Genomic DNA, 52290 nt, shown 5'->3' on the forward strand with positions numbered 1-52290 from the left:
GGGGTGCCGGCCAGCGGCCGGCACTGCCCTGGGGCGATCAACCGCAGCTGGCGCGCTCGATCCGGTTCTGCGCATCCACCTGCACCGTCACGCGGTCCTGGCGGAAGTCCATGGTCACCGCCATGCCCGGCTTGACCACCCGTGCACCGCGCGCGCCGCTGGCGGCCACCAGCTTCTTGATGGTGGCTTCGTCAGCCGTCTTGCCGGTGAAGGCCTCGAGCGCCTCCGGCTTGCATTCGTGCGCGGCGTCGGCCACGGGTGCTGGCGCTGGCGCGGCATCGAGGGCGGTGCTGCCGCCGGCGTGGCTGCAGGCGGCCAGTGGCAGGATGGCAAGCAGGGCAAGCGGATTGAGGCGCATCGTCGGGCTCCAGGCGTGGATGGTGGCGGCAGTGTCACCGCAACCACCGTCAGGGCATGTCAACGCGGCCCCGTGTCATTACTGCCCGACCAGCGCCAGTGTCTCGCGCTCGCGCTGTTCCTCGCGCACCAGCCGCTGCAGCAGCAGGGCCAGGGTCACCACGTCCTGGTGATTGTGGTCGGCCACCCGGCGCAGGTTCACCGCGTCGCCGCCTCGCAGGAAGCGCAACCACGCACCGGGTGCCTCCGAGCCCGGCAGATCGTCCTCGCGCACCACGCGCAGCAGCTGGCGTTCGATGGTGGACAGCTTGCAGTTCTCCCACGTGCCGCGATAGCGGCGGCGGGTGGGGTAGAGCAGGTCGACATGGTCCAGCGCGCTGATCGGGTCGCGTTGCCGGGCAAGCCGGTAACGCGCTTTCAGCAGCGGTGCGTCATAGCTGCGGCCGTTGTAGCTGCAGAACACGGTGGACGGTTGCAGCCAGCCGGCGAAGGTGGCCAGCATCGCGTCCTCGGCGGCCATGGTGGCCATCAGCAGCTGGCGGATGCGCAGGCCTTCGCCACGCTGCGGGCACACATGCCAGTCCGCAGCGCCGATCATGAAGGCGCGGGTGCCGGTGCCGCCGGCCAGGCCGGTGGTCTCGGTGTCGAAGAACAGCAGGTCACGTGCAGCCACGTGCTCGCCGTCGCGACGGGCGAAATCAAGCGACAGCGGTTGTGCCGGGATCGCCTGCGGCTGCAGCGATTCGATCAGGAACAGACCCGGTGCGATTTCCTCGCCCGGCAGCTGGCGATCCTGCGCGCTGGCCCGTGCCGGCGTGGCGCCGCTCCGCGTGCGCAGGCCGAGCAGGCGATGCAGGCTGCCAACTTCCGGCCGCCGCAGCGGTGCGGATGCCGGTGTGGGGGCTGCAGCGCCGGTCGGCTTGTGGCGGATTTCCTGTTCGACCCAGGCGAACACCGAACGCTCGGCCGGTGGTTGCCGCGCATCGTTGGCGGCCACGGGTGCCGGTGGCGCAGGGGGCACGTCCGGCACGGCCGGTGTGCTTGCCTTCGGGTCGCCGGCCTGCCTGCGCAGCAGGCGCAGCTTGTCCAGGCTCAGGCTCACGGTGCCAGCAGCTCCATCGGATCGCGCGTGGTCACCACCACGTCGGGTACGTGCCGGCAGGCCTCGGCGTCGAACAGGTCGAGCACGCGCAATGCCAGCGCACGTGGCGAGGTTTCATCCTCTTCCTGTGCAGCCAGCACCGGGCCGACGCAGGCCGGGCAGCCGGCCTTGCAGTCGCAGCGTTGCACCAGTTCGCGCGCGCGCTGCACCAGTTCGGCCTGGCGCTGCCACAGCGGTTCGCTGAGGCCGACGCCGCCGGGGAAGTTGTCGTACAGGTACACGGTGGGCACGAACTCCTGCAGCAGCTCCACCCCACCGGGATCGCCCTCGCTGCCGCGCAGCTGGCCGCGGCCGCTCTGGTCGGCGATCGCGAACCAGGAACCATCGCCGTTGCCCACCGACTTCTGCAGGTCGCGCGCATCGGCCATCACCGCCACGGTGGCGACGATGTGCAGCGCATACGCCGCACCGAGGAAGCCATCGAGCGCATCCTGCCTGCTGGCGAACGCGCGCAGCAGCAGTGCCTGCGGCAGCTGCCACCACACTGCGGTGGTGTGCAGTTCCTGGTCGGGCAGGTTCACCGGGCCGTAGCCGATGTTCTCGTGGGTGTAGTAGCGGATCTTCTTGTAGCCGGCCACGCGGCGCACCACGTGCACTTCGCCATGATGCGAATCGCCCCGGCCGGCCACGCCGCCATCGAAACGGTCCAGCACCTTGAGCTTGGTGAAGTCGATGCTGTCGGTGTAGTAGTCCACGTGGGTGCGGGTGACATAGGCCTTGCGGCCCTCCCAGTCGAGCGTCTCCACCTGGTAGGGCGTGGACTGCACCATGTGGATGGCGCCTTCATACAGCGTGAGCGCGGCGGCGGAGTAATCGACCTCGGCGATGATCTGCTGGCGGCCATCGCTGCGGTCGACCACCACGAAGTTGCCGTCGGCCACCGCACGCAGGCTGACCGCGTTGGCCGGATAGCTGTCGGCGATCCATTCCCAGCGCTCGCCTTCGCGGTGGATGACTTCGGTTTCGGCCAGCGCTTCCAGGAATACCTCCGGATCGATCGGGCCGAAGCCATCGCCGACCCGGAACGGCAGTTCAAAGGCCGCGCAGCGGATATGGTCGAACAGGATCAGCGGCTGGTCTGGCGCAATGCGCGCATGTTCGGGCGAGGCTTCGGCGAAGAAGTCCGGGTGCCGCACCACGTACTGGTCCAGCGGCTGCGAACTGGCCACCATCACGCCGAGTGCGGGTTGCTGGCGGCGACCGGCACGACCGAAACGCTGCCAGGTGGCGGCCACGCTGCCGGGGTAGCCATTGAGGATGACCACGTCCAGGCTGCCGATATCCACGCCCAGTTCCAGCGCCGAGGTGCTGACGATGCCGTCGATGTTGCCGGCACGCATCGCACGCTCGGTCTCGCGGCGTTCGGTGGGCAGATAACCGCCGCGGTAGGCGCGGATGCGGGGCGGCTTGCGCGGGTCGTGGTCGAAGATGTCCTTCAGGTACTTGGTCAGCACCTCGACCATCAACCGGGTCTGCGCGAACACCAGGGTCTTCAGCCCGGACTTGATCGCGATGCGCGCGATGCGGTTGCTCTGCGAGCGCGCCGAGGCACGCAGGCCCAGGTCGGGGTTGATCACCGGCGGGTTCCACAGCAGCACCTGCTTCGGCCCGGTGGGCGCGCCGGATTCGGTGACAGCGGTGACCGGTGCCTCGATCAACGCCTCGGCATGTGCCTGCGGGTTGCCGATGGTGGCCGAGCACAGGATGAACTGCGGTTGCACGCCATAGAACGCGCAGATGCGCTTGAGCCGGCGCAGCACGTTGGTGACGTGGCTGCCGAACACGCCGCGATAGGTGTGCACCTCGTCGATGACGATGTAGCGCAGGTTCTCGAAGAACTGTGCCCACTTGGTGTGATGCGGCAGGATGGCCTGGTGCAGCATGTCCGGGTTGGACACCACGATGTCGCCATGCAGGCGGATCGCCTGGCGCGCATCGCCGGGGGTGTCGCCGTCGAAGGTGAAGGCCTTGACGCCGAGATCGCCGGCACGATTGAGTTCCAGCAGCTCGGCCACCTGGTCCTGGGCCAGTGCTTTGGTCGGGAACAGGTACAGCGCCTTGGCCTTGTCCTGCATGGCCGCGCTGACCACCGGCAGGGTGTAGCACAGCGACTTGCCGCTGGCGGTGGGGGTGACGATGGCTACGTGCTCGCCGCGCTGGCTGGCCTCCCAGGCTTCGGCCTGGTGGCTGTAGAGCTGCTCGATGCCACGTGCCTTCAGTGCAGCGGCCAGCGCCGGTGGTACCGAGTCGGGAATGGGCGCGTAGCGGCCTTCACGGCCGGGAATGGCGAAGCTGCCGGTGATGCGGTCCTGGTAGCGGCGCTGCAGGCGCGCGCTGAGCAGAGCGCCGTCGCGGGCGGGCAGGCCATCGCGGGTGGCGAGCTTCTGCTCGGCATCGGCGGTGCGCTTGGCGAGTTCGTAGGCCATGGAAGAGGAAGCGGGGACGGATTGCGAGGGGTCACATGGCACCACATCCATGTCTCAGGATGTGAGACACCACACACGGAGACGTGAACCGTTCAGTGCTCGCGTCCCGTGGTGTGGCCGCATCTCCCTTGGCTGAACAGCGGCCAGTGCAGCAACGAAATCTGAAGCCGGCATCCGTATGCTTGGGCGCTGGACGCAACCAAAGGGTGGATGGCTGTGGCACGACGTGGAACGCAGGGAGCACTCCTGGCCGGCATGCTGCTGACCGGCATCGTACAGGCGCAACAGGCTGCGCCGGTGGCGGTGCCCGATCCTGCACCCGTTCCCCCTGAAGATGCGCCGCCTGCCCCCACCGCACCGATCTCCACCACCTTGCCGCAGGACAACGTCACCACCCTCGGCGAAGTGCGTGCGCTCAAGCCCGATGACGAGCCGCTGGACCTGTACCGCTTCAAGAACCCGGTGAAGTTCGGCGATAACCGCTTCAGCCGCGACTGGAGCGAACCGCCATCGCCGGAGCAGGTCAGCATGGGCGGTGGCTACATCATGATGGGCGTGGTCAAGGGTGTGCTGGCGGCAGCCAAAGGCATCAACAAACTCACCGGCGGTCCCGACCAGATCCAGGCGGCCGTGGCGCGGCCACCCCCAGAGCTCAGTGCCGAACAGCAGCAGCGCGCGCTGCGGTTCTCACAGGAGCAGGATGCCGGCGACACAGCGCCAGTGAAGTAGGCCGGTATATCCTGCGGGCTCCCCCACCAGTAATGCTGTCATGTCCCTGCGTTCATTCTGCCTGCTGGCCGCGTTGCTGCCGGCCTCCGCCTTCGCGTCCGGTATCGCCGATGGCGGCGCCTGCCGCAATGGCGCGTTCCCCTCCCAACAGAGCCGGTTCGCGCTGGCGCGGGTGGTTGATGCACCGCGCCTGTACCTGCTCGGCGACATGGAGGGCTGCCCCGCCAAGGGCGAACCGGCCTGCCGCCAGCGCAGCTATGTGGTCAACGGCGATACGGTGGTGACCGGTCGCGACCTGGGCCGTTACCGCTGCGCGTTCTTCCCCAACAAGGTGGGCGGCAGCGCCGGCTGGGTCGACCGCAGCAAGCTGCAGCCGTTGCCGGTGGCCGTGCCCACGCTGCAGGACTGGACGGGCCACTGGAAAGATGGCGACAACGGCCTGCGCATCACGGTGCAGGGTGGACAGCTGCATGTGGATGGCGACGCCTACTGGCCCTCCGCCAACCCCACGCCGGAACAGCGCCCGTATGGGCCGAACCTGGGCCAGGTGGAAGCGCGTGCCACACCGCAGGGTGCCGATGTCGAGTTCGCCGAGGATACGTGCCGGGTGCGTGTGCACTCGCTGGGTGAGGTGCTGATCGTGGCCGACAACAGCGAATGCGGTGGCATGAACGTGCGCTTCAATGGCGTGTACCGGCGCGCGGGAACGCGTTGACCCCGCCGAAAGACGCCAGCCAAGGTTGGCGTCCACCAGGGCAACCGGCCAGTAGATCCACGCCATGCGTGGATGCCGCCCGCGATCCCATCGTCGCGGTCAGCGCCGCCGCTCCAACCACCACAGCAGCGATGCGCACAGCACGAACGCCAGCCACCACGGCCAGCGCGATCCCGGCACGGGTTGCATCAGCGACGCGGTTGCCGGGGAGCTGCCCGCCAGCGCCTGCGTGGTTGCATCGATCATTGCCTGCTGATGCAGCGCGGGCGCGTCCTTCGGGTCGAACGCATAGCGCCAGAGGGTGGCGTCACCGTGCTGCAGGCGCTGCCAGCCCGCCTCGCGCGGCCACCAGCCCGCGCAACGCAGGTCTGACGTCGCGCCATCGACGATCAGCGGCGTGCCTTCGCCGCGTGCGTTGAAGGCTTGCAGCGGCGCCTGCACGCCGCACAGCGCCTGCCGTTCGCCCGCCCAGCTGATCGGCTGTGGCGACCACAGCGCCTCAGCGCTGCCCTGCGCCCGCGCCAGCGTGGCAACCACGCCGCTCCACAGTTCGCCGTGGCGGTCATCGCGGCCGGCCAGCACCCAGCGCCAACTGTCGGTGATGGGCAGCAGGCCGATGCGGCCTTTGCCGGTAGCGCGCCAGCCACCGACAGCCTTGCCGGTGCGATCGTGCAGCAGCGCGTTGCTGCCAGGTACCTGCAGCCCCAGTGCTTCCAGTGTGGGCAGCGCGGCGTCGTGCGAACTGCGGTCTGCCTCTGCGCCGTAGCCGGTCGGCAGCGTACCCGCGGCGAGCGGGCCACGTCGTGCGGCGAGGACCGCGCTCTCGCCGTCGCCGGGAAGTTCGAGGACCTGGCTGCTGCCATCACCCCGCAGCGGCAGGCCCAGATCGTGCAGGCGCTGGCGCGCGCTGGCCGAAGGCGCGCCCGCACTGCGTACCAGCACGCCCAGTCCTTCGCGCAGCGCCTGCCGCACAGCGGCCAGCTGGGCTGCATTCAATGCCGCCAGGCTGCGCTCGTCCAGCAGCAGCAGATCGCTGCGCGCCAGCGACGCCGCGTCCAGCGGCAAGGCGCCGTCGCCGACGCTCAGGCCGGCACCGGTATCGGCCTGCACCTGCACGCGGATGCCGGCATCGGCTGCCCAGCGGCGCAGGTACTTCAGTTCGGGGCCCGGCGCGCTGGCGCGTACCTGCAGGCGCAACGGCGCCGCCGGCAGGGTCTGCTGCGGCACCGGCACGTTGTCCACCACATGGCCGTCGGCATCGAGCAGGCGCAGCTGGAACACGCTGCGGCCTTCGGCGCGGGTGATGCCACTCAACTGAACGTGGCCATCGTCGGCAACATCCGCGCGATCGACCACGCTGCCGGCCGGGTCGAGCAGTTCCGCCTTTGCCCTGGCAACGCCACGCGCCTGTGCCTGTACCTCGAAGCGTGCGCCGGGCGCGGCGTCGGCCGGTGGCTGCAAGGCGACCCAGCCGCGCGGCGGTGCTGTCGGCTGCCAACGTACGTCGCGTGGCAGTACTGCGTCGCGGTCACGCGCGACCAGGCCGGCACCAACCAGCGTCAGCGTGGAGGCCGGATGCTGCCGCAGCGCGGTGGCCAGGTCGGGTACGCGCTTTGCGCCGGGCACATCGGCAGCTTCCGGCAACAGCCACAGCGGACCTTCGCTGGCCGGGAACGCGCCGGCCCTGCTGGCATCGATTCCGAGCACAACCAGCCCGCCTGCGGGTTGCTGGCGGGTGGGCGGCACCAGGCAGAAATACAGCAGCGTGGCGACGATGACCTGCAGTCCGATCACCCCCCAGCGGCGGCCACGGTGCGTGGTGTTGTTGCGCGACTGGCGAACGCTGGCGATCGCCACGATCACAGCGAGTGCCAGGACGATCCACAGGTTCAGGCCGGAGGGGTTCATGGCTGCGCCTCCAGCGCGTCCAGGTAGCGCTGGCCCATCGCATCGGCGGCACCGCGCCGCGTCGCCTGCGGCAGTGGACGCTGCAGCGCCCGCCACAACTGAGCGCGCAGGCGCTGGCGGCAGTCGCGGCAACCGGGCTCGATGCGCAGCTGCTCGATGGCGGCAGCCAGATCCAGCGCATCGGGCAGGTAGGCGGCATTGCGCTGCTGCCAGGCAGCGAGTGCATCGAGGTCGGGCACGCTGGTGTCATCACCGAGGCGCTGCCAGGCTTCAACGATGGCCCGGTCGGGCGGGGTTCGTGCGGCCAACGGCAGTTCACGACTGGCCAGTCCGGCGCGATCACCGCCGAGGCGACGGCCTTCATCGATCGGTGGTAGCTCTGGCCCGACCCGGGCCAGATAGATGCGTTCGGCCTGCTGCACCTGCTTGATGAAACCCAGCGCCTTGTAGGTAAACGGCAACGCCTGCTCCGGACGGCCCTGGCGCAGCTCGCCTTCGGCCGACCACATCTGGTCCAGCGCGGCCTTCAGCGTGGCCCGGGTCTGCGGGTCGAGCAGGGTCGCGGCCTCGGCATGGTCATGGGTGTGGCCGTATTCGGAGAGCACATCGGTGGCGCTGCCGAACACCGGTGGCGAATCGGCATTGGACGCCTTGCCGCCGTGATCGTGGCCATGCTCATCGTGTGCCCCGGCCTCGGTGCCATGGTCGTGCTCGTGCTCGTCGTCGTGGCTGCCTGCAGCTGGCGCATCGCTGGTGGGCAGGTCGCTGGTCGGTGGCGGCTTCGGTGCGCCTTCGCTTTCCTCACCCAGGAACTGGCCGTAGCGCAGGCGCAGGATGCGCTGGTCGACACCGATCGCATCGCTGCGCTTCACGAAGTCCTCGGCGGCGAGGCTGTGTCGCTGCCGGATCAGCGCTTCGGCATCGATGATGATCTGCCGCTGGCTGCGGAAGTAGGCCGGCAGCGTCTTCTTGATGCGGCCTTCCAGTTCGGCACCGAGTGCAACCTCGGCGCTGGGCAGGCGCAGGATCACGCTGCTGCTGCGCCCGGCCTGCGGTGTTGGCGCGTGGTTGTCGCGTACTTCCAGCTGGGCGATGACATCGCTGCCGGGCTGCGCGCCCAGCGCAGCCAGGTCGAGGCTGTGCGCGAAACGCCGTGCAGTCGCTTCGCCGCTGCCGGTGAGGCCGACACTGCGGCGAACGAAGGTGATGTTCTCGCCGCTGCCCTGGGTAATGGTGATCGACAGCGTTGCCTGCGTGGCCACGGCGTAGTCATCGCTGGCTTCGAAGCGCAACGACCACTGGCGTTGCCCGGGCGTGCCCAGCACCAGGGTCGCGGCGGGCTCCAGCACGCGCACGCTGGGCGCACGATCAGCGACCACGTCCAGGCGATGCAGGCGGGTCTGGGCCAGTGCAGGTTCGCTCACCACGCGGTACAGCACAGGCACGCGCGCCACATCCTGCGCCAGCCACTGCCCATCCTGCTCGCTCAGCGGCAGCCGGCGGCCGTCGTGGAACTGCAGCCATGCCTTGTCCGGCGCGCGATCGAAGCGCAACGACCACGACAGCCGGCTGTCCGCGGCGACCTTGGCATCCAGCGCGTTCTGGGTGCGCGTGGCCTGGCCGGTATAGGCCGGTGCGTCGATCCGCAGGCGGGTGGACTGAAGGTGCAGCGGGCCGGCGGCAGCCGTGCTGACAGGCGCCGATGTGCGGGCCGGCGCGGAGTCGGGGCCGGAACGTGGCCAGCCGAATGCCAGCGCAGTGATCGCCAGGCCCGCGACCCAGCTCAGGGCCAACGCCCTGCGCGGCCAGCGCTGACGCAGGTCCGGTGTCGCGCGCTCCAGCGTGACCAGCACATGCGCGCGCTGGCGCTGCTGCAGCGGATTGAGCATGGCGGCATCGGCGAACAGCAGGTCGGCACTGTCCTCGCTGGCACCGCTGGCATCAAGCTGGCGCTGCACCCACTGTGGGTCCAGCTGGCGGGCATGTGCCGTGGCGAGCGCTGCGCAGGCGAGCGCGCTGACGGTGCCGACCACGCAGGCGATATCGAAGCCCGCCAGACGCAGCACCAGCGTCGTCGCGGCCAGCGCCCATGGCAGGCCCAGCAGCAGGGTAACGAGTGCACGTCGACGCCGTGCGCGTTGCCAGGCGTGCTGCAGGGTGTTCATGCGGCCACCCTGCGCCGGCGACTGCTGGCCATCCAGCGCTCCAGCGCGAACAGCAGCACGATGGCCAGCAGCAACCACGTGGTTGGCTCACGCGCTGGGGGCGCTATGGCGGGCAGTGCGGCCCGGCGTGGTGCCTGGTCCTGTGCATCGCCGAGGCGCGGTGACGCTGGCGGTTGCAGCGCCAGCAGCAGGGCACGCGGCAACCGCGGGTCGCGCAGCGCTGCGTTGCCTGAGGCATCCCAGTCGCCGGGTAGTGACAGCAGGACGCCGTGGCCGATGCGCTGTTGCCACAGCACTGGTGAGCCGTCGGCGTTGCGCAGCAGGATGCCGGCGTCGCCAGCAGGCTTGCCGGCGCTCACTGCACGACCGCCGTGGCGCAGCCATGCCTGCCAGCTCGCCGGCAGTGCATCGCTGCGGCTCCATACGCCGATCTCGCCGCGTTCGGGCAGGGCATCGGCCGACAGAGGAGCGAGCGGCGCCTGCATGCCCCACGCGCGCTGCAGTGCGTTCACCCAGTGCTGGGCGGCGGCCGGCGCATCGCTGTGCACGCGCAGACGCGGCAGCGTCGCGGCACTCGGTTGCGGAGTGGCCGGTACCGGTTGCGGCCGCCACTGCACTTCGCGCGACAGCTGCAGGCGGGTGCCGTCCAGACCGGGCAGGGGATCGGGAACGTGCACGGTCAACGCGGTGCCCGCGGGCAGCTGTGCGTCCAACTCGCGCAGCAGGCTGGGCAGCGATGCGCTGGATGCCGGCGGTGCCTGATCGATGGTGGGGAAGCCGGGTGCCAGCCAGTGCCAGTTGCCCTCTTCGGCGGTGCCGCGCAGTGCGGCGGCGTCCAATCCGGGAGCCACTACCGTCCACTCGGTGGGGACGGGCGCGGGGCCGGTCAATGCAGGGCGTGCCAGCAGCAAGGCCAATGCGGCCAGCAGCAACAGGCGCAGCAGCAGCAACGGCCAGTCATCGAAGCGGATGCGCTGGCGCGGGCGGATCTGCGCGCGCAGCCAGCGCAGCGCGGCGAAATCCAGCGGCGTGTACGGATGGCGCCGGGCCAGATGGATCAGCAGCGGTAGCAACCACGCAGCGAGCGCGGCCAGGCCCAACGGGAACAGCAGGGTCATGCACTGACCCCACGGCCGAACAGCGCCTGCAGGGGTTGATCCAACGGCTGGTCGAGCCAGCCGGTGGCACTGGCAATGCCGCTGGCCTGCAGGCGCGACTGCAATGCGTTGCGTGCGTCAGCGAAGCGCTGCAGGTAGTCGGCGCGGATCGCCGCGCCATCGCCCAGCAGTTCCTCGCCGGTCTCCGGATCGCGGAAGCGATGGCCGGCGTCGAACGGGAAATCACGCTCGTCGGCGGTCAGGATCTGCAGCAGTGCCACTTCACGGCGTGCGCTGGCCAGTTGCTCCAGCAGCACGATGCAGGCCGCGTCGAAGCCATCACCCATCGCCAGCAGCAGGTCGCCCGGGCGCACGCGCTCCCACAGTGGCCGCAGGCGTTCGGCCGCGGGCCAGGTGCCGCGCGCCTGCAGGGCATGCAGTTGCAGATGCACGCGGTCACGCTGGCGTGCGCCGTTCGCCGCGGGCACCAGCTGCAGTCCATCGCCATTGATCGCCAGCAGGCCGAAACGGTCGCCCTGCTGCAGCGCCAGTTCCACCACGCAGGCGGCCACGCCGCGCATGTGATCCAGGCGCGTGCGCTGCGGTGCCGCACGATCGGCCTGGCCGGCCGAGGCGGTGGCATCGAGCAACAGCCAGACCGTGATCGGGCTTTCGCGTTCGGATTCGCGCACGAAGAAGCGGTCCGAACGCGCGTACAGCTTCCAGTCGATCTGGCGCAGCTCGTCGCCCGGTTCGTAGGCCCGGTACTGGGCGAACTCGAGGCCGGCACCGCGGCTGCGGCTGGCGTGCTGGCCGATGCCACTGGCACCGCTGGCCAGGCGCGGCCGCAGCCGCAGCAGGCGCAGGCGCGCATGCAGTTCCGGTGGCAAGGTCAGCGGGGTACCGGCGTTCACGCGTGGATCAACCCGGGAATGGCACGGCCTGCAGCAGGGCGGCGACCACGTCGTCGGCACGCTTCTGCTCGGCCTCGGCGGCGAACGACAGCAGCAGGCGATGGCGCATCACCGGCGCGGCCAGCGCCTGCACGTCCTCGCGGGTGGCGGCGAAGCGGCCCTGCAGCAAGGCGCGCGCTTTTGCCGCGAGCACCAGCGACTGCCCGGCGCGCGGACCGGCGCCCCACTTCACCCATTGGTTGATCGCCGCCGGGGCGCCTTCGCCGGGCCGGCTGGCGCGCACCAGGCGGGTGATCCAGGCCAGCACGTCGGGGCTGACATGCACCTGCCGCACAGCCGCCTGCAGGGCGATCACCGCCTCGGCATCCATCACCTTCGGCACCGCGTCGGTGGCACCGCCGGTGGTCTGTTCCAGGATCCGCTGTTCCTCGTCTTCGCTGGGGTAATCCACCAGCACATGCAGCAGGAAGCGGTCCAGTTGCGCTTCGGGCAGCGGGTAGGTGCCGGCCTGCTCGATCGGGTTCTGCGTGGCCAGCACGAAGAACGGCGCGGGCAACGCGTAGGTGGTGCCGGCGTAGCTGACCGTGCGTTCCTGCATTGCCTCCAGCAGTGCGGCCTGGGTCTTGGGCGGGGTGCGGTTGAGTTCGTCGGCCAGCAGCAGGTGGGTGAAGATCGGGCCCTGCTGGAAGCGGAAATGGCGATGGCCGGTGCCATGGTCTTCCTCCAGCAGCTCGGTGCCGAGAATGTCGCTGGGCATCAGGTCGGGGGTGAACTGCACGCGCCGGAACTGCAGTTCCAATGCCTGGCCGAGTGAGCGCACCAGCAGGGTCTTGCCGAGCCCGGGCGCACCTTCCAGCAGGCAGTGGCCACCGGCCAGCAGGCCGATCAACAGCTGCTCGACCACCGTGTGCTGGCCCACCACCGCGCGTGCAAGCGCGGCGCGCAGTTCATCCAGGCGCGGCAGCAGGGAATCGAGGTCGGGGGAGTTCATGGGCGTGCAGGTCCTGTCAATTGTTCAACGCGTACATCACGATGTTGACGCCAAAGCGGGTGTTGTCTTCGGCCAGGAAGCGCTTGTTGCGCCAGTCGTAGTCCCACTCGCAGCCATAGTCCTTGTTGCTGTAGAGCAGGCCCAGCCGACCATCGACCTCGATGCCTTTCAGATAGTCGTGCACCAGGTCGTCGCCCCAGCCGTTGAGTTCGAAGCTGGTGGCGGGCGGACCGTCCGGGAAGCGGAAGAAACTGCGGTACAGCGCGTGGCTGCTGGGCAGTTTCTGCAATGCCTTCGGGCCGAACAGCCGGCCCATCTGTGCCTCGAACGAGGTGGCGAACAGGCCGTCGATGTCATGGTTGCAGTCGTCGACGAAGACGAAGCCGCCATTGCGCACGTAGCGCACGAAGTTCTGCCGTTCGGCGGCGTTGAACTCCACCAGCGTGTGCCCGGCCAGGTAGCAGAACGGCGCTTCCAGCATGCGCGGGTCGGCCAGGGCCACCACGTGTTCCTGCGGGTCCACCCGCAGCGATGTGTAGTCGATCAGCGAGGTGATCAGGTTGGATGGCATGCGCGCGTCCACGTCCCAGTCACCGGAGTCGTACTGCAGGCGGGTGAACCAGAAGTCGTAGCGCGAACTGCGCGGGCCAGCCTGTGCCCAGGCCGGCAGCGCCGCCGCCGAAGCGGCAGCGGCCAACCAGCGCAGGCAGGCCCGGCGATCCATCAGACCGCGTCGGACAGCGAGGTGAAGGTGAAATCGCGCAGCTTCATCGGCGGGATCATCATCACGTAGCTGGATTCATCACCGGCCACCCGCACCGGCTTGCCCAACTCTTCGATGTTGTTGAGCATGATCACCGGCGACTCGTTGAAGCGGAAGTTCTTCACCGGATGCTTGATCTGGCCGTTCTCGATGTAGAAGGTGCCGTCGCGGGTCAGGCCGGTCAGCAGCACGGTCTGCGGATCGACCATGCGGATGTACCAGGTACGCGTGACCAGGATGCCCTTCTGGGTGCCGCGCACCAGCTCGGCGGTGCTCTTGTCGCCACCGCTCATCAGCAGGTTGCCCGGCGAGGCCTTGGCGGTCTTGCCCTGCTTCTGCGCCCAGAAGCGCGAGTAGTCCAGATTGGCGATCCTGCCGTTCTCGATGATGGCCATGCGTTCGCGCGGCAGCCCTTCGTTGTCCCACGGCAGCACCGGTGCATCCGGATGCCACGGGTCGGCAATCATGGTCACGCGCGGATCGTAGACCTGCTCGCCCAGCTTGTTGCCGCCGCCCTTCTTCGATAGGAAGCTGCGGCCTTCATCGGCCGAGCGTGCACTGAAGAAATTCATCATGAAGCTGATCAGGCCTGCCGCTGCGGCCGGCTCCAGGATGACCGTGTACTTGCCCGGTTCCAGTGCCTTGGCTTCGGCCGATTCGGTGGCCTTGCGCATGGCGATGCGGATGTCCTGGTCAGCCTTGAAGTCCGCCGCGTCCTTCAGGTTGCGGCCGACCCAGCCCGAACCGCGGCCATCTTCGGTGCGCACAGTGCAGGTGTAATCGAAGTTGGTGGTGCGCTGGTAAGCGAAGTTGCCGTTGCTGTTGGCGGTGGCCTGGAAGCCCTGGCCGTCCTCCAGGAAGCCGGCGGCGACCAGGCCGTGGCCGCGGCACGGGGCGATCGAATCGGCAGCGACCTTCGCACGGAAGGCCGGATCGATCGCGGCGGTGGATTCGCTGAAGGTCGGGCTGGCGCGGTAGCTCTGCTTGCCGATGGCCGGCATGAACTCCGGGTTCTCCGGGGCCAGGCGGGCCAGGTCTTCGGCACGGCGTACCACGCGTTCCAGCGCGGCGTCGTCGAACTCGTTGATCGAGGCAGTGCCGACGCGCTTGCCGAAGGCGACGGTGACCCCCAGTTCGGTGTTGTCGACGATGCCGCTGGTGGAGACATTGTTCAGCGCGAAACGGATGTTGCCGCTGATTGCACCGGCCAGCACGGCGGTGCACTCGTCGGCCTTGGACAGGGCGATGACCTTGTCGAGGATGGCCTTGGCCTGGGCTTCGGTGAAGATACTCATGTGTAAGGGCTCCTGACCGGTCAGCCGAGGCTGCGTGCGGTGTTGATGACGTTGATGCCGTTGAAGCGCGCGGTGGACGAGCCGTGCGAGACCGCCGAGACCTGTCCCGGCTGGCCCTTGCCGTCGAAGAACGAACCGCCCAGGCGGTAGTCGCGCTCGTCGGCCACGGCGGTACAGGCGTTCCAGAATTCCGGCGTGCGGATCTGGTAGGCCACGTCTTCCAGCATGCGGGTGATCTGGCCGTTCTTGATCTCGTAGAACAGCTGGCCGCCGAACTGCGCGTTGTAGCGCTGCTGGTCGATCGAGAACGAACCGTCACCGATGATGTAGATGCCGTTCTCCACGTCCTTGATCAGGTCCGGCACGCTCAGCGGCTTCTTGCCCGGTGCCATCGACACGTTGGCCATGCGCTGGAACTGCACGCTGGACCACGAGTCGGCATAGCAGCAGCCGTCGGACTCGGTCTTGCCGAGGATGTGCGCCTGGTCGCGAATAGTCTGGTAGTCCACCAGCTTGCCGTTGCTGATCAGGTCCCAGCGCTTGCACTTCACGCCTTCATCGTCGTATGCCACGGCGCCAAGGCTGCCCGGCTGGGTCTTGTCGGCGAAGATGTTGACCAGCTCGCTGCCGTACTGGAAACGCTGTTCGCGCTTGTCCAGGGTGGCGAAGCTGGTGCCGGCGTAGTTGGCTTCGTAGCCGAGCACGCGGTCCAGTTCCAGCGGGTGGCCGATCGACTCGTGGATGGTCAGCCAGGTGTGCGACGGGTCGAGCACCAGGTCGTACTTGCCCGGCTTCACCGACGGTGCCTTCAGCTTTTCCTGCGCCTGCCGGGCGGCGGCGATGGCGTCTTCCTTCATGTCGTAGGAAGAACTGTAGTTGACCACGCCATTGGGGCTGACCACCTTGCCCGCGGCGGCGCCGTCCAGGTACTCGTAGCCCAGGCCCATCGGCGAGGACAGGCCCGAACGGGTGCGGAACTTGCCGCTGGCCTTGTCGATGGCGGTGAACGTCATCGGCGCCCAGATGCGATGCACGTCCTGGTCGATGTAGGAACCGTCGGTGGAGGCGAAGTACTTCTGCTCGTTGACCAGGAACAGCATCGAGTTGACGAAGCTGGCACCGGCGCCCATTGCGGCGGCGTTGACGTCCAGCAGCAGGCCGACCTTGTCCTTGATCGGCACCTCCATCGCATTCTTGCGGATCGGCGTGCGCCAGCTCACCTCACCCACGCCCGGCGCCTTGGCCAGCTGCACCGGCGCGGTCTGCACGCCGGCATTGGCCTTGGCGATCGCGGCCGCCTGCTGCGCCGCCTTGGCCACGTCGGCGGTGCCCAGCGCATTGGTGGCGGCAAAGCCCCAGGCACCATTGACGATCACGCGGATGCCCACGCCGGTGGACTCGGTGTTCACCACGTTCTGCACCTTGTCCTCGCGGGTGATCACGAACTGCCGCAGGTAGCGGCCGATGCGCACGTCGCAGTAGGTGGCACCGGCCTGGCGGGCGGCGGCCAGCGCCGCATCGGCCAGGCGCTTCTTCAGCCCCAGGTCCAGCGTGCTCTGCAGCTGCTCGGCGGCGATCACCTTGCCGAAGAAGGAGGGCACGATCAGCCCGCCCGCGGTAAGCCCGGTCAGGGCCAGGAAGTCACGTCTTTGCAAGGCTGCTCTCCATGTCGAAGGATGGGTGGCTCAAGCGCCGAGACTGCGCGCGGTGTTGATGATGTTGATGCCGTTGAAGCGGGTGGTGGACGAACCGTGCGAGACCGCCGAGACCTGTCCCGGCTGGCCCTTGCCATCGAAGAACGAACCGCCCAGGCGGAAGTCGCGTTCATCGCATATGGCGGTGCAGGCATTCCAGAATTCCGGCGTGCGGATCTGGTAGGCCGCATCCTCAACCATGCCGGCGATCTTTCCGTCCTTGATCTGGTAGTACAGCTGGCCGCCGAACTGCGCGTTGTAACGCTGCTGGTCGATCGAATACGAACCGCGGCCGTGGATGTAGATGCCGTTCTCCACGTCCTTGATCATGTCCTCGACGCTGAGCGGTTGCTTGCCCGGCGCCAGCGAGACATTGGCCATGCGCTGGAACTGCACGCTGGACCAGGAATCGGCATAGCTGCAGCCATGCGATGCATCGCGGCCGAGGATGTGGGCTTCATCGCGGGTGGCCTGGTAGTCGACCAGGATGCCGTCGCGCACCAGGTCCCAGCGCTCGGTCTTCACGCCCTCGTCGTCGTAGCCGACCGCACCGAGGCTGCCCGGCTGGGTCTTGTCGGCGAAGAAGGTGACGATGTCGCTGCCCCAGCGGAAGCCGGCATCGCGCTTGTCCAGCGTGGCGAAGCTGGTACCAGCGTAGTTGGCTTCGTAGCCGAGCACGCGGTCCAGCTCCAGCGGGTGGCCGACGTTCTCGTGGATGGTCAGGAACAGATTGGACGGGTCCAGCACCAGGTCGTACTTGCCGGGCTTCACCGATGGCGCCTTCAGTTTCTCGCGCGCGTGGCGGGCGGCCGCAATGGCGTCCTCGACCGGGTCGTAGGAATCGCGGTAAGCAGTGATGCCGCCGGGCAGCTGCACCTTGCCGCGCGCATCGCCATCGAGGAACTCATAGCCCATGCCCATCGGCGAGGACAGGCCGGCGCGGGTGCGGAATTTGCCGCTGGCCTTGTCGATGGCGGTGGCGGTAAACGGCAACCAGATGCGGTGGATGTCCTGGTCGATGAACGAGCCGTCGCTGGAGGCGAAGTACTTCTGTTCGTTGACCAGGAACAGGGTGGAATTGATGTAGTCGGCGCCCGCATCCAGCGCAGCGGCATTGAGGGCCAGCAGCAACTCGACCTTGTCCTGGATCGGCACCGCCATCGCGTTCCTGCGGATGGGCGTCTGCCAGCGCACTTCACCGACCGACGGCGTGGGTGCCAGCTGCACCGGGCGGGTCTGGATGCTGGCGTTGGCGCGAGCGATTGCCGCCGCCTGCTCGACCGCTGCGCGCACGGCGGCCTCGGTCTGCTGATGGGTGGCAGCAAAGCCCCAGGCACCGTTGACGATCACCCGCACACCCACGCCGGACGATTCTCGGTTGGTTACATTGCCGACCTGGTGCTCGCGGGTGATCACCGACTGGTTGAGGTAGCGGCCGATGCGCACATCGCAGTAGCTGGCCTTGGCCGAGCGTGCGGTGGCCAGGGCGACCTCGGCCAAGCGCCGGCGCTGGGCGGTATCGACCGGCGCCAGCAGCTGCTCGGCGGCGATGGCACGGGAATGCGGCAACAGCAGGCCGGCCAGGCCCAGGCCGGAAAAAGCCAGGAACTCACGTCGTTGCACAGCGTCTCTCTCTCGCTTGCATGCGGTCGGCAACGCGCCGGACCGATCACGTCAACTCCTCGACTTTCGCCAGCGCAGCGCAACCGGGCAAGTGACTGCAGTCATGGTTGGGGAGGGTTTCGGCAGGGCTTGCAGCCCTGCACCTGCTCAATGCAACGGCAACGGCAACGGCCAAAGCCAGAGCCAGAGCGGCATTCCGTGGGTGGGCGGGGCGGTGTCGGATTGCGGGGACGCCGTGAATCCGTCCATGGAGGCTTGGCAGCCGCATCCATGCGGCTGACACCCCGCAATCCGACACCGCCCCACCTCTGACAGATTCCTGCGGCTGTTGGTAGGTGTCGACCTTGGTCGACACATCTGTCAGGTATCGAAATGAATCCGGGGTCAGATCCGTTTTCCTGTGGAAAACGGATCTGACCCCAAGAGCACTTCCGACAGATGGCGGAAATCTGTCGAAGGCGGGGTGGGTCCGGTTGCGGGGGCGTGAGCCGCATGGATGCGGCGACCGAGCCTACAGGGACGTATTTACGGCGTCCCCCGCAACCGGGCCCACCCCGCCAACCCACGGAATGCCAGCTTTTGACGTTGCTCTGGCTCTGGCTCCGGCTCCTGCGGGTGCAGGGCTGCAAGCCCTGCAGACACCCCCTCGTGCACAATGGGGCCGACCCCGCCTGGACACCGTCCTGATGTCGAGCAAGCCGTATTCAGAAGCCTGCGAGCGCAACCGCGAACCCATCGCCACCGCACTCGACCCGTGGATGGGCGACCGCCATCGGGTGCTGGAGATCGGCAGTGGTACCGGCCAGCACGCAGCCTTCTTCGCCGAGCGCTGGCCGTGGCTGCGCTGGCAGCCCAGCGACCATCCGGACCATCTGCCCGGCATCGAAGCCTGGCGCGCGGAGGCCGCGCTGCTGAACCTGCTGCCGCCGGTGGCGCTGCAGGTGGAGCTGCCTCCTGCAATGGGCCTGGACCTTCCAGAAAGCAGCAGGTTCGACGCCGCATTCAGCGCCAACACGCTGCACATCATGGGCTGGGAGTACGTGCAGGTGCTGTTCGGCGCGCTGCCGCCGCTGTTGCGTCACGGTGCGTTGCTGGCGGTGTATGGCCCCTTCAACTACGGCGGTCGCTATACCAGCGACAGCAACGCGCAGTTCGATGCCTGGCTGAAGGCGCGCGACCCGCGCAGCGGTATCCGCGATAGCGAAGCGGTGCAGGCGCTGGCGGCGGACAACGGGTTTACCCGGTTGGGTGACGTGGCGATGCCGGCCAATAACCGGCTATTGCTGTGGCGGTTGGGCTGAACCGCCGGTAGTGCCGGCCGCTGGCCGGCACCACCTTCAGGCCACCTGCACGATATGCAGCGCCTTCGGGTTGCGCCACTGCGCCAGCAGGGCCCCTTCGCGCGCCTTGGCCTGCGCGAAATGCGCTTCCTTGACATGGCCGAAGCCGCGGATGTGCTCGGGAATGCTGGCGATCTCCACCGCCAGCGACAGACGGTCGTCCTCCAGCCCGTCCAGCAGCACCTGCACCGTCGCCTCGTAATCAGCAATCAGCTTGCGCTCCATGCGGCGCTCCTCGGTGCGTCCGAACACATCGAAGCGGCCGCCACGCAGGAACTTCAGCTTCGCCAACAGACCGAAGGCCTTGAACATCCACGGGCCGTATTCCTTCTTCAGCAGCCGGCCCTGCTCGTCCTTCTTCGCGAACAGCGGCGGTGCCAGATGGAAGCGCAGCTGGTAGTCGCCCTCGAACTGCTGCTGCAGGCGACGCTGGAAGTCGCCGCTGGTGTACAGGCGCGCCACTTCGTACTCGTCCTTGTAGGCCATCAGCTTGAACAGGTAGCGCGCCACGGTCTCGGTCAGCGCAGTGGAACCGCCGATGCGGTCGGCTTCGGTGGCGCGTACGCGCGCTACCAGGTCACGGTAGCGCTTGGCGTAGGCGGCATCCTGGTACTCGACCAGGAACGCGGCGCGGCGCTCGATCATTTCATCCAGCGAGCGCGACAGGCGTGCGTCGTCCAGCGGCAGGAACGCCACGTCGCCACCGTGCGAGGGCAGGCCACGCAGTTCGCGTTCGTCGCCGGTGTTGCGCGGTGCCGCAGTGGCACCCCATTCATTGCCCTCCCACTCGCCCGGCGGCAGCGGATGCAGCGGGCCCGGGGTGGATTCGGTATCGGTATGGCGGTTGCGCACCAGGCCGGCCGCCTGCTGCACGGCCTGCGGATCGACCACGGCCAGGCGGCCCCAGGCGAACGCCTGCTGGTTCATCGCCACGGCGGCGCCGTTGAGTTCGATGGCGCGCATCAGTGACTCGAACGACAGCGGCACCAGGCCCTGCTGCCAGGCGTAGCCGAGGATGAACAGGTTGGCGGCAATGGCATCGCCCAGCAGCGCGGTGGCCAGCTGGGTGGCATCGAGCAGCAACGGCTCCTGGCCGCCCAATGCCACGCGCACGCCGGCGATGATATCGGCGGCGGGGAACTGCATGTCCGGGCGAGTGGTGAAGGTGCCTGGCATCGCTTCGTAAGTGTTCAGCACCACCTGCGAACGGCCGGCACGGACCTTCGACAGCGCCCAGTAATCGTTGACCACCACCATGTCGCAGCCCAGCACCAGGTCGGCCTCGCCAGCGGCGATACGCACGGCATGGATGTCTTCAGGGCGACGGGCAATGCGGATGTGCGTGGTCACCGCGCCGCCCTTCTGCGCCAGGCCGGTCTGGTCGAGCACGGTTGCACCCTTGCCTTCCAGGTGGCCGGCCATGCCCAGCAGCGCACCGATGGTCACCACGCCGGTACCACCGACGCCGGTGATCAGGATGTTCCAGGGCCGTTCCAGGCTGTCGCGGAGGGTCGGCGCCGGCAGGTTGTCCAGCAGCGTGGACGCATCGCGCTTGCTGCCCTTGCGCGGCTGGCCACCGTGCACGGTGACGAAGCTGGGGCAGAAGCCGTTCACGCAGGAATAGTCCTTGTTGCAGTTGGACTGGTCGATCTCGCGCTTGCGCCCGAACTCGGTTTCCTTCGGCAGCACCGACACGCAGAAGCTCTTCTTGCCGCAGTCACCGCAGCCTTCGCAGACCAGCGAGTTGATCATCACCCGCTTCTGCGGGTCTTCCAGCTTGCCGCGCTTGCGGCGGCGACGCTTCTCGGTCGCGCAGGTCTGTTCGTAGATCAGGATCGAAACACCCTTCACTTCGCGCAGGCGCTTCTGCACTTCGTCCAGTTCGCTGCGGTCATGGAACTCGACGTCGCTGGGGAAGTGCTCGCGCTGGCCGGTCCACTTGCCGATGTTGTCCGACAGCACCACGATGGTGTGGATGCCTTCGGCGCGCATCTGCTTTGCAATGTCCGGCACGCTCAGCGGACCGTCCACCGGCTGGCCGCCGGTCATCGCCACCGCATCGTTGTAGAGGATCTTGTAGGTGATGTTGACGCCGGCGGCGACCGCCTGGCGGATCGCCAGCGAGCCGCTGTGGAAGTAGGTGCCGTCGCCGAGGTTCTGGAACACGTGCGGGGTATCGGTGAACGGCGCCTGCCCGGCCCAGGTCACGCCTTCGCCGCCCATGTGGGTGAAGGTGTCGGTGCTGCGGTCCATCCAGGTCACCATGTAATGGCAACCGATGCCGGCCAGCGCACGCGAGCCTTCCGGCACGTTGGTGGAGGTGTTGTGCGGGCAGCCCGAGCAGTAATGCGGTACGCGCGGGAAGCTGGCGCGCGGCAACGCAAGCTCGGCTTCCTTCTCCTGCATCCACTGCAGCCGCTGCTCGATCGATGCGTTGTTGAAGAACTTCTGGATGCGGCGGCCGATCACGCCGGCGATGGTGGCCGGGGTCAGCTCGCCGGTGGACGGCAGGATCCATTCGCCGCTCTCGTCGTACTTGCCGACGATGGACGGGCGCTGGCCCCAGCTGGCCGGCCAGTTGAAGAACTGTTCCTTCATCTGGCGCTCGATGAAGGCACGCTTCTCCTCCACCACGATGATGTCTTCCAGGCCCTGCGCGAAGCGAGCGATGCCCTGCGGCTCCAGCGGCCAGGTCATGCCGACCTTGTACACGCGGATGCCGATGTCGGCGCAGGCGGCTTCATCCAGGCCCAGGTATTCCAGCGCCTGCAGTACGTCCAGGTAGCTCTTGCCGGTGGTGACGATGCCCAGCCGCGCGCGCGGCGCGTCCATCACCACCTTGTCGATGCCGTTGGCGCGGGCGAACGCCTGTGCGGCCTTCACCGCATAGCGGTGCAGGCGCATTTCCTGGTCCAGCGGCGGGTCCGGCCAGCGGATGTTGAGCCCGCCGGTCGGCATCTCGAAGTCTTCCGGCAGCACGATGCGGCGCGCCATCGGGTCGACCTCGACCGAGGCCGACGATTCGACTGTCTCGGCGATCGTCTTGAAGCCGACCCAGCGCCCGGTATAGCGGCTCATCGCCCACCCCAGCAGGCCCATGTCGAGGATGTCCTGCACACCGGCCGGATTCAGTACCGGCATCATCGCGCTGACGAACTCGTCCTCGCTGCCATGCGGCAGGGTTGAACTGCGGCAGGCATGGTCATCGGCGGCCAGTGCCAGCACGCCGCCGTAGCGCGAGGTGCCGGCGGCATTGGCGTGCTTGAACACGTCGCCGCAGCGGTCCACGCCCGGGCCCTTGCCGTACCACATGCCGAACACGCCCTGCACGTTGGCGCCGGGGAACAGGTTGGTCTGCTGGGTGCCCCACACCATGGTGGCGCCCAGGTCCTCGTTCAGGCCGGGGGTGAACTTCACCTTGGCCGCGTCGAGGTGTTTGCGTGCGCGCCACAGCTCCAGGTCGAAGCCGCCCAGCGGGCTGCCACGGTAGCCGCTGACGAAGCCGGCGCTGTCGATGCCTTCGTGCGCGTCGCGCAGCCGCTGCATCAGCGGCAGCTTCACCAGCGCCTGCACGCCACTCAGATAGATCCGCCCCTCGTTGCGGGTGTACTTGTGGTCGAGCGTGTAGTCACGGTCGATCAGGTCGGTGGAGGAGGGCGACGTGAGTTGCGCGGTACTGGTCATGGCTGGCCCGGTCAGGATCGGCTGGCACCGGCCGCGTGCAGGCACGCGGCGGGAAAGGCGCGAATTGTAGCAGCGAGGCCCGGCCGCCCCGGCACTCGCGCCGGCGGCCATGCTGGGGTTAGGATCGGGGAGAGAGAGAGAGGGGGCTGCGGTTGCGGCCTGGGGAGAAGGGATGTCAGTTGCAGGAAAGATCCTGGGCAGCATGTTGCTGGTCTCGGGAACGGCCCCGGTGTGGGCCGCGCCGGCGGTGCCGGCACCACAGGAGTTCTACTTCGACAGCGATGCGGCCGCCGTGCCCATGATCGTGGTCCAGTCCGACGGGGATGAGCTGGTTGCGCAGCTGCTCAAGCAGCGCGAGCGCGGCCGGCGGACCGTGGAGGCCACCGTGCAGCTGGCGTCGGTGGCCATTGCCCAGGGCCGTACCGAACTGGGTGAACAGCTGTATCGCGAAGCGCTGAAGGATGCGCCGGTGCAGGGCAGCCTGGGCCGTGGCGTGCGCTGGAACTACGGCTGGGACCTGCTGCGTCAGGGCCAGCCCGAAGCCGCCCTGGAGCAATGGCAGGCCGCTGCCGGTGGTTCGCTGAGCAAGCCGGGCTGGTTGCCACCGACCTATGCGCTGGCGCTGTGGCGGGCCGGGCGGAAGCAGGAGGCGGTGCAGTGGTATGCCGCCGCAGTGCGTACCGAGCCGACGCAATGGAGCGACAGCAGCCGCTATGCGCAGTTGTTGCCGTTGTGGCGAGACGACGAGCGTGCCTCGCTGGCGGAAGTGCAGCAGGCGTGGGCGGCCGCGCCGCCGGCCTGGCCCTGAGGGTAGGGGGCGGCCGGGTTGCACCCGGCACCCGCAGAAGCAACAGCCGAAGCAACAGCAACAGCGGGCAATCCGCGGGATGGCGGGGTGGTGTGGGTTGGCAGGACACGCCGTAAACCCCGTTCCGCGGCCCGGCCCAGCCGCTGGAGGCCGGGCGTTCGGGCGCTTGCGAAGCAGTGCTTCGCAAGCAAAGCGCCCTCACCCATGGGAGCTCGATGGCGCCTTGCTGGTGTGCGCAGTCCTGCGCACACGGCAAGACCGGGGTTGGGCGTCCTGACCAACCCGCCCGAGGCATGCCTCGGGCCCATGGCGCCAACGGTCCTGCCAACCCACACCGCCCCACCTCTGACGGTTCGACGCTGCTGTTGGTAGGTGTCGACCTTGGGCGACACGGTAGATCCACGCCATGCGTGGATGAATCTGCATCGGAATCGAGTATTCGATATCTGATCGAAAGGCAGCCGAGCGTGGGCTCGGCTCGACAAAAAGCAGCCAGCCAAGCGCTTCTGCTTTTCTTTTTTCTTTTCCGTGGCGGACGCACTCGGAAATTGTCAGAGGCCGGGCGGGGTGGGTTCGCGGGGGTCACTTCAGGACGGGTTCACGGCGTCCCCCGCGAATCCACCCCGCCCGGTCAAGCGCGGCTTTTGATGTTCACAGCCAACCAGCCGCCACGAGGGGCTGCGCCGTTCGCTGGAAACCCCTCAGTCGTCTGCAGAGACCGTCCGCCCCGACGCCCACGCGCGCAAGGCCTCGACCTGCTCGGCCATCAGCACCGACAGCGGTCGGGTCGCGCGGATCTCGTTCATCAGCAGCTCGGTATCCAACGGCCGGCCTTCGGCGTGCGCTGCATACAGCCCGGCCACGATCACCTGCTCGATCTCCGCGCCGGAGAAACCATTCGCCGCAGCCGCCAACGCCGGCAGCGCAAAGTCGTCACCATTGAGCTGGCGTCGCCCCAGATGCAGCCGCAGCAGTTCCACGCGCACTTCGGGGGTGGGCAGGTCGACGAAGAAGATCTCGTCGAAACGCCCCTTGCGCAGCAGCTCGGCCGGCAGTTCGTGCACCTGGTTGGCGGTGGCGACGATGAAGACCGGCGCCTTGCGTTCGGCCATCCAGGTCAGCAGGTAGCCGAGCACGCGGCGCGATACGCCACCGTCCTCGCCACCACTGGCCAGGCCCTTCTCGATCTCGTCCATCCACAGCACGCAGGGCGCCAGCTGCTCGGCCGAGGCCAGCGCCTGGCGCAGGTTGGCCTCGGTCTCGCCGTGATACTTGTTGTACAGCGCACCCACGTCCAGGCGCAGCAGCGGTACACCGAAGCCGGCGGCGGTGGCCTTGGCCAGCATTGATTTGCCGCAGCCCTGCACGCCCAGCAGCAACATGCCGCGCGGCGGGTCCAGGCCGGCCGGTGCCGAGCCGGCGATGAAGGCCACCCGGCGCTGGCTGATCCAGCGCTTGAGCCGGTTGGCGCCGGCCACGTCGCCGAAGCGTGCGCTGTCGTGCTCGAAGAACAGGTGGCCGCTGCGGTTGAGCAGCTCGAACTTCAGCCGTGCCAGCTGCGGCAGGTCGTCGTCGCGCAGCGCGCCATCGGCGTAGATCAGCTGGCGGGCGATGCGGCGGGCATCGACCAGGCTCAGGCCCTGCAGGTTCTTCAGGATCTTCTTCACCGCCTCGCTGTCGACCTCGACACGGCGGCCGCCGTGTTCGCGCGCATAGGCGTCGGCCTCCTCGCGCAGCATCTTCAGCAGGGCATTCGCATCGGGCAGGCGCGGGTTGAAGCGCACCGCCAGTGCTTCCAGCTCGGCCGGCAGCTCGACCTTGGCGCCGATCAGCACCAGCACGTGCGGCTCGCTGTGGCGGCGCTGGATCAGGTCGCGCAGTGCGCGCTGGTGGCTGGCATAGCCCAGGTAGGGGTGGAAATCGAGCAGCAGGTAGACACCGCGCTGATCAGCCTGGCGGATCATCTGCAGCGCGGCGCTGGCATCGGGCGGGCCGACCGGCGGATCCTCGCGGTCCAGGTCGATGCGGCGCAGGCCCTCGGTGATGGACCAGCGGTGCAGGGCCCGCCACACGTGCATCAGCGTCTGCCGGAACAGTTCAACGATGCGCCCCTCGTCCTGGGTCTCGATCACGATCAGGGGGGTATTGGCGCGGATCAGTGCGCTCAGGTCCTGCAGTTCGCTCATGCCGGTTCGATCCTTCGGGGGCGCCACGATAGCAAAGGCGATGGCCACGGGTTCAGCACGGCGCTACCTCCCGTCACCACCGCCGGTGTACGCTCGGGGCACGTACCCGGAAGCGAGGCTGGCATGAAGACGATCCTGGTGGCCGGTTCCAAGGGCGGGGTGGGCAAGACCACCGTCGCCACCCACCTGGCCGCGTACGCGGCATTGCAGGGCAAGGCCACGGTGATCGCCGATGCCGACCCGCAGGGCTCCAGCACCCGCTGGGCACAACGGCGTGCCGGGCTGGAAAGCGCGGTGCTCCCCATCGATGTGTATCGGAAGAAGCAGTGGGCGCAGAAGCTGCCCGACGGTACCGATACCGTCATCATCGATGCACCCGCCGGTGCACTGGCCGACGATATCCCCCATTTCCTGGACGCGGCCGACGCCGTGGTGGTGCCGGTGCTGCCCTCGGCGCTGGATATCGAAGCCATCGTCGGCTTCCTCAACAGCCTGGCCCAGAACCCGCGCGTGCACAGCCGCAAGCTGCCGGTAGGGCTGGTCCTCAACCGCACCAAACCCTGGACCCAGACCTCGCAGCAGGCATTGCAGATGCTGGCCGAATGGCCGTACCCGGTGGTCGCGCAGCTGCGTGACAGCCAGAGCTACGTGGTCATGACCGGCCTGGGCCGCAGCCTGTTCGACTATCGCTCCGCCCAGGTGCGCGAACACCAGGCCGACTGGGAACCGCTGCTGTCCTGGCTCAAGCTTTGATGCCTGCCTCACTTCTCCTGCTGCATCCTCTTCTCCATGGAAACCCGCGATGCGTGAACTGATCCTGCTGCGCCATGCCCATGCCGAACCCGCCGTTTCCGGCCAGGCCGACCTCGACCGGCCGCTGTCGCCGGTAGGGCTGGCCGAAGCTGAAGCCGCCGGCAAGTGGTTGAAGGAAAACAAGCTGCTGCCGGACTGCGTGCTGTGCTCGCCGTCGCGACGTACCCGTGAGACCCTGGAAGCGGTGATGACGGCCATCGGCTATGTCGAGAAGCGCCTGGAAGACCGGATCTACGAAGCCACCCCGGGCACCCTGGCGGCGCTGGTGGACGAGCGTCGCGACCTGGACCGGGTGCTGATCGTGGGCCACAACCCGGGCCTGGAGCAGCTGGTGGCCCTGATGACCGACGGCACCAGCAGCGACTACCGCGGCATGCCGCCGGGCGGCGTTGCCGTCCTCGGCTTCCCGCGCGAGGTCTCGATCGAGCCGGGCGTGGCCAGCCTGAACGCGTTCTGGTGGCCGTGATCCGATGAGCCAGGCGCGGCGCAGCCGCTTCCTGCTGCCCGCGTTGCTGGCGCTTGGCCCGGCCTGGGCCGCTGTGCCCCCACCAACGCCGTTGCCGCCGGTGTCCGCCGAAGCACCGCGGGTAATGCGCCTGGATACCCAGCGCTCGCGGATCGGTTTCGAGGTGCGGACCCGTTTCGGCCAGCGCATCGAAGGCGTATTCCCGCACTTCGAGGGGCGCATCGAGATCCTGTCCGACGGGCGCCACCAGGTGCACCTGAAGATGTTCACCCGTTCGGTGGAGATCCCTGGCAAGGCGCGCTACACCGGCTGGATGCGTGGCGAAGAGTTCTTCGATGCAGGGCGCCATCCGGTGGTCGAGTTCGACTCGCTACCGTACTGGCCGGAGACGGTGGAACAGGGCGGCGACATCAACGGCCGGCTGACCCTGCGCGGCGTCAGCCACCCCGAGTCGCTGCGGGTCGAGAAGGCGGAGTGCGCCCGACCCGGCTATGATTGCGATGTCGTCAGCCGCGGTACCGTGCAGCGAGGCCGGTATGGAATGGACAGCTGGCAGCTAGCCCTGAGTGACCGAGTGACCTTCGTATTACGTGCGCGCCTGAGCGAGGCGCCGAAACCGTGAACCTCCTGCTGCGTTTACTGGCGCTGGCAACGGTGTTGCTGGGCAGCGGTTGTGCATCGCTTTCGCATGCCCAGCGCGATCGTGCCGAGGCGATCGCCGTGCAGGCGCGCTCGACCGTGGTCGGCTGCCAGCGCGCCGACCGCTGCGCGCAGGACTCACCGCTGCGTGCGCTGGCCGGTCGGGCGTTCACCGAATCCACCCCCGAGCAGCCGCGCCACTACGCCACCCTGCTCGACGAGGGCGAAGGTGCGCTGGTGGCGCGCCTGAACCTGCTGCGCAGCGCTACCCGCAGCATCGACCTGCAGACCTACATCTTCGACAAGGACGACAGCGCCCGGCTGGTCATCGACGAGCTGCTGGCTGCATCGCGGCGCGGGGTGAAGGTGCGCGTGCTGATCGACCAGCTCTCGGCGATCTCCGACCTGCAGATCCTCGGCGCGCTGTCCGGCGCGCACCAGAACTTCCAGCTGCGGGTCTACAACCCGACCTTCGGCAAGGCCCGGCTGAACTACTTCGACTATGCCGGCAGCGTGCTGTGCTGCTTCCGCCGCTTCAACCAGCGCATGCACAACAAGCTGCTGGTGATCGACGATGCGATCGGCGTGGTCGGTGGCCGCAACTACCAGGACGACTATTACGACTGGGACCGCGAGTACAACTTCCGCGACCGCGACGTGCTGATCGCCGGCCCGGAGGCGCGGGCCATGGCCGCCAACTTCGATGCCTTCTGGCATGCCAGGCGCAGCGTGCCGGCCGAGCGCCTGAACGATGTCGGCCGCACCCTGCTGCGCGAGGGCGTGCCGACCCTGCCGCCGGCCAGCTTCCGCCGCCCCGAGCGGGTGCAGCGGGTCAGTGCCGAAGCCAATGACATGGACTTCGTCAGCCGTTCCTTCGTCGATACCGCCTTGCCGGTGGCCTCGGTGCGCTATGTCGCCGACCTGCCACGCAAGCACCGGCGCGAGAAGGCCGATGCGCCACTGGCGGGCCAGCACGTGACCGAGCCGCAGCTGGATGCGCTGATCGCCGGCGCGCAGGAGGAAGTGATCCTGCAGACGCCGTACCTGGTGTTGTCCAAGCCGGCGCAGAAGCTGTTCCGCGAGCTGCGCAAGCGCCCGCAGCCGCCGCGGGTGGTGGTGTCCAGCAACAGCCTGGCGGCCACCGACAACCCGATCGTGTATGCGCTGTCGTACAAGTACAAGCGGCGCAACATGCGCGAACTGGGCTTCAACATCTTCGAGTACAAGCCGTTCCCGCTGGATGCACCGGTCGACTACCGCAACCTGCTGCCTGATCCGATCGCCGCGCCCGGGGGTGACGACGACGGCGGGCGCAATCCGCTGATCGGCGGCAGCGCCGCGGGCAGCAATGCCGGCGACAGCCGCGATCGCGATGAGCACCCGGCACCCACCGGCAAGCAGCTGGCGGTGAACCCGCGCACCGGCAGTGCCTACCAGAACGCGCGCGAGCGCCGCCGCGCGGCCGGCAGCGAGGTCGAGACCCGCCTGCTGCGCACCGAGACCCGGCCCTCCTTCCTGGGCAGCAAGGCGGTCAACAAGCCGTTGCCGGTCACCCGCAAGGGCGCGCGCATGGGCCTGCATGCCAAGTCGCTGGTGGTCGACCGCCGCATCGGCGTGGTCGGCACCCACAACTTCGATCCGCGCAGCGAGAACTACAACACCGAAGGTGCGGTGATCATCGATGACCCGGCCTTCGCCGAGCAGCTGGCCGAGAGCATCCTGCGCGATATCCACCCGCAGAACTCGTGGACGGTGGCGCCGCGGGCCAAGCCGCCGGTGCTGTCCGGGCTCAACTACAGCGTCGGCAAGGCCTCCGAGGCACTGCCGATCCTCGACTTCTGGCCGTGGCGCTATGCCACCGACTACGAGTTCAAGCCCGGCCCGGACTGCCCGCGGCCGCTGCCCCGGCAGGACCCGGACTTCCACCGCTGCTATGTCGCCGTGGGCGATTTCCCCGAGGTCAATGTCGGCCCGAAATGGCTGCTGGTCCGCATGCTCACTGCATTCGGCGCCGGCCTCGTTCCCATCCTCTGAAGGTGCCCGCATGACCCTGGTGTTCCGCGAAGCCGTTTCCCTCGAGCAGCTCAACACGCTCAGCCGCAACACCGCGATCGAGTCGCTGGGCATCGTCTTCAGCGCGGCCGGCGACGATTGGCTGCAGGCCATCATGCCGGTGGACGAGCGCACCCGCCAGCCCTACGGCATCCTGCATGGCGGCGCGTCGGTGGTGCTGGCCGAGACCCTGGGCAGCAGCGCCGGCAACCTGTGCGTGGATACGGCCAAACAGATCTGCGTAGGGCTGGAGATCAACGCCAACCATGTACGCGCCGTTCGCTCGGGCACCGTGACCGGCACCGCACGTGCACTGCACGTCGGCCGCAGCACCCAGCTGTGGGAGATCCGCATCGAGGACGAGCAGGGCCGCCTGGTGTGCATCTCGCGGCTGACCCTGGCGGTGGTGGCGGCCGGCCACGGCTGAGCCCCGGACGGCCGGTGACGGCAGCGGAACCCAGCGTTCCCCGCCGATTGCCCCGGTCGATGGGTGTTATGGCCTAAATCGGCTGGCAGCGATGACGGCCCTCCGGTATCGTGCGCGGATGACTTCCCCCACTCCGGCCCCCCGCGGCGGCGTGGCGCGTGTGTGCCGTTACCTGTACCGCGTACCGCTGCTGTTGGTCCACATCGTTGTGTTCCTGCCGCTCATCCTGATCGGCATGCTTCGGCCGTGGGGCGAACTGCGCGTGGGCGAGGCGACCCTGGGGGCCAAAGTGGTCAACTGGTGGCAGGGCGGGCTGATGTGGATCTTCGGCTTCCGCCTGGTGCAGATCGGTACGCCGTTGCCCGGCGCCGTGCTGTTCGTCGCCAACCACGTCAGCTGGGTCGACATCTGCATCCTGCACAGCCAGCGCATGATGGGCTTCGTCGCCAAGCGCGAGATCGCCAGCTGGCCGTTGGTCGGTTGGCTGGCCGCGCGTGGCCAGACCATCTTCCACCAGCGCGGCAACACCGAATCGCTCGGTGGCGTGATGCAGGTGATGGCCGATCGCCTGCGCGAAGGCAAGGCGGTGGGCGTGTTCCCGGAAGGGCGCACCCGCGGCGGCCACGAAGTAGGCCCGTTCCATGCCCGCATCTTCCAGGCCGCGGTTGAAACCGGCGTGCCGGTGCAGCCGGTGGCACTGGTGTACGGGCTCAAGGGCGATGCGCAGACCATTGTCGCGTTCGGCCCCGGTGAGAGTTTCTTCGCCAATTTCCTGCGCCTGCTCGGTGAGCCGGCGCGGCGTGCAGAAGTGCACTTCCTGGCACCGATCGGTGCGCAGGACCTGGAAGGCCGTCGGCGCATCGCGGAGACGTCGCGCGCGCGCATCGTGGCGGCCATGAGCTCCGAGTGAGGGTGCGGTGGCCCTGATCCCGCCACCCGTCCTGGACGCCGGCACGCCGACGCTGCACGCGGCTGACTACCAGCCCCCGCGCTGGCTGCGCAATCCGCATCTGCAGTCGATGCTCAGCTCCAGCCGCATGCGCCTGCAGCGCGGCCTGCTGCTGCTGGCCGCGACCGGTGCGATCAGCGAAGAACTGATCCTCGACGGCGGTGATGGCGTGCGCCTGCAGGGCTGGCACAGCCACATCGAAGGCCGCGAACCCAAGGGCATGGCCCTGCTGCTGCACGGCTGGGAAGGCAGCGCCGAATCCAGCTACATGCGCATGGCGGCCGCGCGCATGCTCGAACAGGGCTTCGACGTGGTGCGGCTGAATTTCCGCGACCACGGCAATACCCATCATCTCAACCCCGGCATCTTCCACTCCAACCTGATCGACGAAGTGGTGCATGCCGCGGGCGATATCGCCCAGCGCTGGCCGCAGTTGCCGCTGGTGGCCGCCGGTTACTCGCTGGGCGGCAATTTCGTGCTGCGCCTGGCCCAGCGCGCGCCAGCGGCCGGCGTGCCGCTGCTGCGCGTGGCCTCGGTATGCCCGGTGCTGGATCCGGCGCTGACCATGGAGAGCATCGAGAACGGCCCGGCGATGTACGACTGGTACTTCCGCCGCAAGTGGGCCGGTTCGCTGCGGCGCAAGCGCGACCTGTTCCCCGAACTGAGCGACTGCGACGACCGCGTACTGAAACTGGACATCCGCGCGCTGACTGCCTGGCTGGTCGAGCGCCACACCAGTTTCGGTTCGTTGCAGGCCTATTTCGATGGCTACTCGATTGCCGGCGATCGGCTGTCCACGTTGCAGGTGCCTGCCGACATCCTGATGGCGCAGGACGACCCGGTGATCCCCTACGCGACCTTCAGCGACTGGCAGCTGCCGCACCAGGCGCATCTGGAAACCGCCAGCTGGGGCGGACACTGTGGCTTCCTGGAAAACTGGCGCGGTGACGGCTTCTCCGAGCGCTGGGTGGCGCAGCGCCTGCAGCGCGTGCTGCAAGGCTGAACCGGCACGGGCGCGCAGGCCGCTACAATGCGGGTTTGCCCTTGAACCGGACCGCCATGCAAGACCAGATCATCCAAGCGTTGCGCCAGAACGAGGCCGACCAGGCCGTGCAGCTGGCCCAGGCGTGGACCCGTGATGAACCCGGCCAGGCCGAGGCCCACCGCTGGCTGGCGCTTGCGCTGCAGCAGCAGGGCAAGGCCGAGGACGCGATGGAAGCCCTGCAGCAGGCGCTGCAGCTGGCCCCGGACAACGCCCAGCTGCACCTGCAGCACGCCGGCCTGCTGCTGGCCCTGCGCCAGTTCGACGGCGCCGGCGAAGCACTGACGCGCACCACCGGGCTGGACCCGAACGCATTCGCCGCGTACCTGATGCAGGCCCACCTGGCGATCGGTCGCAACGATTTCGATGAAGCGCAGCGCCTGTCCACGCTGGCCTCGCGTGTCGAGCCGGACCACCCGGAGCTGCTGACCATCGATGGCATGATCGCGCTGCGCCGCGATGATGCCGATCGCGCGCTGACGCTGCTGTCGGCCGCCAACCAGGCCCTGCCCAACGACATCCGCGTGCTTTACGCACTGGGCTTCGCCTACCTGGGCAAGAACATGCTGGCCTTCGCCGAGCAGGCGTTCCGCCGCGTGCTGGAACTGAACCCGACCATCGCCTCGTTGCATGGCCTGGTGGTGCAGCTGGCCATGCGCCAGGGCAACCTAGAAGCTGCGGCAGAAGCGATGCAGATCGCGCTGCAGCAGGAAGGCCTGGATACGCCTTCGATGCGCCGCCTGGCTGGTGAACTGGCACTGCGCAGCGGCCAGCCGCTGCAGGCGCTGGAACACCTGCTGCCGTTGCTGGAATCGCTGCCTGATGACCGCGACGTGCTGCAGCTGCTGCTGATGTCCTGGCAGCGCCTGGGTCGCGAAGACGAGGCACGCGCACGCCTGGATGCCGCCCTGGAGCAGCACCCGCAGCTGCACGACCTGTGGCTGGCACGCCTGGCGGTGGAGGAGGTCGGCAGTGCCACCGCCGCCGCCACGGTCGAGCGCTGGATGGACGCGATGCCGGGCCACCTGCCGGCGCTGGAAGCGCGCCTGCGGCTGCACGACATGGTGGGCGAACACGCGCAGGCCGAAGCGATCGCCGAGCGTATCGTCAGCCTCGAACCGGGCCGTGTCAGTGGCGAAACCCGCCTGGTCGAAGGCCTGCTCCAGCGCGATCCGGCCGCTGCCGTCGCCCGCGTGCAGGCGCTGATCGGCATGGCGCCGGAAGGCCACCGTGCCGACCTGCGCACCTGGCTGGGCGAGATCCAGGATCGCGCCGGGCAGCACGAAGACGCGCTGCAGACCTGGCTGGCCCTGCAGGCCGACCAGGCCCCGCAGCGCCTGCCGCTGCCGCCGCAGGCCAAGGCACCGCCGAGCTGGCCGGACAAGGGCGAGATCGACGGTGATGCCACTTCCGCGCCGATCTTCCTGTGGGGTGCGCCGGGGTCGGGCGTGGAGCGCGTGGCGACCGGCCTGGCTGCGGCCAGCCCGGTGCTGCGCAGCGACCGCTATACCTCCAACGCACCCGACGACGCGTTCCAGAACTACCACACGCTGCAGGACCTCGCTTCGGGCGTGCTGACGCCGGAGCGGCTGGTGCAGCGCTGGCGCGAACAGCTGCCGTCGCGCGGCGTGCAGGACGACGCGATCATCGACTGGCTGCTGTGGTGGGACAACGCGCTGCTGTGGGCGCTGCGCCCGCAGTTGCCGCAGGGCCGCCTGCTGGTGGTGCTGCGCGATCCGCGCGACATGCTGCTGGACTGGGTGGCCTACGGTGCCGCCGCGCCGCTGGCGATGACCTCGCTGGCCGAAGCCAGCGAATGGCTGGCGCGCGCGCTGGCCCAGGTCGCCGCCCTGCACGAGGACGATCTGTACCCGCAGGTGTTGCTGCGCATCGACCAGATCGGCAACGATCCGCAGGCGATGGCCGAACTGCTGGGCCGACTGTTCGAGCGGCCGATGCCGCCGGCCGCGCAGCTGGGCGCGCCGCGTTTCCCGCCGGGCCACTGGCGCAACTACCGCGACGTGATGAGCGCCGCCTTCGCCAAGCTCACCCCGATCGCGGTGCGCCTGGGTTACCCGGAAGAGTGAGGACACGCCGATGCAACTGAGCAGCCACAGCCTGACCAACGGTGCACCGATCGACCGCGAATTCGCCGCAGGCGATGCCGCGGGCTTCGCACCGGACCGCAATCCGCACCTGGCCTGGAGCGATGTGCCGGATGGCACCCGTTCGTTCCTGCTGGTATGCGTCGATCCGGACGTGCCGACCGTGCCGGAGACGGTCGGCCGCACCGACATGAGCGTGCCACGCGACCAGCCCCGCTGTGATTTCGTGCACTGGGTGATGGCCGATATTCCGGCTTCGGTGCGCGAGATTGCCGCAGGCAGCTGCAGCGACGGCTTCGTGGTGAAGGGCAAGACCACGCCGGCCGGGCCGGCCGGCAGCCGCCAGGGCCTGAACGACTTCACCGGCTGGTTCGCCGGCAACCCGGACATGGCCGGTGACTACCTGGGCTACGACGGCCCCTATCCGCCGTTCAATGACGAGCGCGTGCACCGCTACTTCTTCCGCGTGTTCGCGCTGGACGTGGCATCGCTGCAGCTGCCGGCACGCTTCACCGCCGCCGACGCGTACCGGGCCATGCACGGCCACGTGCTGGCCGAAGCGGCACTGCACGGCACCTACACGTTGAATCCGGCGCTGGGCTGAGGCTGCATAACGGGTCGTGCCGGCCGCTGGCCGGCCACGTCCGTGTGTTGCTGCATTCGCCCGTGGCAGCCGGCCAGCGGCCGGCTCTACCGCTGGCGAAGACGGGCGACCCTGCGGCCGCCCTTTTCATTCGTCCGTACCGGCTACCGGCGCGAACACCAGCACATCGCCATGCGCATTGCGCAGCAGCAGGCGGCCACGCTCATCCAGCGCAAGCGTCATCTCTGCGCGTGCATTCACCAGCGTGCCGGCGACACGTTCCTGTTCGGCCACCTCGGCCCGCATGCAAGCGGCTGTGGTGATGATGCCGCCCTCAAGAAGCAGCCGGTCACCTTGCAGGTGATAGGTGCTGCTTGACTGGTTGCACAGGTTCAACTCGCTCATGTAGCCGGGTTGGAAGCGCAGCGTGTAGGGCGGTCGACCGCGCACGAACAACGCATCAATGCGCCGGCCCTGCGCGTCGGTGGCGCGCGCGAGTTGCCACGGATGTGCCTCGAGCTGCCCGGTGGTGGGCGTGCTGGCAGCGGCCACATCCGTAGACATGGCCAGCAGCGCGGCAATGATGAGGGCGGGGACGTGCTTCATGCCGATCTCCCTGATGCATGCGGGTAGTGCCGGCCGTTGGCCGGCAACATCCGCGTGTTGGCGGTGCTCCGCAAGGCAGCCGGCCAGCGGCCGGCTCTACCCACCACGAAGAAGGGCGACCTCGCGGCCGCCCTTCAAGAGCCAGTCGACTAACAGTCGGCTCTACATCACTTCTCGATGGCCGACTCGACCACCATGTCCAGCACGTAGGCCTGCGACGGCGCATCGGCCGGTGGGTTCTTCACTTCGTAGCGCTTCACGCGCACTACGTTGCGCACGCCGTCTTCGTGGGTGTAGCCCTCGATGTTGCCGTAGAAGTTCTCGAACTTGCCCGGCTCACCCTGCTTCAGGCCCTTGTCGTCGAACTTCACTTCGCGCACCTGCAGGCACTGGTAGTCCGGAATCAGCGGGTGCGAGCACTTCTCGGTCTTCGCGGCCACTTCCAGGAACACGGTTTCGCCGGCGCCGCCGTAGCGGGTTTCAGCGGTCGGTTCCGGGTTGAACACCAGCACGTCGCCCTTGGCGTTGGTCAGGGTCAGCTTGCCATCGGCATCCTGCTCGGCCTTCAGTTCGCCCTGCAGGCGGCTCGACACGGCTTCGTCCAGCGCCATCAGCGCCTTGTCGGTGCAGGCCATCATGGTCGAGGCCATCGCACTGACCGTCAGCTTGCCGTCGGCCAGGGTGTAGCCGCCGCCCATGCGGTTGCAGGTGTTGCTGACCGACAGGCGGCCATCAGCGAAGTCCAGGGTGACCGGCTTGTCTTCGCGGGCGAACAGCGCGTCGATGCGCTTGCCGTCGGCGCCGGTGGCCTGCTGCAGCAGCCAGTGCTGGCTCTGCAGGCGCTGCGCATCCAGGTGCGCCAGCGTCTGCTGGTCCGCTGCCTTGGTCGCGGCCGGGGCCACGTCGTCGCCGCCATTGCCGGCCGGGGCCGGGGTCTGGCTGCAGGCGGCCATCAGGGCCAGCGGGAGGAGCAGGGTGAGCTTGCGGTTCATGGTGATTCTCCTTGGGGAACCGTGGGGGAAACGGGGTGGGGCCGGCTATGGGGTTACCGTGCCCCAGTGCTGTTCAGCTGCCGGAGGGCAACCACAGCAGCAGCGCCGCGCCCAGCGCGATGCGGTAGAGGGCGAAGGCGGTGAACCGGTGCGACTTGATGTAGCCCATCAGCCACTTCACTACGACGAAGCCGGTGATGGCCGCGGCAAGGAAGGCCACGCCCACCTCGGTCCAGTTCTCGCTGCCCAGCTGCCCGTCCCTGGCCAGTTCCAGGAAGGTGTAGGCGCTGGCGGCGAACATGGTGGGAATGCCGACCAGGAACACGAACTCGGCGGCAGCGGCGCGGCGGCTCAGGCCCAGCAGCATGGCCAGGAAGATCGCCGAGGCCGAGCGCGAGGTACCGGGGAACACGCCCGCCACCACCTGCGCCAGGCCGACGCCGATCGCCACGGTCCAGGTCACCTGGTCGCGGTCGGGCAGGCGCGCGGTGTAGGCCTCCACCAGCAGCATCCAGACGCCACCGATGATCAGTGCCCAGGCCACCGGGCTGACCGTCTCCGGCAGCGACCAGCCGGCCTTGCGCACCACCAGGCCGACCACGGCGGTGACCAGGAAGGCGGCGCCCAGCTTGAACACGTACTCACGGTTCTCGCGTTGGTCCAAGCCGGTGGCCAGCTGCAGCAGGCGCTGGCGGAACACCAGCACCACGGCCACGATCGCGCCAGCCTGGATGACGATGTTGAAGAAGTCCGAGCGGGCACCCAGCCAGTGCTGGGCGATGAGCAGGTGGCCGGTGCTGGAGATCGGCAGGAATTCGGTCAAGCCTTCGAGGATGCCCAGCAGCAGGGCGGAGAGCAGGTCGGACATGGACGGTGCGGGCACGGGCGGCGGAAGGAAGGAGGTCGAGAGGATAGACGATCCCTGCTGCACCAAACGGGTGCGTCTGATGGCGGGTGCACCGGTTTGGTGCGCACCGTTCTGCACCGGCGCGGAGCAGCCATATTGAAATCAACGACTTGCGGGTATCGAAAAGTTGGCACGGTCATTGCTGTACCTCAGCAGGCATTCATCCCCATCCGAGGTCGTACCGATGTCCGTGGAAAACGTTGAGAAGCTGATCAAGGACAACCAGATCGAGTTCGTCGATCTGCGTTTCGTGGACATGCGTGGCGTCGAGCAGCACGTCACCTTCCCGGTCAGCATCGTCGAACCGTCGCTGTTCGAAGAAGGCAAGATGTTCGACGGCAGCTCGATCGCCGGCTGGAAGGGCATCAACGAATCGGACATGGTGCTGCTGCCGGACCCGTCCAGCGCGTACGTCGATCCGTTCTACGCCGATCCGACCGTCGTGATCAGCTGCGACATCCTCGATCCGGCCACCATGCAGGCCTATGGCCGCTGCCCGCGCGGCATCGCCAAGCGTGCCGAGGCCTACCTGAAGTCCTCCGGCATCGCCGAAACCGCGTTTTTCGGCCCGGAGCCGGAGTTCTTCATCTTCGACTCGGTCCGTTTCGCCAACGAAATGGGCAACACCTTCTTCAAGGTCGACTCGGAAGAAGCGGCGTGGAACAGCGGCGCCAAGTATGACGGCGCCAACAGCGGCTACCGTCCGGGCGTGAAGGGCGGCTACTTCCCCGTCCCGCCGACCGACACCCTGCACGACCTGCGCGCGGAAATGTGCAAGACCCTGGAACAGGTCGGCATCGAAGTGGAAGTGCAGCACCACGAAGTGGCCACCGCCGGCCAGTGCGAGATCGGCACCAAGTTCAGCACCCTGGTGCAGAAGGCCGACGAGCTGCTGCGCATGAAGTACGTCATCAAGAACGTCGCGCACCGCAACGGCAAGACCGTCACCTTCATGCCCAAGCCGATCGTCGGCGACAACGGCAGCGGCATGCACGTGCACCAGTCGCTGTCCAAGGGCGGCACCAACCTGTTCTCCGGTGACGGCTACGGTGGCCTGAGCCAGCTGGCGCTGTGGTACATCGGCGGCATCTTCAAGCATGCCAAGGCCATCAATGCCTTCGCCAACTCGGGCACCAACAGCTACAAGCGCCTGGTGCCGGGCTTCGAGGCGCCGGTGATGCTGGCCTATTCGGCCCGCAACCGTTCGGCGTCGTGCCGCATTCCGTGGGTCTCCAACCCGAAGGCGCGCCGCATCGAAATGCGCTTCCCGGATCCGATCCAGTCCGGCTACCTGACCTTCACCGCGCTGATGATGGCCGGTCTGGACGGCATCAAGAACCAGATCGACCCGGGTGCACCGAGCGACAAGGACCTGTACGACCTGCCGCCGGAAGAAGAGAAGCTGATCCCGCAGGTCTGCTCCTCGCTGGACCAGGCGCTGGAAGCACTGGACAAGGATCGCGAGTTCCTGAAGGCCGGCGGCGTGATGAGCGATGACTTCATCGACGGCTACATCGCGCTGAAGATGCAGGAAGTGACCAAGTTCCGCGCGGCCACCCACCCGCTGGAATACCAGCTGTACTACGCCAGCTGACCGGGCGCGATGGCGGTGGGTTCCCCCTCCCACCCGCCGCCATCGCTTCCGTTCTCGCGGCTGGGGAGCCGCGGTTGTAGGGGGTCAGATCCGTTTCGCGCCGCGAAAGGGCTCTGACTCCACCCCAGGGGCAAGAGAGAGACCGGATACGCGACCAGGGCCGCCCTCCCTCCCGCGTCGGTCGTGCAAGGAGAGAGGCACGGCCGTCCCGGCCCTGTACGTGTCCGGTGCAACAGCCACGGTCATCACCTGATGACCCGTGGTTGCCTGATGCCAACGCGCGCTGGCGCGCTGGCCCCATCCACCATCGGGACATGCGCATGAAACTGATCTCCGCCATCATCCGACCGTTCAAGCTCGACGAGGTCCGCGAGGCCCTGTCCGATGCAGGCGTGTCGGGCATCACCGTGACCGAAGTGAAAGGTTTCGGTCGCCAGAAGGGCCACACCGAGCTGTATCGCGGCGCCGAGTACGTCGTCGATTTCCTGCCCAAGATCAAGATCGAAACGGTGGTCACCGACGAGCGTGCCGACGCGGTGATCGAAGCGATCCAGTCGTCGGCAGGCACCGGCAAGATCGGTGACGGCAAGATCTTCGTCACCGCCGTTGAACAGGTCATCCGCATCCGCACCGGCGAAATCGGTGCCGACGCGCTGTAACCCCCTTCCGGAGATTCCCCCCATGAAGATGCGCCTTCTCACCGGGTGGCAAGCCCGGTTCCACCTGGTGTGCCTGCTGATGCTGCTCAGCGCGCTGGCCGCCGGTGCCTGGCCGGGCAGCGCCCACGCCCAGGCCCAGGTCTCGCCGTTGCCGAGCGAAAGCGTGGCGGTCGAGCCGTTGCACGATCCGGCCGCCAGCGCCGCTGCGCCGGCCGTGGCCGAAGCGGCCGCCGCGTATGATCGTGGAGACGTCGCCTGGATGCTTACCTCCACGTTGCTGGTGCTGCTGATGGTGGTGCCCGGTCTGGCCCTGTTCTACGGCGGACTGGTGCGTTCGAAGAATGTGCTGTCGGTGCTCAGCCAGATCCTGGTGGTGTTCTCGCTGGTGCTGCTGCTGTGGGTGGCCTACGGCTACAGCGCGGTGTTCAGCGCCGGCAATCCATTCTTCGGTTCGTTCACCGAGTTCGCCTTCCTCAAGGGCTTCACCCCGGATTCGGTGGGCAACACGCCGATCAAGGGCCTGCCGGATTACCTGTTCGTCGCCTTCCAGTCGACCTTCGCCGGCATCACCACCGCGCTGATCGTCGGTGCCTTCGCCGAGCGCATCAAGTTCCGCGCGGTACTGCTGTTCTCGGCACTGTGGTTCACCCTCAGCTACATCCCGATGGCACACATCGTCTGGGGCGGCGGCTACCTGGGTGAACTGGGCGCGATCGACTTCGCCGGCGGCACCGTGGTGCACATCAATGCGGGCGTGGCCGGCCTGGTCGGCGCGTGGTTCGTCGGCAAGCGCCTGGGCTACGGCCAGACCGCGCTGAAGCCGCACAACGTACCGTTTACCTACATCGGCGCGATGCTGCTGTGGGTGGGCTGGTTCGGCTTCAATGCCGGTTCCGCCGCCGCCGCCGATACCGTGGCCTCGCTGGCCTTCCTCAACACCGTGCTGGCCACCGCTGCTGCCGTGCTTGGCTGGACCCTGGTGGAGGCGATCGGCAAGGGCAAGCCGTCGGCGCTGGGTGCGGCCTCGGGTGCGGTGGCCGGGCTGGTCGGCATCACCCCGGCCTGTGGCACCGTCGGGCCGCTTGGCGCGATCGTGATCGGCTTTGTCGCCGGCGTGGTCTGCGTGTGGGGCGTGACCGGTCTCAAGCGCCTGCTGAAAGTGGACGACACGGCCGACGTGTTCGGTGTGCATGGTGTCGGCGGCATCGTCGGCGCGATCCTCACCGGCGTGTTCAGTGCACAGTCGCTGGGCGGCACCAAGGCCGATCTGGATATCGCCCACCAGGTGTGGGTGCAGGTGGTCAGCGTCGGCCTGACCGTACTGTGGTCGGCGGTGGTGACCGCGGTCATCCTGCTGGTGGTCAAGGTCGTGGTCGGCCTGCGCGTGACCGAAGAGGCCGAACGCACCGGCCTGGATGTGACTTCGCACGGCGAGTCTGCCTACGAGGCCTGAGGCATGACGGGCGGCCCTGCGGGGCCGCCTTTTGCGTTTGGTCGGTGCCAGGCTTGCCTGGCACTGCTCCTGCTCTGGTGGGTGCCGACCGTTGGTCGGCACGGCGGCATGCATCATCGCGCCTGATCGCGCACAATCGGGCCATGCCCCCGATCCGCACGTCCCTGATGCTCTCGGCCTGCCTGCTGGTGGCCGCCTGCGCCTCCACGCCGCAGGAAACCCGCAACCCGCTCGCGACCTGGGTGCCATCACCCAACCAGAATGCGCGCTCGCCGGTCATCATCGTCATCCATCACACCGAGCAGAAGTCGGTGCAGCAGAGCCTGCATACGCTGCGTACCGCCAACAGCGGTGGGCCGGTCAGTGCGCACTACCTGATCGGCGCCGATGGCCATCGTTACCAGCTGGTCGCCGATGAGCGCCGTGCCTGGCACGCCGGGGCCGGGCGCTGGGGCACCATCACCGATCTCAATTCGGCCTCGATCGGCATCGAACTCGACAACGACGGCCGCAGCCCGTTCAGTGCGGCACAGATCGAATCGCTGATCCTGCTGCTGCGTGATCTCACCACGCGCCTGAACATCCCGCCGCGCCAGGTGATCGGCCATGCCGACCTGGCGCCTACGCGCAAGCAGGATCCGAGCCGGTTCTTCCCGTGGCAGCAGCTGGCCGAGGCCGGGTTCGGCGTGTGGCCGCGCGCGGCCGATGGTGCCGCACCGGAAGGCTTCGATGGGTGGAATGCGCTGGCCCGCTTCGGTTATCCGCTGGACAACCGCGACGCCACCGTCGCCGCCTTCCACCGCCGGTTCCGTGGCCGCGACGACCTGCCGAAGACGCTGGATGCCGAGGACGCCCGTATTCTGCATTCGTTGCTGCTGCAGATGCCGTGACCCCGCGCATGAACGCTTGACCCCGCGCTGGGTTGCCGCCCAGCGGCCGGCACTCCACCATGGCGGCATGATCGATTCCGCTACCTTCTTCAAGCGCAAGCACTGGACCCTGTTGGCAGCGGCGGTGCTCGCCGGTTGCGCCACCACTGCTCCCCGCACGGGCTCCGAAGCGCCCACGCCGCCCACGCCGCCGGCGGCCACCTACGCCAAGGTCGACTGGAAAGCCCTGCCCGCAGTCTCCGACGCTGATCTGCAGGCCGGCTTCGTGGCCTGGCGCAGCAGCTGCACCCGCCTGAAGAACGATGCGGTCTGGGCCAAACCCTGCGCCACTGCCGTCGCAGTATCAGACAAGGACCCGGCCGCGATCCGCCAGTTCCTGCAGCGCGACCTCGATGCCTACGCGCTGCGTGCCGGTGGCCACCAGGCCGACGGGCTGATTACCGGCTACTACGAGCCGATCTACCCCGGCAGCCTCACCCGCACCGACAAAGCGACGGTGCCGGTGTACGGCACGCCGGATGATCTGGTGGTGGTGCAACTGGACAGCCTCTACCCGGAACTGAAGGGCAAGCGCCTGCGCGGTCGCGTCGAAGGCAAGGTGCTCAAGCCCTATGACGACGCCGGCACCATCGCGGCCAAGGGCGCCAAGGCGCCGGTGCTGGCCTGGCTGACCGACCCGATGGACCTGCAGCTGCTGCAGATCCAGGGGTCTGGCCGCGTGCGCCTGGCCGATGGCACGCAGGTGCGGCTGGCCTATGCGGAACAGAACGGCCACCCGTACCGCGCGATCGGTCGCTGGCTGGTGGAGCAGGGCCAGCTGAAGAAGGAAGACGTCACCATGGACGCGATCCGCGCCTGGGCACGGGCCAACCCCGCGCGCGTACCGGAACTGCTGCGCAGTAACCCCAGCTACGTGTTCTTCGTGCGCACCCCGGACAGCCCGGAGGGGCCACGGGGTTCACTGAACGTGCCGCTCACCGCGGGCTACAGCGTGGCGGTGGATCGCACCGTGGTACCACTGGGCAGCCTGCTGTGGCTGTCCACCACGCGCCCGGACGGCAGTCCGGTGGTGCGCCCGGTGGCCGCGCAGGACACCGGCGGCGCCATCGCCGGCGAAGTGCGCGCGGACCTTTACTGGGGCAGCGGCGATGCCGCCGGCAAGCTGGCTGGCGACATGAAGCAGAAGGGCAACATCTGGATGCTGTGGCCGAAGGGCGTGCCCCTGCCGAACTGAACCAGCAGGAGTCGGATCCCTTCCAAAGGAAAGGGCTCTGACCCCGGATGCCTGATAATGGCGCCATTCCGCAATTTCCGGCCGCGCCTGCGGCCAGGGCTCCTGCAATGACCTACGCAAAGCACACCGCAAAATCCGGCGCGAAATCTGCCGCAAAGAAGTACTACAAGCACTGGGCCGAATCGGGCCTGGGCAAGGGCAACGTGCTGATGGAAGCGCGTGGCGAGAAGATCGTGCGGCAGGTGGAAATCTACGGGACCAAGATGGTCTGGGCCGACGAGCATGCCCACAGCGACGACCGCTTCCTGCTGGCCGACCAGCCAGTGTCGTTCCTGGATTTCGACGAGGACGACGAAATTTCCGCGCGTGAATTCGAAGCCGCCTGGAAGAAGGCACGGGAAGCCACCGGCTACCCGGTGTAATCCCCCCGGCAGCCGCCCTTGTAACGCCGAGCCTTGCTCGACGCTGCAAAAATCGGGCGCGTGAAATGTTATATGATTACATTTCACCGTAACCGCCCCTTCCCATGAAGACTCCCACCCTTGTGGCCGCCCTCGCCGCCGCACCGTTTGCCCCTGAAGCCTTCGCACAGTCGGCCGACGCCGCGCTCACTCTCGGCAAGGTGCAGGTGCACCAGCACGGCGAAGGCCAGCTCAGTGCGCATCAGGTACTGACCTCGGTGGATGTCCTGGGTGCAGACCAGATCGAAAACCGCAACGTCTCGCACAGCTGGGAACTGCTCGGGCAGATGCCCGGCATCCAGCTCACCGAAACCCGGCAGGGCGCCGAATCGGGCAAGGTCAGCTTCCGCGCCTTCAACGGCGAGGGTTACCTCAATGCCATCAAGACGCTGATCGATGGCATCCCCAGCAACGTCAACAGCGGCAACCAGCGCTTCATCGACATGCTGTTCCCGCTGGACATCAGCTACATCGAAGTGGTGCGCGGTACCAACGACCCGCGCTACGGCCTCCACAACATCGGCGGCAACGTGAACTTCGGTACGCGCCAGGGTGGCAGCTACACCGATGCGCGCCTGGCCTACGGCAGCTATAGCACCCGCGATGCGCAGCTGGCAGTCGGCCGTGAAGCCGATGGCTTCGCGCAGAACTATTTCGTCGGCACCCAGGCCAGCGACGGCTACCGCGACCACGACACCTCGAAGAAATATTCGCTGGGCGGCAAGTGGTTCTACGGCTCGCTGGACGACGGCCTGCGCGGGGGCCTGACCGCCCGTGCGTACCACCACGAAGCCGACGAACCCGGCTTCATGACCGCCGACGAGCTGCGCACGCACCGCCGTGGCAGCGAGCTGCGCAACGGCAACGATGGCGATGACCGCGACATGCGCCAGCTTGCTGCGCACCTGGACATGAAACTGTCCGACGCAATCACCTTCGGCACCCGGCTGTACTACAACCGCTACGAAGACGACCGCCGCGTGACCTTCAGCGACCTGCCCACCGGCAACCTGCCGCGCCAGCGCCGCGTATGGGACGAGCGGCAGCATGGCCTGCTCAGCACGCTCACCTGGCAGGCCAGCCCCACGCTCACCGTCGAAGGTGGCCTGAACTACGAGCAGCAGGACAACGGCTACCTCCGCGAGCGCTACGCCTACGCCGAACCCACTGATTTCAGCCAGCCCCCAGCGCGGGTGCAGAACAATGATCGCCACAGCTTCGACAACTGGGGTGCCTACGTCCAGGCCGTCTACCAGCCCGTCGAGGCCTGGAAGATCGTGCCGGCCTATCGTATCGATCGCTTCAGTGGCAGCACGCACCTGATGAACGGCGTCAGCGGCCGCCTGCAGGACTACGGCAGCATCGGCCAGCCCAAGCTGAGCGTCATCCACAGCCTGGGCCAGACCACCCATGTCTACGCGAACTGGGGCCGCACCTTCCAGGTACTGACCGGCTCCACCGCACCGGGCTACCTCACCCCAGGGCAGGCACCGATGCAGCCGTCCACCAACACCGGCATGGAGCTGGGCCTGAAATTCCAGCCGTTTGCCGGCAGCCAGGCACGCCTGGCGATGTGGCAGCAGGACGCGGAAAACGAGGTGTCCAACATGCCGGCCACCGGCACCACGGTCACCCTGGGCAAGACTCGCCGGCGCGGCGTGGATGCGCAGTTGAGCCTGCAGCTGGGCGACGACTGGACGGTATGGGCGTCGCACGCCTACCAGGAAGCGAAGATCACCCGCGACGACCGCGATGCCAGCATTTCCCTGCAGGGCCGGGAAGTGGCCGCCACCCCGCGCCACATCAGCAACCTGGGCGTGGACTACCGCGCCACGGATGCGCTGCGGCTGGGCCTGCAGGCGCGTGCACAGGGCGATTACTACCTGGAAGAGCGCAACGTGGCCGGCAAGTTCGGAGGCTTCGCCGTGCTCGACCTCAGCGCGGCCTACCAACTCACCCCGCGTTTCAGCGTGGACCTGCAGCTGAAGAACGTGACCGGCCGCGAGTACGCCTACGCCTGGTACGACAGCTTCTTCTGGGACAGCGCACGCCCGATGTTCTCGCCGGCCCCGGGTCGCAGCGTGTTCGTCGGCCTCAACATGAAGCTGTAACCGGCCACGCATGTGGTCGTGGTCGAGCTTGCTCGACCTGCGGCAGGGGGTCAGAGCCCTTTCCAGGCGGAAAGGGCCCTGACCCCGAACCCCGCGTTTTGCACTACATTGGTGCAATGTCCGCCCCCTCTCCCCCGCCGTCCCTCGATGCCCTGGGCACGCCGCTGGCCTGGGCCGGGGCCGATGGCCGCATCATCGGCTGCAATCCGGCCTTCGGGCGGTGGCTGGGCGTCAGCGGGCGCCGCCTGCTGGGCCAGCCATTGGCCGCGCTGGAAGTGCAGGGCGAGGCACTGGCCCATTTCCTTGCCCGCGATGAGCGCGACAGCCTGCGCCTGAACCGGCTGGCGCTGGCGGTGCCCGGCGAAGCGCCGCGCTTCGCCGAGGGCTGGATGAGTCGCCGCGACGATGGTGGCTGGCTGCTGGAGGCGCATCCGGTCGATGAGTTCCCCGGGCTGGACCCGACCCAGGCCCTGCCCAGCGCGCTCAGCGCGGCGCTGAAGGGCTTGGCCCACGAGCTGCGCAACCCGCTGGCCGGGTTGAAGGGTGCGGCCCAGCTGCTGGCCCGCCGCGCGGCCCAGCGCGAGGCCAGCGAACGCGAGCTGATCGAGCTGATCGGCTCGGAGATCGAGCGCCTCAACGGCCTGCTCGACCAGCTGCTGTCGCCGGCCCCGGCCGCACCGCACGCCGAACTGAACATCCATGCCGCGCTCGAGCGCGTGCTGCGCCTGGCCGAGAACGAGGCCGGCTGGGCGGTACGCCTGCAGCGTGACTACGACCCCAGCATTCCCGAATTCCATGGCGATGCCGACCGCCTCACCCAGGCGGTGTGGAACCTGGTGCGCAACGCGATCCAGGCCGGCGCCGGCAACATCACCCTGCGCACCCGCGTGGAGCATGGCGTGCGCATCGCCGAGCAGCTGCACACGCTGGCGCTGCGCCTGGAAATCGCCGACGACGGCCGTGGCGTGCCGGAGGAACTGGCCGAACACCTGTTCCTGCCCTTGGTGAGTGGCCGCGCCGAAGGCACCGGGCTGGGCCTGGCGCTGGCCCAGCAGGTGGCGCGCGAGCATCGCGGCACGCTGACCTACCGCTCGCGCCCGGGCCATACCGTGTTCACCCTGCTGTTGCCGATCGGCAACGGCGCCGCCCCGGCCGAGGAGGCCCCGCGCGATGTCTGAGTTCCCCACCACCGCGCAGCGCATCTGGGTAGTCGATGACGATCGTGCCGTGCGCTTCGTGCTGTGCACCGCGCTGCGCGAGGCGGGCTACCAGGTTGTCGATTTCGACAGCGCTGCGGCTGCCCTGCAGGCCCTGGGCGAAGGCGCGCCGCCGGCGCTGCTGTTCACCGATGTGCGCATGCCCGGCGACGATGGCCTGGTGCTGCTGGACAAGCTCAAGGCCGCGTTGCCGCAGCTGCCGGTGGTCGTGATGTCGGCCTATACCGATGTGGCCAGCACGGCCGGTGCGTTCCGCGGCGGCGCGCATGAATTCCTGTCCAAGCCGTTCGACCTGGACGATGCGGTGGCATTGGCGCAGCGGGTACTGCCGGCGGTGGCGCCCGCGCTGGCCGCTCCCAGTCCCGCCACCGAAGCGCCCAGCGACCAGCCGCCGCAACTGGTGGGTGATACGCCGCCGATGCGCGCGCTGTTCCGCGCCATTGGACGCCTGGCGCAGGCACCGCTGGCGGTGCTGATCACCGGCGAGACCGGCACCGGCAAGGAGCTGGTGGCCAATGCGTTGCATCGCGAATCGCCGCGCGCGCAGGGTCCGTTCGTCGCGCTCAATACCGCTGCAATCCCATCCGAGCTGCTGGAAAGCGAGTTGTTCGGCCACGAGGCCGGTGCCTTCACCGGTGCGCAGCGCCGCCATATCGGCCGCTTCGAGCAGGCCAACGGTGGCACGCTGTTCCTTGACGAGATCGGCGACATGCCGCTGCCGTTGCAGACCCGGTTGCTGCGCGTGCTGGCGCAGGGCGAGTTCTTCCGCGTCGGTGGCCGCGAACTGATCCGCGTCGATGTGCGCGTGGTGGCCGCCACCCACCAGGACCTGGAAGGGCTGGTCGCGCAGGGGAAGTTCCGTGCCGACCTTCTGCATCGCCTGGACGTGGTGCGCCTGCAGCTGCCGCCGCTGCGCGAGCGCCGCGAGGACATCGCACAGCTGGCCAGCACCTTCCTGGCCGCCGCCGCACGCAGGCTGGACACGCCACCGAAGCGCCTCACCGCCGCAGCGCTGCAGGCGCTGCGCGAACACGACTGGCCCGGCAACGTGCGCGAACTGGAAAACGTGTGCTGGCGGATGGCCGCGCTGGCCGCCGCCGACACCATCGGCGTGGCCGATGTCGATACCGCGCTGAACCGTACGCGGGGCCGTCGCGGCAGCATCAGCGGTGCCGATCCAGGCCAGTGGGAAGTGCTGCTGGCCGAATGGGCGCGCCGCCAGCTGGCCGAAGGTGTGGAAGGGCTGCATGCGCAGGTGCGCGAGCGGGTCGACCATGCGCTGCTGGAAGCGGCGCTTCAGATTACCCATGGCCGCCGCGCCGAAGCCGCTGCCCGCCTGGGCCTGGGCCGCAATACCCTTACCCGCAAGCTGGGCGCCGGGCGCCGCCGCGGGGGCCATTGAACGGTCCCTGCACGCGATCCTCGCGCCCGCTTGCCGAACCGTTGATCGTTCATGGACGATGCAATGCTTAGTGTCACCTGCAAGGAGTCTTCGATGCGTCTGTCCTTTGCCATCCTGCCGTTGTCCGCCGCCGTGCTGCTGTCTGCCTGTGGCAGTGCGCCGAAGAAGGCCGAACCCACGCCGCCACCGCCGACCGTGGTCAGTGCTGCGGAGCAGGGCGAGGCCAATCTCGCGCCGGCCTCGGCCAGCATCGTCAGTGGCCGCATCGCACTGATGGTGGAGCCCGGTGGCATCCACATCACCGGCCTGGTCGGTGGCCTGCAGCCGATGCAGCAGGCCGGCTTCCACATCCATGAGCGCGGCGACTGCAGTGCGGTGGATGCCAGCAGTGCCGGCAATCACTTCAATCCCGGTGGTGCTGCGCATGGCCGCGCCGGTACCGGCAAGCACCACCTGGGCGACATGGACAATCTGCGTGCCGATGCCCAGGGCCGCGCCAACGTCGATATCCACCTCAAGGGGGTTACCCTTGGCGGAGGCGCCGCCACCGATATCGCCGGACGCGCACTGGTCGTGCATGCCAACGCCGACGACTATCGCCGCCAGCCCGCCGGCAATGCCGGCGTCCGCATCGCCTGTGGCGTGATCCGGGTCGTCCGCTGATCACTGCAGGCATCATCGAGGGAGAGATTCCAATGCGTCTGATCCACACTTCGCTGTTTGCGGCCATCGCCGCGCTGGGCCTGGCGGCCTGCAACCAGCAGCCCGCCGCGCCGCAGACTGAAACCCCGCCGGCCGCGCCGGCTGACGGCGCCACCACCGAGCCGGCTGCAGCCCCGGCACCGGCGGCTGCACCGACGGGCGATGCTTCGGCAACGGCCGAACTGGCACCGACCCAGGGCAACGAAACCAAGGGCAGCGTCACCTTCAAGGTGGTTGATGGCAAGGTCCACGTGACCGGCCAGATCACCGGCCTGAAGCCGGGCAGCGAACATGGCTTCCACATCCACGAGAAGGGCGACTGCAGCGCGCCGGACGGCATGAGCGCCGGCGGTCACTTCAACCCGGGCAAGCAGGATCACGGCAACGTCGCCACCGATCCGCACCACGGCGGCGACATGCCCAACATCAAGGCCGACGACAAGGGCGTGGCCACCATCGACGGCCCGGTGTCGAGCAACGTCAACATCGGCAAGGGTGATGATTTCGACATCATCGGCCGCGGCCTGATCGTTCACGCCGATGCGGACGACTACAAGACCCAGCCGACCGGCAACGCCGGCGCGCGCCTGGCCTGTGCGGTGATCCAGAAGGCGCCGTAAGCGCGCTCCTGCTGGAAATGGAAAACGCCGGCGCAAGCCGGCGTTCTTCTTGATCGGTAGTGCCGGCCGCTGGCCGGCAATCGCAGATCCGGACGTTGCCGGCCAGCGGCCGGCACTACCCGACTTCAGCGCGCCAGCAGCTCGCGTGCGTCCTGACCGGCCTCGCAGTGCACGAACAGTACCGGCACGCCATGTGCTTCCAGCACCGCGGCCATCTGTCGCTGGCGCATCAGGAACTGCTCGTAGATGCCCTTCAGGCGATCGCAGTCGTTCTTGCTGTGGCTGTAGTGCGCGCACCAACCGGCCGGGTCGAACAGCGCCATGCGTGCTTCGCCATGCGTATAACGCAGCAGCGGCTCGGGCGCGGCATTGAGCCACTCGTCCTCGCCCGGCGCCATGATCGCGGTCTCGATCAGCGGCCACAGTGCGGCCAGGCCCTGGTTGTCGTACTGCATCGACATCATCGCGGCCAGGTCGTTCACAGTGAAATAGCGCGCGTGCTCGATGCGGGCACCGAAGGTGTTCTGCGCCATCAGCGCGGTGTCGGCATGCGCCATGCCGTTGGCCAGCAAGGTTTCTTCCAGCGCATCGGCGACCGCGTTGGTGGTGGCCACATCGCTGCCGGTCAGCAGGAACGGCACCACGCGCAGGCCACCGCCCACCAGGGTGGCATCGGCCTGGAACGGCAGTGGCACGTCACCCTCGGCATCGGTACCGAAGGCCAGCAGGCGCGGGCCCTGGTTGCGGCCCGGGGCACGCATCTGCAGCTCTTCCAGGCGGCGATGGATCGGCCAGCCCGGGCGCAGCACTTCGGCCGGGTCGAAATGCGCGGCGGCGAACACCAGGTCCAGCTCGGCGACCTGCGGCACCAGCTTGGCCAGGTCACGGCCGACGCGTTCGGCCAGTTCACCGGCCTGTTCAGCGCTGAGCACGGCCTGGCGGGGGATTTCGCCGCCGGCCAGTTCCAGGGCCAGCACGCCAAGGGCATTCATCGCGGGGTCGGGTTTGCTCATGGTTCCACGGTTGGCCCATCACAGGGCGGCAGCTACACTTGGCTCCATTATGCCTGCTCCGTCGTGCAGGCCATGTTGCAGACACCCTCATCCATGCCAGGTATCTCCATGCCCAACGCTCGTCCCGTCGCCATCCTCGGTGGCGTCCGCATTCCGTTCTGCCGCCAGAACACCGCGTATTCGGATGTCGGCAACCTCGGCATGTCGGTCCGTACGCTGGGCGCGCTGGTCGAACGGTTCGGCCTGCATGGCCAGCAACTGGGTGAAGTGGCGATGGGCGCGGTGATCAAGCATTCCAGCGACTGGAACCTGGGCCGCGAAGCGACGCTGTCGTCCGGCCTGTCGCCGCTGACCCCGGGCATCACCCTGCAGCGTGCCTGCGGTACCTCGCTGGACAGCATCATCACCGTGGCCAACAAGATCGCACTGGGCCAGATCGAATCGGGCATCGGCGGTGGTTCGGACACCACCTCCGACGTGCCGATCGTCTACGGCAAGAAACTGCGTGCACGCCTGCTGGCGGCCAACCGCGCCAAGAGCACCGGCGACAAGATCCGTGCGCTCACCGCCGGCTTCAAGTTCTCCGAGCTCAAGCCCGAGTTCCCGGGCGTGGCCGAGCCGCGCACCGGCAAGAGCATGGGCGACCACTGCGAGGACATGGCGAAGGAGTGGAACATCTCGCGCGACTCGCAGGATGAGTGGGCGGTGTCGTCGCACAAGAAGCTGGCTGCCGCCTACGAGCGTGGCTTCTTCAACGACCTGATCGCACCGTTCCGTGGCGTCGAGCGCGACAACATCCTGCGCCCGGATACCTCGCTGGAAAAGCTGGCGACGCTGAAGCCGGCGTTCGACAAGGTTTCAGGGCGTGGCACGCTCACTGCCGCCAACTCCACCCCGCTGACCGACGGTGCCGCTGCGGTACTGCTGGCCAGCGAAGAGTGGGCACGCGCGCATGGCCATGAACCCCAGGCTTACCTGCGTGACGCGCACGTGGCCGCGGTGGACTTCGTGCACGGCGAAGGCCTGCTGATGGCACCGACCATCGCGGTGCCGGAGATGCTCAAGCGCAACGGCCTGACCCTGCAGGACTTCGACATCTACGAGATCCACGAAGCCTTTGCCGCGCAGGTGTTGTGCACCCTGCGTGCGTGGGAGAGCGAGGATTACTGCCACAACCGTCTGGGCCTGGACGCGCCGCTGGGCCGCATCGACCCGGACAAGATCAACCTGCTGGGCTCGTCGCTGGCCACCGGCCACCCGTTCGCCGCTACCGGCGCACGCGTGATCGCCACGGCAGCCAAGCAGCTGGCCGAACGCGGCGGTGGCCGCGCACTGGTGTCGATCTGCACCGCCGGCGGCATGGGCGTGGTGGCGATCGTCGAACGCTGAGCATCACGGTAGTGCCGGCCGCTGGCCGGCAGCGCTGGTACGAAAACGCCGCCCAATGGGCGGCGTTTTTGTTGTTGCTCCGCTGGCCGGCATCCACCGGAGCAACA

43 protein-coding genes are annotated in these 52290 nt (G+C 68.1%); 25 read left to right on the forward strand and 18 right to left on the reverse strand.

The annotated features are described in order from the left end of the window. Positions 1-37: 37 nt before the first annotated feature. The 3 genes from ACM0PK_RS13820 to ACM0PK_RS13830 all read right to left on the reverse strand — a co-directional run bounded on the left by ACM0PK_RS13820 (position 38) and on the right by ACM0PK_RS13830 (position 3945). Complete coding sequence (locus ACM0PK_RS13820; RefSeq protein WP_065185535.1) at positions 38-358, reverse strand: I78 family peptidase inhibitor; 321 nt, start codon at positions 356-358, stop codon at positions 38-40. Between the two features lie 78 nt (positions 359-436). Further along, a complete protein-coding gene (locus ACM0PK_RS13825) occupies positions 437-1459 on the reverse strand; it encodes a ribonuclease H-like domain-containing protein (RefSeq protein WP_111202106.1) in 1023 nt (340 codons plus the stop codon). Then, positions 1456-3945, reverse strand: a complete 2490-nt coding sequence (locus tag ACM0PK_RS13830; protein WP_262220136.1) for a DEAD/DEAH box helicase — start codon at positions 3943-3945, stop codon at positions 1456-1458. Before ACM0PK_RS13830 ends, ACM0PK_RS13825 begins: the two co-directional genes overlap by 4 nt. Before the next feature lie 210 nt (positions 3946-4155). On the opposite strand from ACM0PK_RS13830, the gene ACM0PK_RS13835 reads away from it, so the two are divergent. Both ACM0PK_RS13835 and ACM0PK_RS13840 read left to right on the forward strand, forming a co-directional pair. Further along, positions 4156-4674, forward strand: coding sequence for a hypothetical protein (locus tag ACM0PK_RS13835; RefSeq protein WP_061479909.1), 519 nt, complete (start codon positions 4156-4158; stop codon positions 4672-4674). Between the two features lie 40 nt (positions 4675-4714). Further along, positions 4715-5389, forward strand: coding sequence for a hypothetical protein (locus ACM0PK_RS13840; RefSeq protein WP_072167397.1), 675 nt, complete (start codon positions 4715-4717; stop codon positions 5387-5389). Between the two features lie 99 nt (positions 5390-5488). Here the strand turns inward: ACM0PK_RS13840 and ACM0PK_RS13845 are convergent, their stop codons facing one another. From ACM0PK_RS13845 to ACM0PK_RS13885, 9 genes are read right to left on the reverse strand one after another with little or no spacing between them, the layout of a single operon-like run. Next, complete coding sequence (locus ACM0PK_RS13845) at positions 5489-7297, reverse strand: amino acid adenylation domain-containing protein (RefSeq protein WP_414606764.1); 1809 nt, start codon at positions 7295-7297, stop codon at positions 5489-5491. Then, entirely contained in the window at positions 7294-9462 is a 2169-nt protein-coding gene (locus tag ACM0PK_RS13850; protein WP_414606763.1) for a hypothetical protein, read from the reverse strand. The genes ACM0PK_RS13845 and ACM0PK_RS13850 overlap by 4 nt, the downstream gene beginning before the upstream one ends. After that, positions 9459-10580, reverse strand: a complete 1122-nt coding sequence (locus ACM0PK_RS13855) for a BatA domain-containing protein (protein ID WP_353762446.1) — start codon at positions 10578-10580, stop codon at positions 9459-9461. The genes ACM0PK_RS13850 and ACM0PK_RS13855 overlap by 4 nt, the downstream gene beginning before the upstream one ends. Then, entirely contained in the window at positions 10577-11473 is an 897-nt protein-coding gene (locus ACM0PK_RS13860; protein ID WP_414606762.1) for a DUF58 domain-containing protein, read from the reverse strand. Before ACM0PK_RS13860 ends, ACM0PK_RS13855 begins: the two co-directional genes overlap by 4 nt. Positions 11474-11480: 7 nt before the next feature. After that, positions 11481-12464 carry an AAA family ATPase gene (locus ACM0PK_RS13865; protein ID WP_414606761.1) on the reverse strand — a complete coding sequence of 328 codons (984 nt, stop codon included), beginning with the start codon at positions 12462-12464 and terminating at the stop codon, positions 11481-11483. A gap of 16 nt (positions 12465-12480) precedes the next feature. Further along, complete coding sequence (locus tag ACM0PK_RS13870) at positions 12481-13188, reverse strand: DUF4159 domain-containing protein (RefSeq protein ID WP_180878582.1); 708 nt, start codon at positions 13186-13188, stop codon at positions 12481-12483. Beyond that, positions 13188-14522 carry a TldD/PmbA family protein gene (locus ACM0PK_RS13875; RefSeq protein WP_414606760.1) on the reverse strand — a complete coding sequence of 445 codons (1335 nt, stop codon included), beginning with the start codon at positions 14520-14522 and terminating at the stop codon, positions 13188-13190. Before ACM0PK_RS13875 ends, ACM0PK_RS13870 begins: the two co-directional genes overlap by 1 nt. A gap of 20 nt (positions 14523-14542) precedes the next feature. Next, positions 14543-16177: a TldD/PmbA family protein gene (locus tag ACM0PK_RS13880; protein WP_414606759.1), complete on the reverse strand. Its 1635-nt coding sequence runs from the start codon at positions 16175-16177 to the stop codon at positions 14543-14545. 30 nt (positions 16178-16207) lie between these two features. Continuing rightward, positions 16208-17839, reverse strand: coding sequence for a TldD/PmbA family protein (locus tag ACM0PK_RS13885; protein WP_414606758.1), 1632 nt, complete (start codon positions 17837-17839; stop codon positions 16208-16210). 686 nt (positions 17840-18525) lie between these two features. Between ACM0PK_RS13885 and ACM0PK_RS13890 the strand changes: the two genes are divergently transcribed. Beyond that, positions 18526-19140, forward strand: a complete 615-nt coding sequence (locus ACM0PK_RS13890; protein WP_111201258.1) for a DUF938 domain-containing protein — start codon at positions 18526-18528, stop codon at positions 19138-19140. Positions 19141-19176: 36 nt separating this feature from the next. Here the strand turns inward: ACM0PK_RS13890 and ACM0PK_RS13895 are convergent, their stop codons facing one another. Further along, positions 19177-22863: an indolepyruvate ferredoxin oxidoreductase family protein gene (locus ACM0PK_RS13895; RefSeq protein WP_111201257.1), complete on the reverse strand. Its 3687-nt coding sequence runs from the start codon at positions 22861-22863 to the stop codon at positions 19177-19179. Between the two features lie 172 nt (positions 22864-23035). On the opposite strand from ACM0PK_RS13895, the gene ACM0PK_RS13900 reads away from it, so the two are divergent. Next, complete coding sequence (locus ACM0PK_RS13900) at positions 23036-23671, forward strand: tetratricopeptide repeat protein (RefSeq protein ID WP_061479389.1); 636 nt, start codon at positions 23036-23038, stop codon at positions 23669-23671. Between the two features lie 701 nt (positions 23672-24372). On the opposite strand, the gene ACM0PK_RS13905 is transcribed toward ACM0PK_RS13900, so the two are convergent. Continuing rightward, on the reverse strand, positions 24373-25857 hold the full coding sequence (locus ACM0PK_RS13905; protein WP_111201255.1) for an AAA family ATPase: 1485 nt from the start codon (positions 25855-25857) through the stop codon (positions 24373-24375). A 123-nt stretch (positions 25858-25980) separates the two neighbouring features. Between ACM0PK_RS13905 and ACM0PK_RS13910 the strand changes: the two genes are divergently transcribed. The 9 genes from ACM0PK_RS13910 to ACM0PK_RS13950 all read left to right on the forward strand — a co-directional run bounded on the left by ACM0PK_RS13910 (position 25981) and on the right by ACM0PK_RS13950 (position 34954). Beyond that, positions 25981-26610, forward strand: coding sequence for a nucleotide-binding protein (locus tag ACM0PK_RS13910; RefSeq protein WP_005420986.1), 630 nt, complete (start codon positions 25981-25983; stop codon positions 26608-26610). A gap of 49 nt (positions 26611-26659) precedes the next feature. After that, positions 26660-27136, forward strand: a complete 477-nt coding sequence (locus ACM0PK_RS13915) for a SixA phosphatase family protein (RefSeq protein ID WP_061479387.1) — start codon at positions 26660-26662, stop codon at positions 27134-27136. Positions 27137-27140: 4 nt separating this feature from the next. Then, entirely contained in the window at positions 27141-27758 is a 618-nt protein-coding gene (locus ACM0PK_RS13920; protein ID WP_065178694.1) for a YceI family protein, read from the forward strand. Continuing rightward, entirely contained in the window at positions 27755-29809 is a 2055-nt protein-coding gene (locus tag ACM0PK_RS13925; protein WP_180886261.1) for a phospholipase D family protein, read from the forward strand. The genes ACM0PK_RS13920 and ACM0PK_RS13925 overlap by 4 nt, the downstream gene beginning before the upstream one ends. A gap of 10 nt (positions 29810-29819) precedes the next feature. Continuing rightward, positions 29820-30254, forward strand: a complete 435-nt coding sequence (locus ACM0PK_RS13930) for a hotdog fold thioesterase (protein ID WP_414606757.1) — start codon at positions 29820-29822, stop codon at positions 30252-30254. Between the two features lie 118 nt (positions 30255-30372). Then, positions 30373-31164, forward strand: a complete 792-nt coding sequence (locus ACM0PK_RS13935; RefSeq protein ID WP_061479384.1) for a lysophospholipid acyltransferase family protein — start codon at positions 30373-30375, stop codon at positions 31162-31164. A gap of 52 nt (positions 31165-31216) precedes the next feature. After that, entirely contained in the window at positions 31217-32206 is a 990-nt protein-coding gene (locus tag ACM0PK_RS13940) for a YheT family hydrolase (protein WP_061479400.1), read from the forward strand. Positions 32207-32262: 56 nt separating this feature from the next. Then, positions 32263-34332, forward strand: a complete 2070-nt coding sequence (locus ACM0PK_RS13945) for a tetratricopeptide repeat protein (protein WP_072167383.1) — start codon at positions 32263-32265, stop codon at positions 34330-34332. Between the two features lie 10 nt (positions 34333-34342). Beyond that, positions 34343-34954, forward strand: coding sequence for a YbhB/YbcL family Raf kinase inhibitor-like protein (locus ACM0PK_RS13950; protein ID WP_088496479.1), 612 nt, complete (start codon positions 34343-34345; stop codon positions 34952-34954). 126 nt (positions 34955-35080) lie between these two features. Here the strand turns inward: ACM0PK_RS13950 and ACM0PK_RS13955 are convergent, their stop codons facing one another. The 3 genes from ACM0PK_RS13955 to ACM0PK_RS13965 all read right to left on the reverse strand — a co-directional run bounded on the left by ACM0PK_RS13955 (position 35081) and on the right by ACM0PK_RS13965 (position 37399). Beyond that, the gene (locus ACM0PK_RS13955) at positions 35081-35539 is read right to left on the reverse strand and encodes an META domain-containing protein (protein WP_072167381.1); all 459 of its coding nucleotides are present in this window, start codon (positions 35537-35539) and stop codon (positions 35081-35083) included. A gap of 167 nt (positions 35540-35706) precedes the next feature. Further along, a complete protein-coding gene (locus ACM0PK_RS13960; protein WP_005420968.1) occupies positions 35707-36531 on the reverse strand; it encodes an META and DUF4377 domain-containing protein in 825 nt (274 codons plus the stop codon). 73 nt (positions 36532-36604) lie between these two features. Beyond that, positions 36605-37399 carry an undecaprenyl-diphosphate phosphatase gene (locus ACM0PK_RS13965; protein WP_151355288.1) on the reverse strand — a complete coding sequence of 265 codons (795 nt, stop codon included), beginning with the start codon at positions 37397-37399 and terminating at the stop codon, positions 36605-36607. A 223-nt stretch (positions 37400-37622) separates the two neighbouring features. Between ACM0PK_RS13965 and glnA the strand changes: the two genes are divergently transcribed. The 11 genes from glnA (at position 37623) to ACM0PK_RS14020 (ending at position 49781) form a co-directional block, all read left to right on the forward strand. After that, positions 37623-39032 carry a type I glutamate--ammonia ligase gene (gene glnA / locus ACM0PK_RS13970; RefSeq protein WP_061479380.1) on the forward strand — a complete coding sequence of 470 codons (1410 nt, stop codon included), beginning with the start codon at positions 37623-37625 and terminating at the stop codon, positions 39030-39032. A gap of 320 nt (positions 39033-39352) precedes the next feature. Then, entirely contained in the window at positions 39353-39691 is a 339-nt protein-coding gene (locus ACM0PK_RS13975; RefSeq protein ID WP_004134334.1) for a P-II family nitrogen regulator, read from the forward strand. 22 nt (positions 39692-39713) lie between these two features. Then, positions 39714-41144, forward strand: coding sequence for an ammonium transporter (gene amt / locus ACM0PK_RS13980; protein ID WP_134968126.1), 1431 nt, complete (start codon positions 39714-39716; stop codon positions 41142-41144). Positions 41145-41287: 143 nt separating this feature from the next. Beyond that, on the forward strand, positions 41288-42034 hold the full coding sequence (locus tag ACM0PK_RS13985) for an N-acetylmuramoyl-L-alanine amidase (protein WP_180886259.1): 747 nt from the start codon (positions 41288-41290) through the stop codon (positions 42032-42034). A gap of 67 nt (positions 42035-42101) precedes the next feature. Continuing rightward, positions 42102-43268, forward strand: coding sequence for a murein transglycosylase A (gene mltA / locus ACM0PK_RS13990; protein ID WP_111201261.1), 1167 nt, complete (start codon positions 42102-42104; stop codon positions 43266-43268). A gap of 107 nt (positions 43269-43375) precedes the next feature. After that, positions 43376-43690, forward strand: a complete 315-nt coding sequence (locus ACM0PK_RS13995) for a hypothetical protein (protein WP_005420957.1) — start codon at positions 43376-43378, stop codon at positions 43688-43690. Between the two features lie 104 nt (positions 43691-43794). Beyond that, complete coding sequence (locus ACM0PK_RS14000; protein ID WP_414606755.1) at positions 43795-45840, forward strand: TonB-dependent receptor; 2046 nt, start codon at positions 43795-43797, stop codon at positions 45838-45840. A gap of 116 nt (positions 45841-45956) precedes the next feature. After that, positions 45957-47018 (forward strand): two-component system sensor histidine kinase NtrB, encoded by a 1062-nt coding sequence (locus ACM0PK_RS14005; protein ID WP_111201247.1) that lies wholly within the window; start codon positions 45957-45959, stop codon positions 47016-47018. Next, positions 47011-48459 carry a nitrogen regulation protein NR(I) gene (gene ntrC / locus ACM0PK_RS14010; protein ID WP_111201246.1) on the forward strand — a complete coding sequence of 483 codons (1449 nt, stop codon included), beginning with the start codon at positions 47011-47013 and terminating at the stop codon, positions 48457-48459. Before ACM0PK_RS14005 ends, ntrC begins: the two co-directional genes overlap by 8 nt. 93 nt (positions 48460-48552) lie before the next feature. Continuing rightward, on the forward strand, positions 48553-49122 hold the full coding sequence (locus ACM0PK_RS14015; protein ID WP_414606754.1) for a superoxide dismutase family protein: 570 nt from the start codon (positions 48553-48555) through the stop codon (positions 49120-49122). A gap of 32 nt (positions 49123-49154) precedes the next feature. Beyond that, positions 49155-49781 carry a superoxide dismutase family protein gene (locus tag ACM0PK_RS14020; RefSeq protein WP_053497798.1) on the forward strand — a complete coding sequence of 209 codons (627 nt, stop codon included), beginning with the start codon at positions 49155-49157 and terminating at the stop codon, positions 49779-49781. Positions 49782-49906: 125 nt separating this feature from the next. On the opposite strand, the gene ACM0PK_RS14025 is transcribed toward ACM0PK_RS14020, so the two are convergent. Beyond that, the gene (locus ACM0PK_RS14025; RefSeq protein ID WP_111176809.1) at positions 49907-50794 is read right to left on the reverse strand and encodes a hypothetical protein; all 888 of its coding nucleotides are present in this window, start codon (positions 50792-50794) and stop codon (positions 49907-49909) included. A gap of 93 nt (positions 50795-50887) precedes the next feature. Here ACM0PK_RS14025 and ACM0PK_RS14030 point away from each other — a divergent pair, with 93 nt between their 5' ends. Beyond that, positions 50888-52183: an acetyl-CoA C-acetyltransferase gene (locus tag ACM0PK_RS14030; protein ID WP_414607893.1), complete on the forward strand. Its 1296-nt coding sequence runs from the start codon at positions 50888-50890 to the stop codon at positions 52181-52183. The last annotated feature ends 107 nt before the right edge of the window (positions 52184-52290 follow it).

The sequence above is a fragment of the Stenotrophomonas sp. FR010 genome, from assembly GCF_047520755.2.
Classification (GTDB): domain Bacteria; phylum Pseudomonadota; class Gammaproteobacteria; order Xanthomonadales; family Xanthomonadaceae; genus Stenotrophomonas; species Stenotrophomonas sepilia.

Bases quoted from the DNA above. Each gene is read 5' to 3' on its own strand.
- mltA (WP_111201261.1), top strand. From the start codon at position 42,102: ATGATCGATTCCGCTACCTTCTTCAAGCGCAAGCACTGGACCCTGTTG.
- ACM0PK_RS13945 (WP_072167383.1), top strand. From the start codon at position 32,263: ATGCAAGACCAGATCATCCAAGCGTTGCGCCAGAACGAGGCCGACCAG.
- ACM0PK_RS13875 (WP_414606760.1), bottom strand. From the start codon at position 14,522: ATGAGTATCTTCACCGAAGCCCAGGCCAAGGCCATCCTCGACAAGGTC.
- ACM0PK_RS14025 (WP_111176809.1), bottom strand. From the start codon at position 50,794: ATGAGCAAACCCGACCCCGCGATGAATGCCCTTGGCGTGCTGGCCCTG.
- ACM0PK_RS13850 (WP_414606763.1), bottom strand. From the start codon at position 9,462: ATGAACACCCTGCAGCACGCCTGGCAACGCGCACGGCGTCGACGTGCA.
- ACM0PK_RS13955 (WP_072167381.1), bottom strand. From the start codon at position 35,539: ATGAAGCACGTCCCCGCCCTCATCATTGCCGCGCTGCTGGCCATGTCT.
- ACM0PK_RS13920 (WP_065178694.1), top strand. From the start codon at position 27,141: ATGAGCCAGGCGCGGCGCAGCCGCTTCCTGCTGCCCGCGTTGCTGGCG.
- ACM0PK_RS13965 (WP_151355288.1), bottom strand. From the start codon at position 37,399: ATGTCCGACCTGCTCTCCGCCCTGCTGCTGGGCATCCTCGAAGGCTTG.
- ACM0PK_RS13995 (WP_005420957.1), top strand. From the start codon at position 43,376: ATGACCTACGCAAAGCACACCGCAAAATCCGGCGCGAAATCTGCCGCA.
- ACM0PK_RS14015 (WP_414606754.1), top strand. From the start codon at position 48,553: ATGCGTCTGTCCTTTGCCATCCTGCCGTTGTCCGCCGCCGTGCTGCTG.
- ACM0PK_RS13985 (WP_180886259.1), top strand. From the start codon at position 41,288: ATGCCCCCGATCCGCACGTCCCTGATGCTCTCGGCCTGCCTGCTGGTG.
- ACM0PK_RS13830 (WP_262220136.1), bottom strand. From the start codon at position 3,945: ATGGCCTACGAACTCGCCAAGCGCACCGCCGATGCCGAGCAGAAGCTC.
- glnA (WP_061479380.1), top strand. From the start codon at position 37,623: ATGTCCGTGGAAAACGTTGAGAAGCTGATCAAGGACAACCAGATCGAG.
- ACM0PK_RS13900 (WP_061479389.1), top strand. From the start codon at position 23,036: ATGTCAGTTGCAGGAAAGATCCTGGGCAGCATGTTGCTGGTCTCGGGA.
- ACM0PK_RS13960 (WP_005420968.1), bottom strand. From the start codon at position 36,531: ATGAACCGCAAGCTCACCCTGCTCCTCCCGCTGGCCCTGATGGCCGCC.
- ACM0PK_RS13840 (WP_072167397.1), top strand. From the start codon at position 4,715: ATGTCCCTGCGTTCATTCTGCCTGCTGGCCGCGTTGCTGCCGGCCTCC.
- ACM0PK_RS13950 (WP_088496479.1), top strand. From the start codon at position 34,343: ATGCAACTGAGCAGCCACAGCCTGACCAACGGTGCACCGATCGACCGC.
- ACM0PK_RS14000 (WP_414606755.1), top strand. From the start codon at position 43,795: ATGAAGACTCCCACCCTTGTGGCCGCCCTCGCCGCCGCACCGTTTGCC.
- ACM0PK_RS14005 (WP_111201247.1), top strand. From the start codon at position 45,957: ATGTCCGCCCCCTCTCCCCCGCCGTCCCTCGATGCCCTGGGCACGCCG.
- ACM0PK_RS13870 (WP_180878582.1), bottom strand. From the start codon at position 13,188: ATGGATCGCCGGGCCTGCCTGCGCTGGTTGGCCGCTGCCGCTTCGGCG.
- ACM0PK_RS13930 (WP_414606757.1), top strand. From the start codon at position 29,820: ATGACCCTGGTGTTCCGCGAAGCCGTTTCCCTCGAGCAGCTCAACACG.
- ACM0PK_RS13865 (WP_414606761.1), bottom strand. From the start codon at position 12,464: ATGAACTCCCCCGACCTCGATTCCCTGCTGCCGCGCCTGGATGAACTG.
- ACM0PK_RS13975 (WP_004134334.1), top strand. From the start codon at position 39,353: ATGAAACTGATCTCCGCCATCATCCGACCGTTCAAGCTCGACGAGGTC.
- ACM0PK_RS13895 (WP_111201257.1), bottom strand. From the start codon at position 22,863: ATGACCAGTACCGCGCAACTCACGTCGCCCTCCTCCACCGACCTGATC.
- ntrC (WP_111201246.1), top strand. From the start codon at position 47,011: ATGTCTGAGTTCCCCACCACCGCGCAGCGCATCTGGGTAGTCGATGAC.
- ACM0PK_RS13905 (WP_111201255.1), bottom strand. From the start codon at position 25,857: ATGAGCGAACTGCAGGACCTGAGCGCACTGATCCGCGCCAATACCCCC.
- ACM0PK_RS13935 (WP_061479384.1), top strand. From the start codon at position 30,373: ATGACTTCCCCCACTCCGGCCCCCCGCGGCGGCGTGGCGCGTGTGTGC.
- ACM0PK_RS13845 (WP_414606764.1), bottom strand. From the start codon at position 7,297: ATGAACCCCTCCGGCCTGAACCTGTGGATCGTCCTGGCACTCGCTGTG.
- ACM0PK_RS13915 (WP_061479387.1), top strand. From the start codon at position 26,660: ATGCGTGAACTGATCCTGCTGCGCCATGCCCATGCCGAACCCGCCGTT.
- ACM0PK_RS13890 (WP_111201258.1), top strand. From the start codon at position 18,526: ATGTCGAGCAAGCCGTATTCAGAAGCCTGCGAGCGCAACCGCGAACCC.
- ACM0PK_RS13835 (WP_061479909.1), top strand. From the start codon at position 4,156: ATGGCTGTGGCACGACGTGGAACGCAGGGAGCACTCCTGGCCGGCATG.
- ACM0PK_RS13820 (WP_065185535.1), bottom strand. From the start codon at position 358: ATGCGCCTCAATCCGCTTGCCCTGCTTGCCATCCTGCCACTGGCCGCC.
- ACM0PK_RS14020 (WP_053497798.1), top strand. From the start codon at position 49,155: ATGCGTCTGATCCACACTTCGCTGTTTGCGGCCATCGCCGCGCTGGGC.
- amt (WP_134968126.1), top strand. From the start codon at position 39,714: ATGAAGATGCGCCTTCTCACCGGGTGGCAAGCCCGGTTCCACCTGGTG.
- ACM0PK_RS14030 (WP_414607893.1), top strand. From the start codon at position 50,888: ATGCCAGGTATCTCCATGCCCAACGCTCGTCCCGTCGCCATCCTCGGT.
- ACM0PK_RS13855 (WP_353762446.1), bottom strand. From the start codon at position 10,580: ATGACCCTGCTGTTCCCGTTGGGCCTGGCCGCGCTCGCTGCGTGGTTG.
- ACM0PK_RS13910 (WP_005420986.1), top strand. From the start codon at position 25,981: ATGAAGACGATCCTGGTGGCCGGTTCCAAGGGCGGGGTGGGCAAGACC.